Raw genomic sequence first — 57,671 nt, 5'->3', positions numbered from 1 at the left:
ATGTGACCCACACCTAATTCTCTTAATTCTTGTACAGATAAATTTGTTGCATCTATGTCCATAAATAAATATTTTCCTTTTTCTATTTTTCTTAGCCCAGTTAAAGCTTCTGCAAGTTCAGTTTGACCATTTCCTGCTACACCTGCGACTCCGAGAATTTCTCCTTCTTTTACAGTAAAAGATAATCCTTTTACTGCGTCAAGCTTTCTATTATCTTTAACCCATATATTTTCTACTTCTACTAAAACTTTCCCGCTTTCTTTTTCAGGACGCTCTACACTTAATACTACTTCTCTTCCTACCATCATTTTCGCTAATTCTTTTTCGTTAGTTTCAGAGGTTTTGACATTACCAGTAACTTTTCCGAGCCTCATAACGGTTATATAATCACTAATTTCGAGCACTTCTTTTAGCTTATGACTTATAAAAATTATAGTTTTACCATCATTTTTCAAGGCTTTTAAAATTTCAAACAATTCTTGTGTTTCCTGAGGAGTTAAAACTGCAGTAGGTTCATCCAGAATTAATATATCTGCTCCTCTGTAAAGAGTCTTTATAATTTCTACCCTTTGTTGCATTCCTACCGGGATATCTTCAATTTTTGAATCTACATCTACCTTTAATCCATATTTTTCGGATAATTCCTTTACTTCTTTTTTTGCCTTTTTTATATCAAAAAGGATAAATTTCTTTGGTTCTGTTCCTAAAACAACATTTTCTGCGACCGTCATATTTTCTACTAACATGAAATGTTGATGGACCATACCTATACCAACTTTTATAGCGTCTGAAGGCCCTTTGATTTCTGCTTTTTTACCAAATATATAAATTTCTCCGCTTGTTGGCTGATACAAACCATATAATTGATTCATCAGCGTAGTTTTTCCCGCGCCGTTTTCGCCTATCAAAGCATGTATTTCTCCTTTTTTAACTTTAAAGTTAACCTTATCATTAGCGATAACTTTTGGGAATATTTTGGTAATTTCTTTCATATATACAGCGTATTCTGTTAAATTTTCAGAAATAATTTTACTTTCATCTGGCACTATGCTTTCCTCCTTTCTTTGAATTAATACTCACTTTAGAAATTTTAAAACTTAGGTTTTATTAATATTTTAGTTTTAAATTTACTTAAAAATACATCCATAACTTTAATCCTTACTAAATCTGAATTTCTTTACTCTTTTCGGTACTTTTAGTCAGGAAGTGGGGAAAGCTTCGCCTCGGATCCATTTTAAATTCCAACGCTTATTTTTAGAAAATCTTCATTTCTAAAGTACCTATTGAATAAATATTGTGAACAGATATTCGGTCTTATCGCCTTTATAATTGTTTATTGAATAAATCACATAAACACAATAAACTAAATAATAAAATATAAATAGACAATTTTTATACTTAGAAAATAGAATAGAAATAAATTCATAAAGAGGCGGGTTTATCCCGCCTCTTTTAGTTAAATGGGATTTTTAGAACGGGAATTTTATGTTGCTTGCATCAAAGACTCCAAGCTCCGTCTCGCTCGATGGAATATTTATAGAGCCTTCTTTTGCTAATTTTTCCAAATAAGCTAACTCCGCAATTACGTTGTTAGGAACTAAACCTTTAGTATATTTCATAGGAGATATTCCCACACCATCATCTGCTATACCCAAATTGTTGTGTCCCGCTTGGAAGAATCTTGCTGACATAGCTGAATTTATTCCTTCAAAAGTTGCAACATCAATTTTCTTTGTGATACTCAGTAAAACGTAACCAGGGGCCATATAATCTTGGTCAACATCTACACCAATTGCGAAATATCCTCTTCCTTTTGTAAAATATGCATCTATCACTTTTTCAAGAGGTGCATTCGCAGGTAATCCATAAAATGACATGCCTCTTTCTTTTGCAGCATCAATTACTCCATTTCCAGTTGCTCCGGCACAAGCGAATACAATATCTGCTCCATTATCGTATTGAGACAGTGTTAATTGTTTACCTTTTGCGGGATCTTCAAACCCACCTGCATAGCCAATTATTACTTGAACATTGGTACCATGAAGTTGATTATAAGCCCTAACACCAGCTCTATAACCGATTTCGTATCTTTTAACGGGCGGGATTTCTAATCCACCAACAAATCCGATTTTTCCAGTTTTTGTCATAGCTGCTGCAACATAACCACCTAAAAATCCAGCTTCATGTTCTTTAAATGTATATAATGCTAAGTTGTTGGGAACAACTTGACCAGGTGATGGTTCGATATCTATACCAATAAAGAAAACGTTCGGAAATTGAGCAGCTACGTTGAACAAAGCGTCTGCCATCATAAATCCGACACCTATTACAACATCACTTGATTTTGCGGCATTTGTTAGGTTTGGAACGTAATCTGTTTGCTCTTTTGAAATTATTAGTTCTCCTTGAACATTGGCGAGTTTTTCTACTGCCATTGTTACACCAGCCCAAGCACCGTCATTAAAGGATTTATCTCCAAGACCACCGACATCTGTTACCATGGTTACTTTTAAAGCAAAACTACTTACAACCATTAAACTTATTAAAGCTAATAACAAAAGTTTCTTCATACTTTCCTACCTCCTTTTGTGGAATTTTTATTCACTTTAGAGATTCCAAAATCCTTATTATATATGTGTTTTAGAGTTGATTTTTTTACAAAATACCTTTCCAATTGGGGATAACCAATTTGGTTATCTACGCGTGAATTTTTTTTAACTCAAGGCAGTAAATTGAATTATTTATTAGAATTAGAAAATAATTTTAATTTTAATAATAGAAGGGTAGTTATTACCAACATACATAAACCATAAAAAAGATTTATAGAATAGTTATAAGTAAATACTGTTGGGAATCCACTCTGGCTGATTACTTCAATAAAGGGAAGCTTAATAAAACTCAACAAACTTGTGACATACATTGCTAACAGAGAAATGTATTTTATAACTTTTTCTTTAAATACAACAAAAAAAGCAAAAGATAAAAAGAATAAAACCATTATTTTGGTTCCAAAAGATGTGTTATAAGGATTTAAATTTATTTTGTTTACTTTATCAACATTGTAAAATGTGTTTATTTGAGGTAATAAAGGGTCAATAAGATCAGTTTTTTTCAAAATTGATTCTGAATTAGTTTTTACCAGATATTCGAATTCATGGTCAGAAAATTTAATAACATTTGAAATATCGTTTTTTATATTATCAAGTTCATTTTGGATTCTTTTTAATCTTTGTTCTGAAGATTTTACGAAATTGGATATTTCTTTAGCGAAATTATTCGGAATAAAAGTATAAATTCCTTGCTTATTGATTTTTAAACCATTTCTATTAGTTTGTATGTTAGTGCCTTGAACATTCACTTGCGCTTGCAACAAAATCTCGTTTCTTAAAGAATTATTAAGGAAATTGCCGAGAGAAATTTTGTAAAAGGTTTCAGCAGAAGAATATTCGCTACCTAATAAAGAGGTTAAATTTTCCAGAGATCTATTCAAAGGTGAGTGCGGATAAAGGAGAATATCATTTAAAAGTTGGTTTTGAAACGATGATAAATGAAATTCCGGATTTTCTTTCATCAAAAGATCAAAAGAGTAATATGAAGGGATAAATAGCATTAAAAAGGTTAAAACAACTAAACTTAAATTAACGACTTTTTCTAAAAAGCTCACCTTTTTGCTAAAGCTTTTAAAGAAAATCACTGCTAAAAATATAAATATAAATACAATAACGAAACTTCCGTATATAAAAGAAGAAATAGTATCTTTAATAGGGTTGTAAAAAGTTATAATGTAAAAATATTCAGCTAAAAATATGCCTAAACCAATAAGCCATGTAAACTTTCTAAAAAGTGAAAAAGCTAATAATAAAAGTACTCCGTATGCAATATATCGTAAAAAAGAAAGATTTGTATTATGTTTTCCTTCGTTTATAAATATTTGTATTAATTGTTGAGTTTGATTTTGTGTTTGTTGAAGAAGCGGTCGAACGAATCTATAAGAAAGATTATCAATAGCAAATTGTAATTGTCTTCCTGATATATTAGATTGAATGAGAGACATAATTCCTTCTTCTAAACTTTCTTTGTTTTCTTCGATGATTTTATTAAACTCTTCGTTAGGTTCACCGTTATATATATAAAATTTTGTGTCTGATATTTGTAAATTAGAGTCGAAACGTTGAATATCAGTATAAGGAGCATCATCAACAATTCCCAGTGAATATATAATAACGTTTCCAAAGTAGGTTAATGCTTCGTTTTCTAATGACCGAGTATAGTTTTGTATTGTCGTGAAATAGGCCGGAAGAGATCTTATCATTTCAGTTGTCATTGATTGCCCAGAAAGATCGGATTGAATGTAAGCTAAGAAACCTGCCAACGCTAATTTTTCTTCTATTGTTTCAAATTCATCTTGAATATTATTAAATATTTGAGAAAGATAGGTTTGAATATTGGTGGGTCTATCTATATATTCGGCACTACCAATCATTTGAGTTCTATAAAACCTGTATAATCCTAAATTATTAAGTTCTATGAAAAATGCTTCGAATTCTTGATTTTCGAAATTTCTTTCTTCATAAGAGTTGATGAAAGAAGTGTATACTTCTTTTACCTTCTCTAAATCTAAGCTGAATATAGATAATGAAAAAGTTACAACAACTATGAGAATAATTGTTTTCTTCATGTTTCTCCTCCATTCATTATTAAGAATAAAAATAAAAAGTAAATGTTTAAATCAAGAAACTACTTTATTCATCTCATCTTATTATTAGTTATTATATCATTTTTTCATTAGTACTGCAATTATTAATTAGAGGTGTTTAAAAACTTTTAAATTAAATTAAGTCAAAATAACTTCATTTATCTATAATTTTTGTATTTTTGCATCAAAATAATTACTTTTTAAGTATTTAAGTTGTCTAATTTAAACAAATTTAATTTATAAAAATTTTTGAATTTATTTTTAATTTGTTATAATAAGTTTATGCAGGCTTCTCTAAAGTGAAATTATCGACTTAAAGTATGCTTTTACTTTTAAGATATTAAAAAGATAGTTTTCAAAAGCCTATAAAAATTAGTTGAGGGAGAGATTAAAAATTCAAAAAAAAGTCTTTGTTACATTTTCTTTTATTGGATGCTTCTTAATGATGTTGGTAGCAGAAGATGTATTTGTTGAAATTGCTAATTTAGATATAGGTAAACGTGCTTTTCATATAGATACTGTTAGAAATTATGCAATAGTTGCAGATTACGAAGGAACAGTACATTTTATAGATATTTTTACATTGGAAAAGTCAGAGTTTTTTGAGGCTATTATACCTATGGGAGGAACATATGACGGAGAATTTTTTTATGTCATCGATAACTATAGAAAAGAAATATTAAAAATAAAAAATAATAAAATTGTCTCCAAGTTGATTTTGGATGCAAAACCAGTGAATATTAAATTAATAAATGATGAAATTTACGTTGTTGCAACAGATCCTGACAAATTTTTTCTTATTGATAAAAATATGTACATAAAAAGATCTATTGAATTACCTGTTAATAGTCCTATTATAAGAAATATTGGGACACAGGTTTTTATACCTATGTTCAGTAATTACAAAAACGGTATTTTTTTGACGGATCTTTTATTTTTACTTCCTCATAATAACACCTATATTGTTAATTATAATAAAATAAACAATCCAATTGATATAGTAGGTTTTCAGGGAGTAACATATATAGTTTCTTATTATGACGGAAATCTTTATAAAAATGAGTTTAGAAATCAGCCGAAAGTCGCTCAATTTGGAAAATATACTACAAATTTAGAATTGTATAAAGAAAATATAGTTGGTAATTCTTTAATGGGAGGTGTCTATTTTTATAACATCTCTTCAGGAAAAACAGAAATTATTTTAGAAGATGTTCCTATTAGTGATATAGCTGTTTCCCCTAACGGAGAGTATTTGTATGCTATATCTCATATAGAAAATAAACTTTATGTGATTAACGAAAAAAGTATTTATCAAACTTTAGAAACAGGTATCTATCCAATAGATGTGGAAACTCCAGACGATAATATAATTTTAGTTCTTTGTACAGACTCAGAGAAACTTCAAGTTATAAGACGTTTTGAATAAGATTTTTAATTTCGTGAACAGTTTGTAATATTTTTTCTCTATAAATATTAGAAAGGTTTTTAAAATCATAGTTAAGATATTCTATATCATAGTAAGAAGAAGGTATTTCGTAAGTGTTTTTGTAAAAGAATTGATAATCATCTTTTATATTCTTTATAACTCTTTTGTTTTTTATGTTATTATAAGTTATAGTTTTAGATTCGAAATAAATTCCTGTTAATGAACTGTGTAATCTATCTGATATAACGATTTTTGACTGAGAAATTTCTTCTACTATTTTTTCTGAACTTTTGAATGGAAAATCTGCTTTTATCTTTGTTTTTTTTCTAACTTTTTCTACAAGTTCATAGTTTCTTAAGGCATCTTGGTTAGCATTTATGACCAAAGTAGAAAGAGAATAATTGCTAAAAGTTGAGAGAAAATCAGTTAAGAGTTCTAAATCATGGTTTTCCTTCAAGCATACAGAAATTTTATTGACTTTTTTGATTTCAATTTTAGGGAAACAATAAGATCCAATATCCACACCTAATTTAATATTTTTATTGATTTTTTTTGCGTATTTATAAGAGGATTTATCTCTTAACACACCGTATAACTTAGAATAGCTAAGTAAGCTTTTCAATTTTTTTAGTTCGTAACTTTGTTTGAAAGATCCAAATCCTTGGGATAGTAACAAGATTTTTTTGTTTTGTTTTTTTGCAAAATTTGCTATATAATAATAATACATGAAACTTCTCAAAGAAGTTTCCGATTGAAAAAGGTTTCCTCCTCCAAAAACTATTAAATCAGAGTTTTTTATTGTTTTTCGTATTTCTGGTAGACTAAAACGTGAAACTTTCTGTATATTGAATGTATAGTTTGTAGGAAGGTCGGGAAGGTTTTCTACGGGTATAAATATAATACCGTCGAATTTTATTTCTTCAAATATTTTTAAAAAGCTTTTTAATAAAAGATCATCTCCATAATTTCCGTATCCATAGTAGCCTACTAAAAAGATTTTTTTCATTTATTTTTCCTCCATTTTTATATACTAAAGAAAGTTATTTTTTATAAATACATCCAAAATTCATTTAAATTCAAAGCGTATTTTTATATTAATTTTAGGAAAATCATTATTGTTAGAAGAAATATATAATAGAAAACAATTAAATTAGGGGGCTTTAATATGTTCGATGATATAAACTTTAATTTAATACCTAAAACCATGGATGCCTTATCTTTAAGACAAACAGTTATTTCACAAAATATATCAAATTATAATACACCAGGATACAAAAGAAAATATGTTGAATTTGAGGATGAGTTACAAAAGGCTTTAGACAAAGAAGCGACTTTATCTTTGAGAGTTAATAATCCAGCACATATTAATAATACCTTATTAGCAGAAAAAATTCAAGCTTCTGTTAAAGTTGATGATTCAAAGTTTTTAAGGGACGATGGAAATAACGTAGATATTGATAAAGAGTTTACTTATATGTTAGAAAATGGTTTAAAATATAATGCTATGACAAGACTTATGACTTATGCGATTCAAAGATATGATACTGCAATAAGAGGTGGAAGATAGTGGACGGTTTATTTAAAGTATTTGATATTGCAGCAAGTGGTATGACTGCAGAAAGATTTAGGCTGAACGTTATTTCTCAAAATTTAGCAAATTCAGATACCACAAGGACAGAGGATGGAGGTCCGTACAGAAGGAAAGTAGTAATGTTTCAAGAAGCATTAAATAAAAATTTGGGTGGTAAAAGTGACTTTGCAGGAGTAAAAATAATATCTATACAAGATGATTTGTCTCCTTTTAGGCAGGTTTATGATCCCACACATCCCGATTCAAACGAGGAAGGCTATGTAGAATATCCAAATGTCAATGTTTTACGTGAGATGGTTGACATGATATCAGCTCAAAGAGCTTATGAGATGAATTCTGCGGTTGTGAGTTCTGCAAAAAGTATGTATAATGCAGCACTTGGTATTGGAAGATAGATGGAGGTGAAAAGGCATGGCAGATGGAATTGACGGTTTAAATGGTATTAAAGGTATTAATCCCAATACAATAAAACCTGAAAAAACAAATACAGACAAAAATAATTTGGATTTTGCTAATATATTGAAAGAAGCAATTGAAGAGGTAAATGCGCTTCAAAAAAATGCTGATAGTGTTGCGGCTGATTATGCTGCAGGTAAAATAACAGATATTCACCAAGTAATAATAGCTGCTGAAAAAGCTTCTTTGTCTTTGAAATTAACAAGTGAAGTTACTAATAGAATTGTTGAAGCTTACAAGGAAATCATGAGAATGCAAATATAGTTTTAGAGTTTATAACCTTGCATGTTGTGAATTAAAAACGGATTTTTCATTATTAAAAATTTTTTATAATGGTTATAATAATATATAGTGGGTAGAATCATACCCACTATTTTATTTTACGCGAAATACTATTTGCTAATTTTTTAAAAAAATTTTACAGTGTTTTGTTATAATTAATTCGTTCGATAAATATATACTAATTATTAGAAGTTTTAAAAATAAATAGTTAATCTATTACTTTTCATATAAATTTCAGATCAGTATTATTATTTAGAGACTTTAGAAATAAGAATTTCTAAAAATAAGTTTTTGAATTTATAAAGGGTTCATGGCGGAGCCCTTCTTCTCTCCTTAGCTACACGTAGCGAAAAAGTTAAAGAAATTCATAATTCTATAAGGATCAGAGTTGAGGAGGTATTTTTGAAAAAACTAAGATTCAAAACATTTATAAAATCGGAATTTCATAATTTCTAAAGTGAATATATTATTATTTAGGTACTTTAGAAATGATAATTTTCAGAAAATAAGCATTTGAATTTAAAATGGGTCCAGGGCGGAGCCCTCTCCCCCTTCCTTGGGTACAAGTACCGAAAAAGGTAAAGAAATTAGGAATTAATAAGGATTAGAAGTGGAGAGGTATTTTGTAAAAAGTTAAACGCTGAAATATTTATAAAATGTGAAGTTTAGAATTTTTAAAGTGAGTAATATTATTATTTTGAGGGAGGTGTGAATATGGAAGAAGTAATTAAAGGAGCAGAAGAGTTTTTAAGAGAGCATCCAGATTCTAATTTTCAAGATTTAGAGAGTTATTTGAGGAATAATTATTCAAAACAAGACGTTGATGAATATTTACAGATGATGGGAGATATTTTATCAGGTATGCAGGAGATAATGAATAATCCAATGGATTTGTTATTTGATCAGAATGGTGAATATTCTGAAGAGCACCATTGTGATAAAAAAGAATAAGGTGAAATTATGACTAAGCAAGAAAGAAGTTGGATTTTGTATGATTGGGCAAATTCAGCTTATTCTGTAGCTATTACCACAGCATTGTTGCCAATTTTTTTTAAAGATTTTGCCGCTGCTAATATGCAGGATTATATGTCAACAGCTTATTGGGGGTATGCTTCAACGATAGCAACATTAATAGTAGCGATTCTTGCTCCCATCCTGGGCGCATTTGCAGATTATAAAAATTACAAAAAGAAATTTTTAACCTTTTTTATTTTTATGGGAGTAATTTTTACTGCAGCCCTTTCTTTTGTACAAGAAGATCAATGGTTTTTTTGCTTACTGCTTTATGTTTTATCGAGTATAGGTTTTTCGGGAGCGAACGTTTTTTATGATGCATTTTTAACAGATGTCACCACTAAAGATAGGATGAATTGGGTATCATCAAGTGGATTTGCGTGGGGATATATAGGAAGCACCATACCTTTTCTTATAGGTTTAATATTTATTTTAAATCCGTCGATTATAGGCCTTAGCTCAACTATTGCTGCAACAAAATTAGCATTTATAATTACCGCAGTATGGTGGTTGATTTTTTCAATTCCTATTTTAAAAAATGTTGAACAAGTCTACTATATAGAGAAAACTAAATTTCCAATAAAAGATTCTTTTAGTAGAATATTTAACACATTGAAAAACATAAGATCGAATAAAAATGTATTTTTATTTTTGCTGGCTTACTTTTTTTATATAGATGGGGTAGACACTATTATTAGAATGTCTTCTTCTTATGGATTAGATGTAGGATTAAACGCTAACAGTTTACTGGTTGTATTTCTAGTTATACAAATAGTCGCTTTCCCATTTGCTTTAATATATGGTAAATTAGCTCAAAAATTTTCAACAAAATCTCTTATATTTTTTGCTATTTTTGTATATATATTTATAACTATTTTTGCATTCTTTTTAGAAAATATAGTTCAATTTTGGATTTTAGCCATGCTGGTGGCATCTTCTCAAGGAGGAATACAAGCTTTAAGTAGATCTTTGTTTGGAAGGATGATACCTAAGGAGAAATCAGCCGAGTTCTTCGGTTTTTATAACATATTTGGGAAATTTTCTGCAATTTTGGGACCATTTTTAGTTGGTGTTTTTACACAAATTGGTAAAAGTTCTCGCTGGGGAGTTGCAAGTTTATTAATTCTGTTTATTGTTGGAGCTGTTTTGTTTGCTTTTGTGAGAGAACCAAAAGAAGTTGAAGGAGTATAAAAATCAGGCACTTTGAAAATTATGCTTGGAATTTATGTAGGGTTCAGATAAAAGCCTTTCCTTTTTTGTTACACGTAACGAAAAAGAGTAGTACTGAAGACATTTAGAGGTGCTCTAAACGAGTTTTTGAAAATGAAGAGGCTTTTTATAGAAAATTAAGGACTGTAGAAATGAGAATTTTCTAAAAACAGGTTTTTAGATTTAAAGTGGGGGTCCAGGTTGGAACCTTCTTCTTTTTCCTTATCTACACGTAACGAATGAGTTAAAGAAAATTTATATTGTGTGAGAATTAGAATTGAAAAAGTATTTTTGAAAAAATTAAACGTCAAAACATTTATAGAATCTATGCTTTGGAATTTCTAAAGAGAGAGTATATAGAAAATTCAAGGGAGGTTATAAGTATATGGGTAGTAAAAGTAAAAACTATTCTGATTTGCCACCATAAAAATGAAAGGAGGTTAAAATGTGAAGGTAGAAGTTGTTGTTGATATAAAAAAATTGATAGCCGAAAAGCAATTCAAAGTTTTAAAAGAAGTTTTGATTGAACAAGAGCCAGTAACTGTTGTTAAGATGATCGAAGAATTACCACCCGATGAAAAAATAATAGTTTTTAGATTTTTACCAAAGGATACTGCGGCAGAAGTTTTTTCTGAGTTGGAGAAAGATGATCAAATGGAACTTTTGTCATTGTTTAAAGAAGAAACCTTAAGAGATATAATTGAAAGTATGGATGCAGACGACAGGGCAAGTCTTTTAGAAGAACTTCCTGCTAATGTTGTTAAAAGATTATTGTCTTATCTTTCTGAAGAAGAAAGAAAAAATACTTTAATATTATTGAATTATCCTGAAGATTCTGCTGGAAGAATAATGAATCCTGATTTTTTGGATTTGAAAGAAAGCCTTCTTGTTAAAGAAGCTTTAGAGAAAATAAGGAGTCAAGGAAAAGAAAAGGAATCGATATATACATTATTTGTTATTGATGCTAAAAGAAAATTAAAAGGAGTTTTAGAACTAAAAGATCTTATATTTGCACAAGAAGATCAACTTGTCAAAGATATTATGAATGAAGATCCTATATATGTAACAGTCTATGACGACCAAGAAAAAGTAGCAAGAATTATGCAAGATTACAATTTGTTAGCAATTCCAGTAACAGATAGTGAAAAAAGGCTTGTTGGTATGATAACAATTGATGATATGGTCGATGTTCTTGAGGATTCTGCTACAGAAGATATACAAAGGATGGCTGCAATAGGTGTTACAGAAACATCTTATTTTCACACTTCATTGTGGGAATTAGTAAAGAACAGGGTTATTTGGTTAGCTGCTTTGCTACTTTTTGAAAGTGTTGCTGTTTTTGTAATAGAAGGTTTTTCAGAAGTTTTACAAAAGATTACGATTTTAGCTGCGTTTATGCCTACTATTAATGCTATTGGAGGAAACACAGGTAGTCAAATGTCTGCAATAATAATTAGATCAATGGCCGTTGGAGATATAGAAGAAAAAGATTTTAAAAAAGTAATTTTCAAAGAAATTACTTCTGGTTTGGTTTTGGGAATAATTTTGGGAGTAATTATGTTTTTAAGATCTTTATTAAATACTCAAGAATTTTTGATAATGTCAAGTTTAGCTTTATCGATATTGATAGTAGTAATCATTTCAAATATTTTGGGCGCGATTTTACCGTTTTTAGCTAAAAAAATGCGTTTAGATCCGGCATTAATTTCAGGTCCATTTATTTCAACTTTAATGGATATCATAAGCATGGTTGTGTATTTTTCTATTGCTTCTTTTCTTTTAAAAGATCTAATTTAAAAGAATTTTTTGTGAAAGGAATAAAATTAAAAATATGGAAGAAACAAATCTTGTTGAAATATCAAAAAAAATTAAAGAATTACCAACACCTGATTTTATAGTACAAAGAATTATATCCATCGCGTCTGATCCACAAGCAGATATTGTGGAATTACAAGAAGCTGTTTTACAATCACCTACTTTAACGGCTAAAATTTTGAAATTAGCCAATTCAGCTTATTATGCTTTACCTAACAAAGTCACTAAGTTGAGTCAAGCTGTGAACTTATTAGGTTTTAAAACTGTTAGAAACTTAGCTTTAAGTATTTTTACGGTAGAAAATTATTTTAATGAGAAAATTTCAAATTTTAATCCTTATAATTTTTGGATACATCTTGTGGCAACAGGTGTTGCTTCTGAATTATTAGCTAAGTATTTAAATTTCTTTGATAAAGAAGAAGTATTTATGTGTGGCATATTACATGATCTTGGTAAGATTGTTATGGCTCATATAATGCCAGAAATATTTGATATGATTATAAAAGTTGCCGAACATGAAAAAATTTCTTTTTGTGAAGCTGAGAATTTGTTATCGACTTATTCTCATCAACAAATGGGAAAGATGCTTTTTGAGAATTGGAATATGTCTGATCTTGTTATAGAAACAGTTACTTATCACGATAATCCTTTAGATTCTAAGAAAGAAAATTTTAAAAAACATTTATATATAGTAAATGCTGCTAATGTCACTGTTAATATGGTGTACTATGGATATTCTGGAAATTATAATATACCTATGATACAACCTGAGGTTTGGAACTTTTTGGGTTTAAATTATAATAAATATTTGAGCTATTTTGAAGAATTTAAAAATAATATAGAAAAATATCCCGAATTTATAAATATGAAAAAAGTATTGCAAGATTTGGAGGTGTAAAAATATATGGCTCAATATAGAAGAGAAATGCTTGAGTCAGAAATGAAAAAAATAATAACTCAAGGTTTTTCCGAACTAAAAGATCCACGATTAAAAGACAAAATGATAAATATTAATATTTTAAAGTTATCAAAAGATAAATCTTACTTAGATGTTTATGTGTCAACTTTGGATGATGATATCGATCAAGTAGTAGATTTACTAAATAAAGCCAAGGGTATGTTTAGAACATTGATTGCTAAAAATGTTAAGATGTTTAAAGCACCTGAAGTTAGGTTTCATAAAGATGAAGGAATTCAAGCAAGTATAAAGATAAACAAAATTATTGAAGAAATCGAAAAAAATAAAAGTAAAGGTAAAAATGAGGAAGAAAAATGAAAAATGGTTTTTTAATTATTAACAAGCCTAAAAGTATAACTTCGCATGATGTAGTTAATATTGTTAGAAAGAAATTTAATATAAAAAAGGTAGGACACGCTGGAACTTTAGATCCCTTTGCGACAGGAGTTTTAATAGTAGGAATAAACAAGGCAACAAGGTTACTTGAATTTTTAAAGAATGAAAGAAAAGTTTATTCAGTTAAAGCAAAACTTGGTATTATAACACAGACTTTTGATATAGAAGATGAGATAAAAGAAGAACATGAAGTTACACAGCAACATCTTAAAAAATTAAAAAAGTTAGTTTATTCCTTTGTTGGAGATTATTTACAAGTACCACCTGCTTATAGTGCCAAAAAATATCAAGGTAAAAGGTTATATGAATATGCTCGTGCAGGTAAAATAATTACGCTTCCTCCAAAAAAAGTAAATATATATCAAATTACTGATTTTTATCAGAACGATGATGAATTTGGTTTTATAGTAGAAGTTAGTGCAGGAACTTATATTAGATCTTTAATAATGGATATTGGATACAGTCTTGGATGTGGTGCTGTGACTACCGATTTATGTAGGATAAAAAGCGGAAAGTTTACTTTGAAAGAATCAGTAGAAATAGATGAAATCTCTGAAAATAGTGTAATAGAAATGGATGAAGCAATTGATTTCCCGTGGGTAAAAGTAAATAATGGCGAGAAAGTGCTCAAAGGTCAGCAAATATATAAAGAAAATATAACAGAATTTTCTGATTTTGAAAAAGATGATTTTGTTAAAATATATGACGAAAGAAGTTCATTTTTAGGAATAGGTGTAGCGGAAAAGAGATCTACTTTTTTAAAAACGCTTTTTGAAAATGAGAATAGAAACGATAGGATTGTAAAAATTCGCAAAATTTTATATGAGGTGACATAAAATTGTATGCTCTCACAATTGGGGTTTTTGACGGGGTACATAAAGGACATCAGTATATTTTAAGAAATTTGTTGGAAATAGCTGAGCAAGTGAAATTGGAACCTTTGGCAATTATTTTTAAATATCCTGCTGAAAAATATTTAGGAGGTTTTGAAGGGTTAATTTTACCGAGTTGGAAAAGAAAAGAAATTTGTGAAAAAATGGGTATTAAAGTAATCGTTAAAGACATGCAGGAAATTTGGGGTATATCACATGTAGACTATTTGAACAATTTGCTAAAAAAAGATGTAAAAGCTATTGTATGTGGTAGAGATTTTACATTTGGTAAAGATGCTTTAGGAGATGTGAAGTATTTAAAAGCTGCAAGTGAGAAAAAAGGTTTTATAGTGAAAGTTTTAGAGGATTTGAAAAATCAGGGTGATCGGATCAGTTCCTCAGTTATAAAAAGGGAATTAAAAATGGGAAATATTAGTTTTGTAAACAATATGTTAGGAAGGAATTGGACATTGGAAGGACCTGTTTATGAAGATAGGCACGTCGGTTTTAAATTAGGATTTCCAACTGCTAATATAGATGTTTTTTATAAAGAACAGATCTTACTACCAAAATTTGGAGTTTATTTAGTAAAAGGTTATATTAAAGGTAGAGAAGGGAGCCTCTGGGGATTGATGAATGTTGGTTTGAGACCAACATTTTTCGAAGATAAGAAATTACCGAAAGTAGAAGTTTATTTTTTGGATTTTTTTGGTGATTTGTATAACGAATATATAACGTTAGAAGTCTTAGATTTTCTGAGGGAAGAAAAGAAGTTTAATAATCAACAGGAATTGATTCAAGCTATGGAAAAAGATGAAGACAATGCCAGAAGAATTATTCAGAAGAATTACAATTAAAGGAATAAAGGTTTGACAAAAAAGTTTTGTTGTTATATAATTAGTTAGAAAGCGTTGAAAATATAGGAAAAAAGGGCGCTTAGCTCAGTGGGAGAGCGTCTGCTTCACGCGCAGAAGGTCGTAGGTTCAAACCCTACAGCGCCCACCAAAAAAGAGACGATTGAATCGTCTCTTTTAATTTATAAGCTACCTAAATTTTTTAGTATTTCTTTGATAACTTCTATATCTTTGGCATGTTCAGCATCGTCTCCAGGGGTTTCTAACAATAGAGGTAGCTTTAATATTTCTTCAAAAGAAAGAAAAGTTTCAAATCCTTTAATACCGATATTTCCTTGTCCAATAAATTCATGCCTATCTTTTCCTGCTCCTAACTCGTACTTTGAATCATTCAGATGTATCATTTTCAGTTTTTCAAGTCCAACATATTCTTCTATATCGTCTAAAAGTCTTTGAACTTCCGATTTTTCTCGAATATCGTAATTGGAATCGAATCCATGGCATGTATCATACGTTATTCCCAATCTATTTTCTAATCCTGAGTTATGAATAATTTCTCCTAGTTGTTGCATAGAATATCCGATGTTTCCACCTTTCTGAGCAACATTTTCTAACAGAACAATTACCTTCGTGTTTTCGATTTCTTTAAAAACTCTATTCAATGCTTCTATTATTCTTTTTATACCATACTCTTCACCTTTTCCTAAATGACTACCTGGATGAAAGTTGTAATGTGTGATTCCCAGTTTTTCAGTAAATTTTATTTCTTCAATCATAGTATTTATAGAATTTTCCCAAATATCTTCTTTTGGGGAAGCTAAATTAATAAGATAACTTGAATGAACTAAAGCGTCTTCAAAATTGATGTTATATTTTTTCATATTGTTTTTGAAATCATTAATATCTTTTTCATCAATTTTTATAATTTTCCAACTTCTTGGAGAGTGTGTAAATATTTGAAAAGTGTTCCCTCCTATATTTACTGAAGCTTCGGGAACTACTCTAAACCCTTTGGAAATTTTCATGTGGGCTCCTATTTTAACCATAAGTTCATCTCCTTAGAGGAATTCTATATCTTCTTTTAGTAAAAAAATCGCTAATTCTTTGTCCACTTTTGAAATAACTCCGATATTGGCAAATATATAATTCTTATCATAAGCAAGTTTTACATCTTTTTTTGGTAATAAAATATCTTCGGAATTTTTCACATTTTTTATACTTTCCATAATTTCTTTTCTATACTTTGACCTTGAAAGTATACCACCTGTTCCAAAAATTATCTTTACAGCAGTTAAATCTTTACCTTTAGCTACTTTTTGCCTTCCTGTTGGTGTAAAAATATAATCGATCCTTCCCGCATGTCTTTTAATAGAAGTTACGAAACAAAATTTTGACAAAAATGCAGCAAATCTTTCTTCTTCTTCAGTTTTGGGATAAGGTGAGATATTTGTTAAAATGTTTTCATAGTTTTCAAAGTATTTTTCAACTTCATATTTTGTTATCATTTCAACGACATTCAGAGCATTAACGTATATTCCCATATCGCCATCCACGGTTCTTTTTGAACGTGGTTCAGGAGAAACGAGGATCTTTTGGATTTCAACAGAACCATTGGTAACCGAATCAACATCCGTTGTAGCTCCTCCTATATCTACTGTCATAACATCTTCATACAATTCTCCTAAGAGTTCTGTTGTATACATTACAGCAGCGGGTGTTGGTATAACTTCTTCATCAACGATTTCATAAATTTTTTCCATTCCTGGAGCGTGAATAATGTGTTTTGCAAAGACTTCTTGTATAGCTTTTCTTGCAGGATCGACATTCAATAGATCGATTTTTGGATAAACATTTTGAGTAATTATTACCTTCTTTTCTTTTTCTTTAAATATTTCTTCTATTTCATCTCTAACAGCAATATTTCCTGCATAAATTACAGGAGCATCAATAGGTAAATTAGCTAATAATTTAGCATTGTGTATAACGGTTTCTTCATCGCCGTAATCTACTCCTCCAGATAATAATATCACTTTTGGATTAATCTTTAAAATCTGTTTCAACTGCGTTTCTCTTAATTTTCCGGCAGTTATATATTTGATTATAGCTCCCGCACCTAAAGAAGCTTCTTTTGCTGCTCTAACTGTCATATCATAAACTAAACCATGAACAGTCATGCTTAAGCCACCTGCGGCAGAAGATGTTGCTAAAAATTTTTGCCAACTTATCTTTTCTTTTAACTTGTATTCTAACTTTTTTAAAGCATTTTCAATGCCGATAGTGACGTCTCCTTCATTGACTGTGGTGCTATTTTCTCCTTGGCCTAAAATTTTAACACCATTATGATCTACTTGATAAGCAGTTACCACCGTTGTAGTACTACCAATTTCGGCGACTAAAAAAGTTACGTTCATCTTTTTTTCTCCAGATCCAAAATAAATCTTTTTAAAATATCCACTGCTTTATTAAGCTCTTGTAAAGAAGCAGCAAAAGATAATCTAATATATCCTTCTAAATAAAAAGCGGATCCTGGAACGACAGCCAAACCATAATCAAGTAATTTCTCACAAAACTCGATATCCGTTAATCCAAAGTCTGCAATATTTATAAAATAATAAAAAGCGCCACTTGGTTTGACAAATCTAAGTCCTATTTTTTTAAATTCTTCGTATAAATAATCTCTTCTTTTCATAAATTCTATTTTCATATTTGAATTATCTATTTCTAAGGCTTTCAAAGCAGCATATTGTGAAGGCGTATTTACATTTGAGGTTGAATGAGACTGTATCTTAGCCATTTGATTAATGTATTCTATTGGTGCGATAGCATAACCAATTCTCCATCCAGTCATCGACCAAGCTTTAGAAAAGCTGTTAATTATGACTAACCTATCTTTTATGTTTTTAAAAGTAGCCATTGAGGTAAAAGGTTTATCATATACTAAAGAATCATAAACTTCGTCACTTATAACAACTAAATTATTTTCTTTTGCAATCTCTGATATTAAGTTTAAAATATTTTTTGGATAAACAACACCTGTAGGGTTATTTGGTGAATTAATAACGATCGCTTTAGTGTTATTTGATATAACGTTAAGAATGTTTTCCTTTTTTGGTAAAAATCCATCTTCTTCATAAGTTTTAACATGAATTGGATTTCCTCCAAGCATTCTTATTTGTGCGTCATAACTTACCCACGATGGGTCAAAAATGATTACTTTGTCATGAGGGTTTATAATAGCATATAGCGAATTAAATAGAGCTTGCTTTCCACCGTTAGATACTATAATGTTATTTGAAGTATAATCGGTTGAATATTTTTCATTTATAAACTTTGATATTTTCTCTCTCAATTCTTTTATTCCTTTGTTATCTGTGTACTTAGTCCTTCCTGATTTCATAGCTTCGTATGCTGCATCTATAATTGGAAAAGGAGTATCAAAATCGGGTTCTCCTGCAGTTAACTTTACTATGTCTTTTCCTTTACTTTGTAACTCTATTGCTTTTGAATTTAACTCCATAGTTGCAGAAGGCTTTAATAAATTAATTCGATCAGAAAAAATCACTTAATCCACCTCTTCTTAATTATTTTTTTCCAAAATAGCTACATTCTCTATATGAAAAGAATGAGGAAACATATCAAACGGTTGAATAACTTTTAATTTTAATCCATTAGATAAAAAGGCGTTTATATCACGTAAAAGAGTAGAAGGATCGCAGGAAACATATACAACTGCCTTTTTAACAATAGAAGATATTTTATTTATTTCATTTTGACTTATACCTTTTCTAGGCGGGTCTAATATAATATAATCAAATTTCTTGTCAACGCTATTATTAACAAAATTTTCAACAGTGTCGTGATAAAACCTAATGTTTTTAATAGCATTTATATGAGAGTTCGCAATAGCAGCTTTGTACGAAACTTTCGAGTTTTCAATACTTTCAATTTCTTTAAAGAGTGACGAAAAATAAATTGAGAAAAGCCCAACCCCGCTAAACAAGTCTAATAAAGTATCAGAGTAACTAACCCTATCTTTAAAATAATCCAATAAGTAACCTAATAACTTTTTGGTGACATTATAATTACTTTGAAAAAAGGAAGTAGGTGGAATTTGAAATTTGAAATTATCAAATTGTTCTTGAATCAATCCTTCACCATATAAGGTTTTATATGGCCCTCTTAAAACAATATTTTTAGAACTATTCATAAGATGAATTAGTGAGTAAATTTTAAAATTCTCTCTAAAAAAATCAGTAATTTCTTTTTGAAAAGGTAAATATTCAGTGTGTGTAACTATAATAACCATAATTTGGTTAAAAGAAAAAGACTTTCTTAAAACTAAATACTTTAAAACTCCACGATTTTTCCTATCACTATAAATTTCTAAATTTAACTTTTGAAAAAAGTCCTTAGTTTGGTTTCTAATTTTATTAAAAATGTGTGGAGAAATTAGACATTTTTGTAGGTCTACAACATTTTTGCTATCATTTTGCATTAACCCCAATTTAAATTCTTGATTTTTTTGATCAAATTGAAACGTATATTCCATTCTATTTCGATATTCACAGATAATTTCGCTACCAATAATATCTTTAACATAAAAATTTGATATTTTCCCAATTCTTTCGGTTTGTTCTTTAACGATATTAGTTTTTGCTATTAATTGTTGCTCATATTTTAAATCAAGCCAATTACACCCTCCACATGTTGGGAAGTGGTTACAATTAGGTTGAATTCTATAAGTTGATGGTTTTATTATCTCTTTAACCTCAGCAAACATTAGATTTTTTCCAGTTTTTTTTGGAATAACCTTTACATGCTCTTGTGGATATGCATTTTCTACCATTATTATTTTATCCTGACTTCTGGCTAATCCGTATCCGCCATATACTAACTTTTCTACAATAAGGTCCATTTCTTTTTGCGAGTTTGCTTTTTGCATATTGACACCTCTAAATATGTAGATGGCTTATCTTGCTTTTATTTTACATGTTTTCTGGTGCACTAACGCCTAAAATCGAAAGACCTCTTTTAAGAACTATTTTTGTAGTTTCACATAGATTAAGCCTTGCTTGTATTAAATCATAACTTTCCGCATTTAAAACTGAAAGTTTGTTATAGAAATAATGGAATCTTGAAGCAACTCTTTCAAGATATTGTGTTAATAAATTTGGTTTAAACTGTGAAGTGGCGTTTGCTAAAAGGTTTGGAAATAGTGCAAGCTCTCTCAACAACAATTTTTCTTCAGTCTCTTTAAGATGTTCTATGCCTAAAAATTTTTCATATTTTATTCCTCTTTTTTCCGCTTCTTTAAAGATGCTGCAAATTCTCGCATGTGCGTATTGAACGTAATAAACAGGATTTTCATTAGATTTTTTAATAGCTAATTCTACATCAAAGTTTAAAGTAGTATCAGGATCTACCATTGCAAAAAAGTATCTAACAGCATCTTTACCTACGTTGTCTATTAGATCATCTAAGGTTAGAAATTCACCTTTTCTTGTAGACATTTTTAATATTTCGTTGTTTCGCTTTATATTTACAAACTGATGTAGAACTATCTTCAAAAAATCATCAGGTAATCCAAGAGCTTTCATAGAAGCCATCATTCTTGGAATATGTCCATGATGGTCAGAACCCATAATATCGATAACAAGATCGAAACCTCTCAAATATTTATAATAATGATATGCTATATCATCACAAAAGTATGTTGGCATATTATCATTTGATCTAATTAAAACTTTATCGTTTTCATCTATTAAAGCAGAAGTTTTAAACCAAATGGCGCCATCTTTTTCGTAAACATAACCTTTTGTTTTTAATTGATCTAAAGTTTTATCAACCATATGATTTTTAAACAGTAAATGTTCACTAAATATTACATCAAATTGGACATCAATTTTATTTAGTGTCTCTATCATTGTATGTACCATATCTTCTAAAACTTCTTCTGTAAAAGTACTTTCAACTTCATCGTCCCACTTGTCCCTAAATTTTTCTCCATATTTGTTTAAAACTTTTTTTGCAGTGTCTATCAGATAATCTCCTTTGTATCCATCTTGAGGTATTTCATAAGAAATACCAAAAAGTTCGTTATATCTCACCCACAAAGATTGGGCTAAGAGTTTTATTTGTCTTCCGGCATCGTTGAGGTACATTTCTCTTTGAACTATGTATCCTGTTTGTTCATATATATTTGCCATAACATCACCCATGATTGCTTGTCTCCCATGAGCTACAGTCATAGGTCCTGTAGGATTAACGCTTGCGAATTCAAATTGCAACTTTTTGCCTTTACCAATATCACTTTTTCCATAGCTTTTTGGATTACTTATAATATGAGAACAAATTCTTTGATAAAGTTCTGATGAGATAAAAAAATTCAAAAATCCGTTTGCATTTTCTATTTTCGAAAAAGAGTTATCGTTTTTCATTTCATCTATCAACATTTGAGCTATTTCTTTTGGATTTCTTTTTAATTTTTTTGCTAAAAGAAACGAAATATTTGAAGAAAAGTCTCCAAGTAGATCGGATGGTGGTGTTTCTACAGTGAAATTTTCATCGAATTCTTCTATTCCCAAATTTTTAAGTGCACCGATAATTTTATTTTTTATTAAAGTAATAATCTCCATAATTACTTCCTCCTGTTTAATTTTTCTTGCTTATTTTAAGAATTTTAAAGCTTAAGTTTTGTCATTTTTTTAGTTTTAAATTTATTTAAAAATACCTCCTAAATTCTAATCCTCACTAATTCTTAATTTTTCTAACTTTTTCAGTACTTGTAGCCAGGCGGGGGAGGGCTCCGCCCTGGACCAATTATAAATTCAAATACTTATTTTTAGAAACACTTCATTTCTAAAGTTTTCTTCCTGCGAAGGTATGAATTTGTAAAAAATGAAGACAAGATAGTCCTTTATTTTCGTAAAGAATTAGAGTACCCTTAATGTCTTGCATATGACAAAGTTCCAGGAGTTCTAAATCTTTTTTCAATGTACCTAAAAAGTTTGCTGAACATCAAAACCAAAACCAAATATATAATCGCAGCAAATAAATATACTTTAAAAAATTCAAAATTTCTACTTGCTACATATTTTGCCTGCGCCATTATTTCTGGAGCACCAACAATATAAGAAAGAGAAGAGTATTTTAACAAATAAATGAATTCGTTGGTCCAGGAAGGAATGAACCGTCTCAAAGCTTGAGGTAAAATTATTAATCTTATTGACTGCCATTTTGTCATCCCTATGGATAAAGCTGCTCGCATCTGCCCGGCACTTACGGAGTTTATAGAACCTCTTAAATATTCGGCCTGATAAGCTGCGGAATTTAAGAAAAAAGCTGTTATTGATGCAAGTAAAGGTGAAAGTCTTATGCCAATAACAGGCAAACTATAATATAAAATGAAGAGTTGTACAAGTAAAGGTGTGCCCCTAATTATTTCTATATAGGTAGAACAAATAACAGAAATGACCTTATTGCCATAAGTTTTACCTAAGGCTAAAAGGATACCTAAGAAAAGCCCTATAGTTATCGATATTAATGTCAAAAATAATGTTACCCAAATTCCTTCGAGCATATAGTTCCATGAAGTTTGAATAATTTCTAAGAAACTCATGAACTTTCTTCCTTTCCATAGAGTTTTGACAATTTATTTAAAAACTCTTTTGTTCTCTCTTTCTGAGGGTTTGTAAACATAATAGAGGGTGGACCTTTTTCTACTATAACACCATTTTCCATAAATATAATCTCATCTGCAACAGCTCTAGCAAAACCCATTTCATGAGTTACACAAAGCATTGTCATCCCACTTTTTGCTAATTCAATCATTACATTCAACACTTCGCCAATTAATTCGGGATCTAAAGCAGATGTAGGCTCATCGAAAAGCATAACTTTCGGGTTCATTGCCAGTGCTCTTGCAATTGCCACCCTTTGTTTTTGGCCTCCTGAAAGTTGGGCGGGATATAGATTAGATCTATTTTTTAATCCCACTCTTTCAAGTTCTCTTATAGCTATGTTAGTTGCTTCTTCTTTGTTAAGTTTTTTAACTTTTAATAGTCCGATTCTCACATTATCCAGAACAGTTAAATGTTCGAACAAATTAAAGTGTTGAAAAACAAAACCAATTTCTTGTCTTATTTTATGAATATTTTTTGAATTAGTAATTTCTTTATCTTCAAGATATATTTTTCCAGAATCTACTGGTATCAAACCATTTACACACATTAATAGAGTACTTTTTCCGGTTCCACTAGGGCCGATGATAACTTTTGTTTCACTTCTTTTAATATCAAAAGATATACCTTTTAAAACCTCTGTTTCTTTAAAACGTTTGTGTACGTTTTCTATTTTCAATATTATATCATCCATATTTTCATACACTCCTCGTTTCATAACCTGGAATAGAAATCTTTTTTTCAACTAAGTGGAGCGTTCTACTCAAGCTGAAAGTTAAAATAAAATAAATTACTCCGCAGAAAGAATAAACTAATAATGGTTTATTGGTTACAGCTATTACATAAGTCCCTTGCCTTAGAAGTTCTATGACCCCTAAAGCATATGCTAAAGAAGTATCTTTTAATACAACAGAGGCTTCGTTGGTCCATCCTGGTAAAGAAAGTCTCATTGCTTGAGGCAATATTATATTAGCAAAAGTTTGTATTTTCGACATCCCTAAAGAATAAGCTGCGTCTATTTGACCTTTATCTATAGATAAAATCGCACCTCTAAAAATTTGAGATTGATATGCCGAACTAATCAATCCTAACCCTAATATAGAAGCAATTAAAGGATCTAACCTAATCCCTATTAAAGGTAAACCATAGAAAATTAAAAAAAGTACCACAAGTAAGGGTATGCTTCTAAATACCCTTTCATATACTAAAAATATAAATTGAATAACCTTATTACCATAAAGTTGTCCAAAAGATACTAAAATAGCGATTATTAAACCCAATATCAAACTAAAAAAAGTTAATTCTAAAGTTACCAATGTACCTTTTAATAAATAAGGTAAAGAGTCGATGATAATTTCTAAGTTGGTCAATACTAATTCTCTCCTTTTTAATCGGGATAATCAATAAAATTTATCAATTTTATTTTAACATATATATATAGATCTTTGTATCTTTTTTAAATTTTTTATATCAAAAACTGTTTAAATATTTATGAAATAAATTAGTTACAAATAATTTACTTGCTTTTGTTGTTTTTTTGTATTATAATAGCTCTTAGAAACACATTCCGAAATGCCACAATGGGTGGCTCGGTAGAATTTTGGAGGTAACTAAGTGAAAGGTAGAGTAAAGTGGTTTGATTCAAAGAAGGGTTATGGTTTCATTACAGGTGAAGATGGAACAGATGTATTCGTACATTTTTCCGCTGTTGACATGGATGGCTACAAAAAGTTAGACGAGGATCAAGAAGTTGAATTCGAAGTAGTTCAAGGTCAAAAAGGTCCTCAAGCTTCTAAAGTAAGACCTTTATAACTTAAAGCCATAATCAATCTGAAAAAACCTAAATAAAAACTAAACCAAGGAAGCGTTAAAAACGCTTCCTTTTATTTTTAGAGTTCTGATCAATTTGAAACAATTTTTACGCCAGAACTTGTTCCTATACGATTTGCTCCAGCAGCGATCATTTCTAAAGCAGTTTGGTAATCTTTTATTCCTCCTGAAGCTTTAACCTTTAATTTATCTTCTCCAACAAATTTCATCAAAGAAACATCTTCAGCTGTTGCTCCATGAGTTCCAAAACCAGTTGAAGTTTTTACATAATCAGCTTTTGCTAATTTAGAAATAGTTACAGCCGCTATTTTTTCTTCTTGAGTTAAGTAACAAGTTTCTATTATAACTTTTAATAATTTGCCTTTATTTTTGGATACATCAGCTATTCTTTCTATTTCTTTATAAACGTAATAATATTCTTTTGCTTTTAGTCTTCCTATATTAATTACCATGTCCAATTCATCTGCGCCATTTTTAATTGCATCTTGTGCTTCAAAAACTTTAGTTTCAACAGTATTGGCGCCTAGAGGAAATCCTATAACAGTTGCTATTTTTATGTTTGAGTTTTGCAGAAGTTCTTTTGCTAAGGAAACATATGTAGGATTAACACATATTGCAAAAAAATTGTTATCTATAGCTTCTTTGCATAAGATTTCTATATCTGTAGTTAAAGCAAAAGCTTTAAGCAACGTATGATCAATATACTTAGCAATTTCTTTTGGACTCATACTTAGGTGTTTCTTTTCAAATGTGAACTCATTTTCTACCCTTCTTATTTCCTCTTGAACAATTTTCTCTAATTCTTTTTGATCCATTAGATCATCTCCATTTCAAAAAATTTTTAAAATAAAATAAAAATATTATAGGTAATATAAAATATTATAGCATAAAAATTTTGATAAATTTTTTTATTTTGATATAATTATGTATACATTGTAGTCTGTGGAGGGATTATCATGGAATTAGAAGAGAAGGTAAAAATATTATCTGCTTCTGCCAAATATGATGTTTCATGTGCATCTAGTGGTAGTTCAAGAAAAAACACAAAAAATGGTATAGGAAATGCGAGTCTGGGTGGAATTTGTCATAGTTGGACTTCTGACGGAAGATGTATTTCTTTGCTAAAAGTTCTATTTTCTAATTCTTGCATATATGATTGTGCTTATTGCATCAATAAAAAAAGTAATGATATTCCAAGAGCTACATTTAAGATAGATGAACTTATATCTCTTACGCTAAATTTTTATAAAAGGAATTACATAGAGGGACTTTTTTTAAGTTCTGCTATTTTTGGGTCTCCAAATATTACTATGAAGATGCTTTATCTTACCGCTAAAAAATTACGTGAAGAATACAATTTTAATGGTTACATTCATTTAAAAGCTATCCCAGGAGCGGATTTAGAATTAATAAGAAAAGCAGGTTTTTATGCAGATAGAATGAGTGTCAACATAGAATTACCTTCTGAAAGAAGTTTAAAATTACTTGCTCCAGATAAAAGCAAAAAGGATATTATTACTCCAATGAACTATATAGGAAACAATATTCTTGCATTAAAAGAAGATAAAAAGAAATACAGGCATACGCCTAATTTCATTCCTGCCGGCCAAAGTACTCAGTTAATAGTTGGAGCAACTCCTGAAAGTGATCTTAAAATTTTAACGTTGAGTGAAGCTTTATACAAAAAGTTCCATCTAAAAAGGGTTTATTACTCTGCTTTTCAATTGGTCAATGATGATGATCGATTGCCAAAAATAAAGAATCCACCTTTGCTTAGAGAACATAGATTGTATCAAGCAGATTGGCTAATTAGATATTATGGATTTTCTTCTCATGAAATTTTAAATAAAGAATCTCCTTTTTTGGATGACACGTTAGATCCAAAAACAGTATGGGCATTAAGGAACTTTCATTTATTTCCTATAGAAATTAATAAAGCACCTTATGAACTATTATTGAGAATTCCCGGGGTTGGTGTAAAATCAGCTAAAAGGATTATGTTTAGTAGAAAATTGGCTCCTTTAACCTTTGAAGATTTGAAAAAAATAGGAGTAGTTTTAAAAAGAGCAAAATATTTTATTACTTGTAATGGAAAATATTACAGTAGAGTTTATTCTGATCCTCAAGCTTTGAGATTAATTCTCATCTCAGAAAAGGATAAAAACTTTTTTCAATTGCCACTTTTTAATCAGACAGAAAATCTTCCAGTTTTGTCCTACTTCTAAAAGTATAATTTTTTATTTATAAATTCAAGGCGGGATTAAAATGAATGAAAATTATTCTTATGATGGAACTTTAGAAGGCATGTTTACCGTTTTTTATTTATTATTAAAAAACAAAAATATCCCAAAAGATATAAAACCCTTAAATGGTTCCAATATTTTTGTTGACAACTATATTTTTATACAGACAAAAGATAGCAGAAGTAGTTATTTATATAATTATCTAAGGAATCACTTGGATTCGAAAATTTTTAAAAAAGTGATTATTTCTTTTCTATCAGAAAAAAATAACAAAGAACTCTTTATTTATAAATATATTCTCTTAAATTTAAAGACTCAAAATCAAGCTGATAGATATATTAAAAAAGAGTATGTTGATTTTATAAATAGCTCGTATCGCTCAATTACTTCAGAGGCTCATAAATTGACTGGACTGATAAGGTTTAAGCTTCTTAAAGATGGATTTTATTATGCTTCAATTCATCCAAAAAACGATGTAATTTTACTGCTTTATCCACACTTTTCCAAAAGGTTTAATACTTTTAGATGGATGATACACGATATGAATAGATCGAAGATACTTATTTTTAATGGTGAAAGTTCTCAGATTCATTTTGTCAAAGAATTTGATAGGCGAACTCTTGAATCATATTATGATTCAGAAGAATTATACTTTCAGCAGCTTTGGAAAGAGTACCATAAAAACATGGAAATTAAAGAAAGAAAAAACAAAAAGGTTCAGCAACATTTTATGCCCTTAAGATATTGGCAGGATTTAATCGAAGATATTAATAGCTGAGTATTTTAAATCTGTAAATCCCCATGAAATTTTTATTTTCAATAGTTGCCATCCACGTTGGATCAGCCTTATGGAGATTTTCTATTTTTACTACTCGTAATTCACCGTTGTTATGTTCATTTATTGGACCTGTGTGATATATTGCAAATGCTTCATTTGTATTTGGATCTTTATAATAAACCATCAAATGATAGGGAAATTCAGGGTCTTCAGGGTGAAAGAAGGCTAAAATATCTCCGTTTTCAGCTATTTTTAGATCTTTGGAAAGATATTTCATGTTGAATTCAATTAAATACCTGGCAGTTGCATAATCTGAAAAGTTATCAGGTTCTATACCATTTTCGCTTATTTTGAAAATTTTAGTTTCATAAAAGGGAATGTTTGGGTAATTATACTTTGAAACATCTTCTATGATTTTTCCGCGAAATCCTGTTTTTTGTACCCAATTTTGATCATGTGATTTTAAAGCTTCTTTATATGCATATCTTATTAAGCCGGCACAGTCTTGATAACTATCAGGTAAATACATATAGTTATTTGCTATATTTAATATTATATTATTAAACCAATATTGAAATATTCTGCTATCTTTTGAAGAAAGTTGCAGAATATCCGGAAAATTGTTGCCATCACTATCAATTATAGGTAAATTTAAATAATTTAACTCTTGTTCAGAAGACTTGATATTGATAGAAAATAAAAAAAATAATATTACACACATTATTACCGTTAATAAAATAAGATTCTTTTTTTTAAACATTTTTTCACCCGTAAATTTTTTTGAAATAATTATAGCATTTTTAAATAAAATATGTTATAATTATTTTGTAAATTGAATATTTGTTAGGCCGGGGGAGCTCTAAGGCTGAGAGGATGTCTTTTGAAGGCATCGACCCCAGGAACCTGATCCGGGTAATGCCGGCGAAGGGAGGCTGCAAGGTGTCATTAATTAATCCTGTTCTCTTCCATTTCCCGGAAAAGGGCAGGATTTTTTTGTTATAAGCTAAGTGTGTAATAAAAAATTTATAACAGGCGCTTTAAAATGAAGATTTTTTGGAAATAATGTTTTGAATTTAAAACGGTACCAGGGCGGTATTTTTGTAATAGACGCTTTAGAAATGATAGCCTTCAGAAAATAAGATTTTGAATTTAAAATGGGTCCAGGGCGGAGCCCTCCCCCCTCTTTTGCTACACGTAGCGAAAAAGTTAAAAAAATTAGGAATTAATAAGAATTAGAACTGAAGAGGTATTTTGTAAAAAAATTAATTCTAAAACATATATATAATAAGGATTTTGGAATTTCTAAAGTGGGTATTTTTATAAATTATGGAGGTGGTTTTATGAAAAAATTTTTTTTTATAGGGTTTTTGTTGATGGCGTTTATACTTGTATTTTCAGACGAGTTAGTAGTTTACACATATGAAAGTTTAAGTTGGATAGAAGAAGGTTTAGTTCAAAAGTTTGAAGAAAGGTGTAATTGCAATGTGAAGGTAGTTAAGTTAGGAGATGCTGGCAATGTTCTTACACGTCTTATGCTTGAAAAAAAGAATCCTAAGGCCGATGTAGTTTTAGGGCTCGATCAATCTTTATCTGCAAAAGCTATCCAAGAGAATTTGTTGATTCCTTATAAACCAGATAATATAAAAAATATAAAAGATCCTACGTTGATCTTTGATGAAGAATTTTACGTTATTCCTTTTGACTATGGAGCAATAGCTATTATTTATGATCCTGATAAAATCACTGATGAATTGCGTTCTTTTGAAGATTTAACCAAATATGAGAAATCTTTAATAGTACAAGATCCAAGAGCTTCAAGTACAGGGCAAGCTTTTTTATTATGGACAATAGCTGTTTATGGGGAAGACTGGCAAGATTTTTGGAAAAGATTAATGCCTGCTATTTTAACTATTAGTCCGAGTTGGGATGATTCTTTTGCACTGTTTGAAATGGGGCAGGCTCCAATGATGGTGAGTTACGCAACTGATAGTGCTTATTCTCAATATTATTATGGAACAAGTAAGTACAAAGTTTTTATTCCCGAAGAAGGAGCATATGTGCAAATAGAAGGAGCGGGCATAGTTAATGGGGCTAAGAATTTTGAGTTGGCTAAAAGATTTATAGACTTTTTGCTAACGCAAGATTTTCAAAAAGAAGTTCCATTGAATCAATGGATGTTTCCTGTTACAAATGTAGAATTGCCTGAGGTTTATGAATACGCAGTTATTCCGGATAAAATTCTTACAATTGATGATAATAAAATTTCAAAAAATCTTGAAAAATGGTTGAACGAATGGGAGGATTTGGTGTTTTAAGTGACATGAAAAAATCAATAAAAAAACATATTCCTGCGTTTATTTTTCTATGTTTATGGGTAATTCCATTTACTTTTTTGTTTATAGACTTTTTTAACTTTGAAGATGTATCAAATATCTTGGATCCGAGAACTTTTCGGATCCTAAGTTTCACTATCTATCAAGCTGTTTTGTCAACACTGTTTTCTTTAATTATTACTTTTTTGCCTGCTTACTACGCATCTAAAAGTCGAGGAATCATTTCAAAGTTACTTGATAATTCTGTTTTTATACCGTTCTTTTTTCCACCTGTTTCTGCTGTAGTTGCTTTTTCATTGTTATATTCTTCAACAGGGATTTTGAGTAAATTAGGTTTAAAAATAAATGTAATGTATACATTAACAGGAATTATACTTGCCCATATTTTTTATAACTCCCCTATTTTTGTTAGGTATATTTCAGAAGGTTTAAAAAAAATACCAAAAAATTTTAAAGAATCGGCTTATATAGAAGGTGCCGGGAAATTTAGAACTTTTCTCAATATAGAACTACCTTTAATTATGCCATCTATATCAAGAGCTTTTTTTTTAGTTTTTACCTACAATTTTATGAGTTTTGCAATTGTTTTAAATATAGGAGGCATTAAATATTCTACTTTAGAAGTAGCGATTGCTAATGCCTTAAGAGGTACTTTCAATTTTTCTAAAGCATTGTCTTATGCGCTCATTCAATTGTTAATTTTAGCAACTATAAATGTTTTTATGTCAAAATTCGAACCAATAACTTTTGACTATGAATCAGAGAGTGAAAATAAAGTTGGAATATTCAGTCAAATTATTTCGATAATTTATTTAATTTTTGAATATTCTATAGTAATTGTCGGAATAGTTTCTGCTTTTTTTAATTTTGTTACAATGAAATTCGACATCTCAGGACTCATCAACATTTTTAGCAAAGAATTGAATCAAAGATTTCCTGTCATTCAATCTATCTTTAATTCAATTTTTGTTTCTATAATTTCAGCAAGTCTTTCTGTAATAGTAGCTTATTACTTATTGAAAAACTATAGTAAATTCACTAATGTTGCGGTTATGTCTACTCTTAGTATTTCATCTGCTTTTTTAGGTATGAGTTTGTTGTATTTGAATATTTTATTTAATATTTCTTATTTTGTACTAATTATCTTAGGTTACTTTTTAATAACAGTTCCACTCTCTTATTCCTTTTTATTTCAGCCAGTTTTGAGTTTTGATGCTTCAATAATAGAATCAGCCAAAATAGATGGTGCCAGCATAATCAAGATATTTTCGAAAATAGAGCTCCCTCTATTATTCCCGGCATTTTTAAGTGCTTTTCTTCAAGTTTTTGCCATAATTTATGGAGAATTCACTATTGGATATACCATGCAAATAAGAGACTTTTTCCCTCTTGTAAGCATTGTAAATTATACTCTTTCTTCTTCACGACTATACTTAGAATCAAATGCTTTAAGTGCTTTTAATATAGTTATCGTCTTTTTTGTCTTTTATCTAAGCAACAAATTAATCAAAAAAGGAAAGAATTAGCGAATTAAGTTTCGTCTTCTATAACAGCGATAGCAAATTCATTAATAAGATATGCTTTCATCATCATATATTTATCGTTTTCTTCAGGACTTAAAATATTTTCAAATAACTCATGAGTAGATATATTTAGTTTATTTTTTAGTTTTGCAATCATATTAAACTCTCTAATCTCGTCAATTTCAAAGTATTTTGCTAAATCATTGAAAACTAAATAAGCATTAACAGTATTTTTTATATAATCATATAATTTTTGTTTTAAAGGCAAGAATTTAAAAAAGTTATTTCTCAATAAACTTGCCACTTTCATAGCACCAACTTTTTTGATAGATAAAAGCTCGTAAACATTTTCATATTTAAAGTTTATATACATTCCAAAAAATTTACCCGTTAACCTTCCTTTTATTTCTTTTTCTTTGAAAATATCACTGCTTATTGTTAATGCAAAAGGGAAAATAGAGATAGTTTCTAAGAAGTTGTCCAGATTTATATCTAAATCATCGATATTGTAATTAAGCTGTTCTTGAACTTTATGCTGAATAACAACTTCTGCTTCTTTGAACTTAGAAGCAGCTTTTTTTAAATCTTCTATTATATTTTTAATATCTTCAGGATCGGCATTTTTTAAAAAATCCAAATTGAACTTTTGAAGTTCAGGATGATTTTTGAATAAATTATCTACAAATTTATCGAAATCTTCATCATTGTAATCATATTCATCCATAAAAATTCCTCCAGATTAAGTATTACTTGTTTTTTTTATGAAACATCAATTTATTAATACTAATATTATAGCATAACTGTAGATAAGTTGATTAGCGTTAGCTTATAAGCCATAAAGTTATTCTGGCAAGACAAATTTTTTTGCGTTGAAAATAAATAAAATATTTTCTTCTTGTAATAAATTAAAATTATCTTCTACAATATACCTCACTAAACCTTTTGACGATAATGATACAAAAAGATTATTATTCTTTAAATCAAGACCAAGTATTGGAAACTCTAAATTAATAGTTTTGTATAAATTGAAATTCTTTTTATCTATAAGGTTTAATTGTGAACCTAAAGAAAAGTAGAGATATTTTTCACCGATTAAAACTATATCTGGTTTATACTTGAAACTAAAATAATCTAACAAATTGAAATTAGAGTCCAATTTGTATATGCCTTTATCAGTGAAAATAAAAAAATTACCATCAGAAAAAACGAACTCATTAATTTTATCTTTAATATAAAATTTATAATTGATACTATTATTTGTTGAATTTACTTCCATAATAATATTATCTTGAATAATATTATCTTGAATAATATATAAAACATCATTTACAAACTCTACATCAGCAACTGATTTTTCTAATAGTTTTGATCCATCTTGCAAGTTGTACAAATTTTCTTTGCCTATAGCAAATTTTACTCCATTTGATTCTTTGATATCAGATATTTCTTCAGGAAAAGTCATAGTAAAGGAATTTTTGGAATCATAAAAAGTGACAGAATTGTCGTTTAAGACATAAAAACCTTTATCAGATTTTTTTAATGTTCCGCTGTAAAAAACTTCCCAAACCTTCTCTTTTTGGTTATTAATATAAACTATTTTTTGTCCATCTTCTATAAGCAAACCATCTTCAAAGATTACAAATTCATTTATATATGTTAATAAGTTGTGGTATGCCAACAATTCTCCATCATTCAAACTATATACATAAAGTCCATCTTCATTGTTAGATATGTAAAGAATATCGTTATTAATTGTAATAGATGCTCGAGATAACTCTTTTTTTATTATATGTTTAATATCTTTTGTCTTTATATTAAGTACATAGATTCCAATATTTGTAGATATATATAAATCGTTATTATAAAATTGCATAGAGGAACTACTATAATTAGGTATTAGAATAGGATCTAATTTTGTATTTTCTGTTTTAATTAAATCTTGAAGTTCAAAAATTATAATTCCTAAAAGGTCATCGCTCACAGCAAGATATTCTTGATTTAAAGCCATCGTTCGTGGAGAAACAAAATCAGTATAAAAATTAATTTCTTCTAAATAATTATCATCAGTTATTTTAAATATTTTCAGTCCTAATCCCGGTCCTAATGCAAAAAGATAATTTTCATATATTTCGAGTTGAGTAACTATTCCTGGTAGTGTTAAATGTTGCTTTAAACTTGCGTGTATATTATTTTTCAGTGAAAAAATTGCGATTCCATTTGCTCCATCTCCAACATATGCAAATCCATTTTTAACTTTTATAGCTAAAGATTCACCAAAGGTGCTGTAAGAATTGACTAAACGAGGATTTACAGGATCAGAAAAGTCATATATTTTTAGCCCTTTTCTATCTACGAGGTAAAGATAACCATTTTGTATTTGAGCATCGTTAACATACTGTTCGGTAGTTATATGAGAAATCACTTTTTTATTTGTCGTGTCGTATACATAAAATCCTTCATAACCTGCAATTATTATTCCATATGTAGGTGATTTTAAATTTTGATCGGCATCAGTCTTATCTTCTTCACTATTAGAAGAAAACTGGACTTCTGATTTTTGTAAAAAAGTTTTATTAACTCTTATATAAAGTAATGATAGAGTTAAAATAATCAAAAAAAGCACAGTTAAAAATTCATACACATAAAAAGATTTATTTTTGTTATCCAAAATCCGTCACTCCAACATTTAGTCATCTACTAAAATTATATCATAGTCTCTTAAAACAAATAAAATTCACTAATTTGGCTATTTCATATTCAATATTAAAATAAAAATAGGGGACTAAGTCCCCTATTAATAAAAAACTATTTAACTTAATTTGAAAAATTTCAACATACTTTCCAATTCAGTAGATATTTTGAGTAATTCATCGCTATTTGTTGTGAGAATTTCTGATGTCTTTGTCTGATTATTTAAAGCTTCGCTAATTTCAATTATTTGTTCATTAATTTCATTAACAGATTTTGCGGAATTATCCATCGCTGAACTCATTTCTTGAGTAGAAGCTGATTGTTCCTCGGAAATAGCGGTCAAATCCTCAATTCTTTGTGTTATTTGATTAACTTGTTTTGAAATAGTGATGAATTGAGAATTGATTTTTTGTATTTGAGAATTTGTATTAGAAATTTCATTGTAGGTTGTTTTAACAGAACCTGAAACATTTAGAACCCCATTTTTAATATCATTTAAAATATTTTCTATTTGTGACGTGGCAGCTCTTGATTCTTCGGCAAGATTTCTTATTTCTTCAGCAACTACAGCAAATCCTCTACCTGCTTCTCCTGCTCTTGCTGCTTCAATAGCAGCATTTAGCGCTAAAAGATTTGTTTGTTCTGTTATGTTATCAATTGTGTTTACTATTTCTCCAATATTTCTAACCTTTCCAGATAATTCTTCAGATATTTTTTCTGTCTTTTCGGCACTATCAGAAATATTTTTAAATGAATTTACGATTTCTCGAATTGTTTTTGATCCTTCTTCAGATGCATTGATTGTATTGTTGGCTGATTCTAAAAGTTCTTGAGAGGCTTGAGAAACATTCTGAGCACCTGCGGCAATTTCTTGAACACTTGAGGTCACTTCTTCTAAAGAAGAAGCAACATTTTCTGATCTTTGCTTAAGATTTGATGCATTAGCGAAAAGTTCTTCACTCGTTGCGTTCCATTCTTGCGAAACAGACGATAAATCCATAGAAGCACTTTTAATATTTGATGCATATGTTACTGTTTTTTCAACTAAGGTTTTTAAATTTTTTTGCATTTCCTTTAGCGAATTAGACATAATCGCAAATTCATCTTTGCCTTCTAAAGCAAAATCAACATTTATATTACCTTTACCAAATGCTTCTATCGAATTAGAGAGCTTCTTAACAGAATTTGTAGTATTTCTCATGATAAGTTCTGAAATGAGTAAAACAACAGCAATAACGACTATCATGAATATGTATAATAAAATTAAAAAGTTGTTTTTAGTTTCTTGTTCTAATTCAATCATAGTTTGAGCAAAGAGTTCAGATAATTCACCCATTTGATTGACTGATTCTCTTGAGGTATCAAAGAAAGTATTGGTTTGTAAGGACCTTTCAAATAAAGCACTTGAATCAATGTTAGCCCTTTTTGCTTGGGAAATCTCATTTCTTGACTGATTTATCCATTTTGTAAATTCACTACTAAAAAGTTTATAATTTTGGTCAAAAGTCATACTCGAATCAGGATGTTTTAGATCAACTATTAAATCTGCTATTTTTTTATCAGAATAAAACAAATTGCTTGCCTGGTTGATTCTGTCAAAAGTTTGTTGGATATTTTCTTCAAAATCTTTTTCATATTGTTCGATTAATTTTTGATTGCCAATATTCATTAAAATTTGATTCTTTGCCAACATTGCTTGGTACATATCTCTATCAGCATTAAGAATTAAGTTCTGAGTGTGAAAAGAGGTATCGTATAGATATAATTTCATTTCATCAAAAAGACTATTCAATTGATTAGCTCCTAAAATTACAATTAAAACAATAGCTGCTAAGGAAATGCTTAAATTAAACAAAAGTTTTGCTCTCAATTTCCAATTTTTAAACATAATTCACCCCTGATTAAAATATATTTACTCACTTTAGAAATTTTAAAACTTAAAATTTTATAAAAATAATTTCATAATTCTAACTGTGAATTTTTTAACTTTTTTGCTAAGTGCAATAAAGAATATACCGCAACTTGCCTTCGTCTTTGGCGAATCCCCCTCCTTTTACCTTAGAAATGTGGTCCACTTTGGATTCAGTAGTACCTAAGAATGTATTGATAGTTATTATGAAAAAATTTACAAATAATAATCGAAATACTTTTGTATATTAACTTTGTTGAAATACATCATCTTTTATTATACCATATTCGTCAAAACTACTTTTAATAGTAAAAATAATGGTAAGTGTGACAGAGAGTGAAACTGACAAAAGTATGGCCAACATAATAGCTATCTGATATTTTATAGCAGTTTGAGGGTTAGCTCCGCCAAGAATTTGTCCTGTCATCATTCCAGGTAGATAAACAATCCCGATGGTAGCCATGCTTGCTATAGTTGGTTTTAATGCAGAGATTACAGAGTTTCTAAAATATGGCATAGCTGCCTCATAAATTGTGGCTCCATTACCTAAGTTAAAAAGATATCGTTCTTTGTTCCTCTTTATATCTTTGTAAAAGTTACCAATCCCTATTATATTTCCTGTTAAAGAATTTCCGAGTAACATTCCACCTATTACTATAAAATATCTTGCTTCAAATACATTTGAAAGACGTAAAATAACGTAATTAAAGTATAACAAAACAATAAAAGAAGTTATTAACAAAGCTGAGAAAACTGGAATTACAAATTTTTTCATTTTTAATTTGCTTGTTTGAATCACTCTAATTGTTGCAAATAGTATCATAAAAATAATCCATCCGATATTTATCCAAATGTTGTTTATTTCAAATAAAAAGGCTAAGATTAAAGACATTATAAAAAGTTGAACCGTCATTCTTAAAACAGATATTAAGCTATCTTTAATTATTTTAAGGTTAAATACATAACTCAAAATAACTGGGTATAATAACATTAAAAAAGCCATTGCTAAAGAAAATATTGAAATATCATTAGTATCCAATTTTTTTATCCTCCATCTTTACAATATTCATTCTATCAGTATTTATCCATTCTTGATCATGAGAAATAGAAACGACAGTCCATTCTTTTTTATTTACAAAATATTGTATTACTTTTATCTTCATTTCTCTATCTAAAGAAGAAGTAACTTCATCAAGCAAATATATCTTTTTATTTAAAAAAGTGAAAATTGAAATTAAAACTCTTTGTTTCTCTCCTCCCGAAAGTGTTCCAAAATCTTTTTTTAAAATATTTTCGTCGAGTTCGAAAAAATTTAAGAGTTCTATTATCTTTTCTTTTTCAAAAATAATATTTTGATTTACCTTAAGACCTAGTATATATTTTATTATTTCTTCAACGGTTCCGTCGGCAATATCAATATTTTGTCCTATATATGCGGTATTTTTTCTAAGTTGCCAAACATTTTTGCTATTTAATTTTTGATTGTTATAATATATTTGGCCTTCATCTGGTGTTATGAATCCTAAAATAAGCTTTATAATTGTTGTTTTTCCTATTCCTGATTTTCCATATATAAGTGTTTTACTACCTCCTTCTATTTTAAGTGTGAAGTTTTTAATTATGTACGATCCGTCAAATTTTTTAGAAACATTTTCGAATACAATCATAAAACACCTCTTTATAAATTTCAAGTTTCAAAAGTACATTTTAACTAAAATATTTACAATGAATTCTTTATATTTTGATTTTTTAATAGAAATAGATATTTAAAAATTAGTAAATTCCTAAATTCTCAACATGAACTTTCTCCAAAAGTTTTAATACATCTTTTTTATGGCATAATTCTGTTCCTGGAGTCATGACTGAAGCATTTCCTGAAGCATTAGCCCATTTAAAAGCTTCTTCAATTGATGCTCCTTGTTCTCTTTTAAGAACATATGCAGCAAGAAATGAGTCTCCTGATCCAACAGCACTCTTAACAGGGACTTGAACAGAAGAAGCATATAATACGATTTCTTTTGAAATAAGCAAAGCTCCTTGAGATCCTAACGTTAACAAAATTTCTTTGAGACCATATTTTTCAATAATTTTTATACCATATTCGGAAAGTTTTTTCTTATTATTTGCATCTATATTTTTCTCTAAGATCCTTTGAAACTCATACAAATTTGGTTTAATGCAATCAGGAGATGAGGCAATTCCTGTTTTCAAATTATCTCCATCTGAATCGAAATAAATTAATGTATTTTTTGTTTTTAAAAATGAAATAAGATCCGCGTAAAAAGTCGTGGGTACCCCTTGAGGCAAACTTCCTGATATAACAACTGTATCATTATCACGAATTAAAAGTTTTAATGTTTCATATAATTGATTTAAATCGGATTTAGAAATTTTTGGTCCGGGTAGACTTAACCTATACTGAACCTTTTTCTCTTGCAGGATAGTATTCATTCTTGTTTCTTTTGTGGTTCTAACAGCTGTATATATTACTCCTTCTTTATCTAACATTTCTTCTATTTTTCTTCCATTATCTCCCCCTAAAAAAGAGATAGCCACAGAATTTCCATCAAGTTCTTTAATTACCCTTGAAACATCGATACCTTTACCTGCAGGATAATCTTTTGTGACTTTTACACGTGTCGTATCTTCTAATAATAGTTTATCAATGTAAAGATATCTATCTAAACATGGATTGACAGTAATAGTGAATATCATGCAATTCATCCTTTCTTAAATTAATTTTTTGTTTTTTAATATGATTTATGGAACATCGTGTCCCAAGGCAGCTTCATATATTTTGAACCATAGTTCTCTTGGCATTTTTATATTTAAAGCATTAACAGCGTTTTTAAGCCTTTCTATTTTCCCACTTCCAGATATTGGAATAGCTCCCATAGGATGATTCAATAACCACGCATATATCACCGTATCAATTTCAACTACATTCATCTCAGAAGACACCTCTTTCAAGGCAGATAATATCTTCACGCTTTTTTCGTTTGAAGCATCAAATATTTTTCCTCCCGCTAAGGGAGACCAGATCATTGGATTAATATTTTTTTCCAATAAAAAGTAGGTATTATCATTTTGAATATGATCTAAATTGTAAGGAGAGAGTTCTATCTGGTTTGTTACAAGTGAAAGGCTAAATTTTGATTGTAATGTGTTGAACTGTTGCATAGTAAAATTTGATACACCGAAGTATAGTACTTTTCCTTGTTTGTATAATTCTAAAAAGGCTTCAACAATTTCGGTGGGGTCCATTAAAGGATCGGGACGATGTATCAAAAGTAAATCTATATGATCGGTATGCAAATTATTCAAAGATCTATCTACAGATTCTAATATATGAGATTTTGTTGTATCATAATAATGAATTCTTTTTTTCTCTTTATCAGGAAGGATAATGCCAGTTTTTGTAACAATTTGTATTTTGTTTCTTAAAGAAGGATTTATTTTTAAAACTTCGCCGAATAGAGATTCACAAGTATAATTTCCGTATATATCTGCGTGATCAAAAGTTGTTACTCCCAAATCTATCGCTTTGAGAAGGAAGTTTTCTGCTTCTTTAGTTGAAAAATCCCATTGTTTTAATCTCATCATTCCTTGAACTATTCTTGAAAATTCTAACCCACTGTTAGAGACGTTTATTCTCATGATTTAGCCTCGCTTTTTAAATTTAGGAACCTTTAAAATTTTAAAATATATTTTTGTGAGCGGAACCTTTTAAGCTGTTTATTACTTATATTCAATAAAAGTATCGATCTAAAATATTTACTAAAAATAAGAGACGCACACTTATGCGTCTCCCATGTATTGACACCTGACAATCCTGCAAAAATAGAAAGGAGGTTTACAATACGATTATTGTATCTGATAACTTTTACTTACTTAATAAAATTTTATCATAAAAAATTACAAATGTCAAGCTTTTTTAAAAAGTTAAATATAATGAAACAACATTGATAAATCTTTTTTAAGAAAATGATTAATCTATATCTTTTTTTAGACGATATTTTAATAGTAAGCAATTTAGAGATGAGATTTTTTTAAAAATTAGCTTTTGAATTTATAACGGGTCCAGGGCGGAGCCCCGCTGCTCTTCTCTGCTACAAGTAGAGCAAGTAGCGAACACATTAGAAAAATTCATAGTTAGTAAGAATTATAACTATAGAGGTATTCTAAAAAAATTAAAATTCAAAACATTTATATACTTTGAGTTTTAAAATTTCTAAAGTGAGTTTTTTAATAGAAAAGAGAGGCGATAATTTTGAAAATAGAAAACTATGATATACAAATGAATGCAAATCGTTTGTTTTTCTCGAAACAAACAAAAGAGGAAAAGCTGCTGTATTGGAGAGGGGAAAGACCACAACAACAAGAAAATGAGAATAAAGTGGATCTGCAAAAAATTAGGCAGAAACTTAAAAACGATATAAAAGTTCTTATAGAAGATATGAAAAGTATGTATAAGCAAGTAGATGGTAAACATGTTGAAGAAATAGATCTTGATGAAATAGATATAGATGCTAAAGAAAAGTTAAAGCTCAAATTGTTACAACAAATGCTTGAAAAATTGACCGGTAAAAAGATAAATTTCTCGTTTATAAAAGATATGGAAAAACTTAAGAAGAGTATTGAAAGTATAGAGGCTAAGGCATCTGAAATTAAAAAACAGTTTTTCAAAAAAGATCAGCCTCAAGCTCAGGGGTATAGTTGGGGACTTGAATATGATTCTTTGATTGAAAGGTTGGAATACGAAAAAGTAGAATATTCTGCGATAGGAATAGTAAAAACTTCTGATGGAAAAGAAATAAATATTGCTATTTCTCTTTTAATGGAAAGAAGTATGTTAGAAAAAGAATTGTTTAGTCTTAGAATGGGGGATGCGGTGGATCCTTTAGTTATTAATTTTGAGGGTACTGCAGCAGAATTAACAGAAAGAAAATTTGATTTTGATCTTAATGCAGATGGTATTAACGAGTTAATCAATTTTGTTGGGAAGGGCAGTGGGTTTTTGGTATTAGATAAGAATAGTGATGGAAAGATCAATGATGGAAAGGAATTATTTGGACCTCAAACTGGTAATGGATTTGAAGAATTAGCTAAATACGATGAGGACAAAAATGGATGGATAGATGAAAATGACAGTATTTTCAATGATTTGAAGTTGTGGGTGAAAACCATCGAAGGAGAAGATGTATTATTGTCTCTGAAAGATAAAGAGATTGGAGCAATTTATTTAGGTAGTGTTAGTTCTGAATTTTCAATAAAAAGATCTATAGATGATGTTCTTGGCGTTATTAGAAATACGGGCATATTTTTGAAAGAATATGGTGGAGTCGGAATAATACAACATCTTGACTTATATGTTTAAAAACTTCTAAAAAATAATTAAATATTGTAAATAGCACCCATTTTGGGTGTTATTTTCTATTTTGCATAAAAATTCTGTTTATTTTAGTGTTATTTTTCTTAAAAGTATGGATGGTTTCAAGTTTGAAATATTTTGTTTAATAATGGATGTTATAATTTTAAAATTAGCATATGTTTTTGGTAAGTGCATTATAAAGTAAAGATTTTGAAAAATAAGCTTTGAAGTTTTGAATTTATGTTGAATCTATGGAGGGTAAAACAAAATGAAAGTAAGTATAATTGGAATTGGTAAAGTGGGTTCAAGTGTAGCGTTTTCACTATTAAATAAAGCAATAACAGATGAATTAGTTTTGATAGATAGGAACAAAATTCTTGCTGAAGGAGAAGCTTTAGATCTTTTACACGCAAGTGCTTTTCATAAAAGAATGGTTATTAGAAGTGGGGAATATGAAGATATTCAGGGAAGTGACATTATAATTGTTACTGCTGGTGCGGCACAAAAAATAGGTGAAACAAGACTTGATTTAGCTTTGAAAAATGCACAGATAATAAAAGAAATATCGGAAAATATTAAAAAATATGCACCAAATAGTATCGTAATAAACATAACAAATCCTGTAGATGTTATGAGTTATGTTGTGTGGAAGGTAACTGGATTTGATTCTAATAGGGTTTTCGGTACAGGAACAATTTTGGATACAGCAAGATTAAGAGCGTTAATTGGAAGTAGTTGTGGAGTTTCTCCAATGAGCATACATGCCTATATCATTGGAGAGCATGGCGATTCTGAGTTAGCAGTATGGAGTTCAGCTATGATCGGGGGAGTTCCAATAAATAAATTCTGTGAAAAATGCCCATTGGATCAGAATTGTATAAGAGACTTAGATGAAATATTTGAAGAGGTTAAAAATTCTGCTTATACAATAATTGAAAAAAAAGGTGCTACAAATTATGGTATTGCAGCAGCCACAGCAGCATTAGTTGATACTATAGCAAAGAATGAAGGCAGAGTTTACACTACAACTGTATTATTAGATGATTTATACATTGGATATCCTACGATAATAAACAAAGACGGTGTAGAAAGAGTTGTTAATATTTCATTAAGTGAAGAAGAAAATGAGAAGTTTGAAATTTCAAAAAATATAATTCGAGAGTATATAAAAAAGATAGAATCTCAAATTTTTGGAGGATAAATATGAAAATAATAGATTTAAATTTTAAGAGAGTTAGGATAAAACTATTAAAACCTTTTGTTATATCAAGGGGAATTAGTCAGTACTGTGATTCCGTAATTCTCAAAATAAAAACTGATGTAGGATATTACGGATACGGAGAAGCAACTCCATCAAAGTCGGTTACCGGTGAAACTATCGAATCAGTTTTGATAACTCTTGAGTTTTTTAAAGAATTAGTAATGGGAGAAGATCCTTTAGCGATCGAAAGGGTTCATGATATTATGGATAAAGCAATTATTGGAAATACTGCGGCTAAGGCAGCAATAGATATTGCACTTTATGATATTAAGGGAAAGGTTATGAGCGTTCCATTGTATAAAGTGTTGGGGGGATTTGACAACAAAGTTCAAACAGATATTACTATTGGAATAGGAACTCCAAAAGAAATGGCGCAAGAAGCTAAAGAAAGAGTTGAACAGGGATTTAAAATTTTAAAAATAAAGACAGGGAGAGATTCTAAAGAAGACATAGAAGCTGTTAAGTTAATAAGGGAAACTGTTGGTAATGATATAAAACTTAAAATAGATGCAAATCAAGGATGGAGTGTTAGTGATACAATAAAGGTTGCAAAAGCTGTAGAAAAATATGATATTGAGGTGATAGAACAACCTTTAGCCTATTGGGATTTGGAAGGATTAGCATTTTTAAGGAATAAAATAAATATTAAGATAATGCCAGACGAGACGGTGCATAATTCGCATGATGCTTTGAAAATTATAAAAGAAAAAGCTGCAGATATGATTAATATTAAATTAATGAAAAGCGGCGGTCTTTATGAAGCGGAAAAAATAAATGCTGTTGCTGAATCAGGTGGTATAAATTGCATGCTTGGGTGTATGGTTGAAACAAAAATAGCTTTAACAGCAGCAGCAAGTTTAGTTGCAGCTAAGAAAAATATTGTTGCAGCTGATTTAGACTCCTTTTTATATTACGAAGAACCAGATTTTATAAAAGGTGGATTTGAAAAAGAAGCAGATATTATCAAGTTATTAGATAAACCTGGCTTAGGTATCGAAGTTGATTTATAATTCATAATCTTAGATATATTCTTTTTTAAGAATTTCTGCCTTACAGTTTTTAAAGTTTAATTTCCTTTTAAAGCGGTAGATATGGCTTTTCAAATAAATAATAAAAATATATAACTAAAAATACCATTTCACAGAAAAATTATCACCGCTGATTCTTTTGAATAGGTCTTCATATTTGTAAAGGCCAGATGGCTTTATAACCTCGTTTATTAAAAATTCCCCAAATTCCTTAGGTTTTTCGGAAACACTTTTTATGCTTTGCTTTTGGCAAAAAACTTTTTTCAACATTTCGGCAGTAACGTCTCCCATAAAATAGTTGTGCATGTATATTGGGTGGGTAGTGTAATGAATTCTATACCCGAACGGTGGTTCTTCGACAGTAGGTGTATCTCCAAATAATTCTGAGTGCACTTTAAAGTAGAGAGTATAAATGTCCTCTAATGATTTAATGTTGTTTCTATAAAGTTCATGATCAAAAAAGATATTCCCTACAAATCTTATATAATTCAATTTTTCGTATTCTTCAATATTTTTGAATTCTTCTTCAACATTATTTTCAAAAAAGTTTTCGTAGAAAAGCTTATCATATATAAAACCACCAAATAGGTTTGCTATGCCTTCGGTTATTATTCCGCTTATCCCAAAATTCAATATTGTTTCGTTAGGGTCCTGTAAAAATGAATGAACTGCATGGCCACTTTCATGTAATAATGTTCTGTATTCGTTGTATTGATTTTTTACGTTGGCAAGAATTCTGGAGTCTTTTCCTTTTTCTATTGTGAAGTTGTATCCCCACTCAGATTTCGATTTTCTTGGGAAAATGTCGTAGACTATGTTAAAATTGTCTAAATTAAATCCGAACTTAGAGAAGAAGTTTCTTAAAGTAATGTAATATTCTGACATATCTACTTTTGTTCTTAATGATGGTGAAATTTTAGTTTTCACGTAACTTTCATCCCAAGGTTCTAATTTTTCTGATTTTAAATATTTCTGAGCATATTCTATTCGCTTGTTATTTAAGGATTGGATATGATCTCTTAACTCACCTTTCCAATTATCAAATATATTTGGGTTTAGTTCTTCTCTTTTAAGCATGTAATCAATAAAATCTTTTGATCCATCAACTTTTGCCAATTCTTTTCTTAAATCGATTAGTTCTATGAAGCCATTTTCTATTAAAGCAAGATTTATTTGATTACGTATAAAATAAACTTTCCTTCTTATATTTCTATTTTCTTCGTTGTTAAGTATTTGATCTATTTCTACAGAAGTTATCTCTTTGCCGTTATATTTAAATCTAAAAGTATTTAAAATTTTTGAAAGTTCTGTCGTTTTTTTGTGTATCTTCAGATTCAATTCATTTATCTCTTTTCTCTTATGATAAGGTTCAAAAGTGTTATAGGCTATTTCTAACTTTCTTTTGTTAATTGGATCCAATTCCTTTTCTCTGTAATCACAAATTATATTAAAATTGTTTTCATCTTCTAAGAAACTTGTAATTTTTCTGTAAGCTTCATCAATACCAAAATCAAAACCAGTGGTATATTGTGTCCATCCTAATTTACTTGCTTGTATCTGGAGTTTTTGTAGGTCTTGAAACAATTTGTTAACAGGTTGAATATTCATAATTTTAATCTCCTCTTTCTAACTTTAAAGCCGTCTCACATAACTTCAGCTTATTTTCTGGAATTGATTTTTTCTAAAAAAACAAAAATTTTATATGGTGTTACAACATTTCTAAAGTTGAAAATTCAACTGGAAACTTAATAGCTTTACCCTCACGCGACGACTTATATATTCCTAATACTGCTTCAACGGCTTTTTTCCCTTCTTCACCATTTATATATGGTTCTTGATCTTTTACAATAGTTTCATAAAAGTTTCTGTATAGCGGAACATGACCACTACCATATACAGTATCTGGATCAGGTAAGTTCTGAAATGGATGACCATCTTCACCTTCAAATCGCCAATACTTTATTTTATTTACAGCTAATCCTCCTATAACGACTGTACCTCTTTCTCCAAATATCGAAAGAGTTTCTTCTAAATTTTTTGGATATATGTTAGATGTACCTTCAATTATACCTACTGAACCATTTTTGAATTTTATGATAGCTCCACCAAAGTCCTCAGCTTCAATATAGGGATGAGTGAAATTTTTTATTACTCCATAAACTTCTTCTATTTCAGATCCCATGTTCCAAATTAACAAGTCAATATTATGAGTACATTGATTCATCAAGGTTCCGCCATCATATTTCCATGTGCCTCTCCAAGGTGCTTGTTGGTAATATTCTTTATTTCTATTCCATCTTATGGAAGCTACACCATGCAAGATTTTGCCAAAAGCGTTGTTTTCTATCTTTCTCCTTAATTCTTGAATAGGTGGATTGAATCTATTTTGAAAACATACTCCGAGTTTTAAATTTTTATTTTTAGCAAGTTTTATCATTTCATCCGCATGAAATGTAGATAACGCCATTGGTTTTTCAACAAGGACATGCTTATTATTTTGTAAAGCCTCTATCGTAATTTCATAATGATTTCCACTTTCTGTAGCAATCGCAACAGCGTCTATATCGTCTCTTTTTAATAGAGTTTTGTAATCTGTGTATATTTCAGGTTTTTTTAAATTTATTTCTGTAATCTTCTGAGCAAATATTTCTGCTCTCTCACTAACTATATCACAAACTGCTACATTTTCTATAATATCTGAATTTTTGATAATAGCTTCTGTATGCTTTTTTTGAGCAATTCTTCCGCAACCTATTACTCCCAGTCTAAGCATAATTACACCACCTATAAATGTAATAAATACTATAATAATATAACTTTATTTGGATAATTGTTTCTTAATCCTTTAGTGATATTTTTTGTATCGAAAACAAGTTTGGCATTTTTTAAAACAAAATCATAGTCTACTTTCTTATGTCCCGTGGTTATTACAACGATATCTGCTTCTTTCAAGTCTTCTTCTGTCAGTGGAACTGTATTATAGATCTTATCTTTTAAAGTAAATGTATGGACATATGGATCATGAATTTTAACATCTGCCTTTTTATTTTCCAAATGTTCTAAAACTTTTAAGGCGGGAGATTCTCTCATATCGTCAATATCACCTTTGTAGGCAATACCTAACATTAATATCTTTGCACCATTCATACATTTCTTGTCTTCATTTAGTACATCCATCATTCTCTCAACAACATATTCTGGCATATAATCATTTATTTCACCGGCAAGTTCTATAAGTCTTGTATGATAATCGTATTCTCTTGCTTTATAAGTTAAATAAAAAGGATCGATAGGTATACAATGACCGCCTACTCCTGGTCCTGGATAAAAAGGCATAAATCCGAAGGGTTTTGTAGCAGCTGCATCTATAACTTGCCAAATATTAATTCCCATCTTTTTTGCTACTATAGCCATTTCATTTATGAAAGCAATATTAACTATTCTAAAAGAATTTTCTAATATCTTTGACATTTCTGCCTCTTTTGGAGAAGAAACGACAAAAACCTCTGCATTTAATACCCTTTGATATAGTTCTTTCGCATGTAAAGAACATTTTTCTGTTACCCCTCCAACTACCTTGGGAGTATTTTTTGTTTTGTATATTAAGTTTCCCGGATCTACTCTTTCTGGACTGAAGGCTAAGTAGAAATCTTGTCCTACTTTAAAACCTCTTTCTTCTAAAATAGGAAGAACAACTTCTTCGGTTGTTCCAGGGTAAGTGGTACTTTCTAATACAACAAGGGTATCTTTTTTCATCCTTTTAGTTACTTCTTTTGTTGAGTTTATAACAAAACTCAAATCAGGTTGTTTGAATTTATCCAAAGGTGTCGGCACACATAGCGCAATAGTGTCGCATTCACTTATTCTATTGTAATCACTCGTAGCACTTAATTTTTTATTTTTTACTAAGTCTTCTAACTCAGTAGTAACAACGTCACCTATATAATTGATTCCTTTGTTGACTTTATCTACCTTTTCTTGTTGAATGTCAAATCCTAAAACCTCATAACCTGCTTTTGCTTTTTCAACCGCAAGAGGTAAACCAACATAACCTAAACCTATTACACCTATTTTTGCTGTTTTATCTTGTATTTTGTCTAATAATGCCATTTTAATTCCTCCTCTTTTTGTCTTAATACCATTTTTAAAAATTTTAAAACGCCTTAAACCCACTTTAAATTCAAAACTTATTTTTAAGAAATCTTTGTTCTGAAGTTATTGAACTTTGGGACAAATTGGTCAACTTTATATATGTTAAACTTAAATTATCAATGATTTTTATAAAATTTTTTTATTATTTCGGCAAGATATTGTTGTTCTTTTTTCATTAATTCTGGAAACATAGGTAAAGCTAACGTGTTTTTACTAGCTTGCTCCGTTACAGGAAAATCTCCTTGCTTATAACCTAAATTTTTAAAGCATTTTTGCATATGTAATCCTAATGGATAATAAATACTTGTTCCTATACCATGTTCTTTTAAAAAATTTGCTAATTTATCTCTTTCTGTCGAGTTTTTCAAAGTAATGACATATTGATGATATACATGAGTTCTATCATCAAAATATTCTGGAAAATCTAAGTATTTATATAACTTTTTTTCTTCAAATAGATCTTTGTAATTTTTTGCTTTTTTTATTCTTTTTTCTATGTAATTATCTAATTCTTTAAGTTTTATTCGAAGTATAGCAGCCTGGACTTCATCTAATCGTGAATTAACTCCAATTTCATCATGAAAATATTTTTTTGTGGCTCCATGAACCCTTAATTTTCTTACTCTATCTGCCAATCTATCATTGTTTGTTACTATTAAACCTCCGTCTCCATATGCTCCAAGATTTTTTGTAGGAAAGAATGAATAAATTCCTAAATCTCCCACCGTTCCGCTGAACTTTTTTTCTGAAGTGTTATAATACCAAACAGAACCTAAGGATTGCGCAGCATCTTCTATAATGTAAACTTTATACTTTTTACTTATGTTTTCTAATCTTTCTAAATCTACTGTCTTACCAAAAAGATGAACAGGAATAACAGCTTTTATCTTTTCTTTTTTAGGGTGAGTTTGAAGAACATTTTCCACTTCGTTCAAGTTTATGTTGTAATATTTTTCTTCGACATCAACGAAAATAGGAGTAGCCCCGTTTAAAACTATAGAACTTGCTGTTGCAAAGAATGTATATGGTGTAGTTATTACATAATCACCTTCATGTATGTCCAAAGCATGAACGGAAATTCTCAAGGCGTCAGAACCATTTGCTACCCCTACAGCATGTTTAACGTTCAAATATTTAGCTATTTCCATTTCAAAAGCTTTAACGTTGCTACCCATAATCACATTTCCAGAAGTGAATACTGCATCCATTTTTTTAAGTACATCTTTTCTCAACTTTTCATACTGTCTCGTAAGATCGAAGAGAGGAACTTCCATTTTATTTTTATCTTTCATATAGGAGACTCTCCTTTCGTAAAGAAATATTACCTTCTTCATCTATTTTGAAAACATAGAGTTTTTCTAATTTTTTTTCTTGAGCTTTTGATAAAAGTATCTCTGATTGTCTAAATGAAGCAATGATCAAAGCATCATATTTAAGTTCGTTAGCTTTTTCTGGACTGTATATATCTATTCCTTGAAGTTTTTCTCCTTGTTTAAATGCTGAATCGTCTAAAAAACCAATTACATTAATATTTTCACTTTTTAAAACTTTCAGTACTATTCCACCTACTACACCGGCTCCATAAAGTAATATATTTCTAAGTTTATCTTTTTTCAAAGTTTGTAGGACCTTTTTGAAAGAATCTTTAGTTTCGGAATATAATTCAGAGACTTCATCAACAAAACTTACCAATAGAAATTGTAATCTTTTTTTACCAGCTTGGGTTATTTCATATGTCATATTTCTTCTATTTTCTCCAGTTTTTAAAATGTATCCATTTTCTTCAAAGACTTTCAAATATTTGTTTATCATGGAAGGAACTATTCCAACATTTTTAGCCATAACGTCTTGTGAAATATTTCCTTCTTGAGATATTAGCTTTAATATCATCATTTCTCTAAAATTAGGAGAAGGATTAAAAAATGTGTATTTTTGAAAATTTAGGATGGTAAATCACCTCAATTCAATACTTTTATTCATTCATTAAGTGAATAATAAAATTATAACATTTATTTATTTCAAAGTCAAATTTAAGTAATACAAAATAAAAAGACGCTCTATTGAGCGTCTACAAAGTTTTTTATAATTATTTAATCACCCAAAAATTTTTTTGGCTAATTCTGCGACTCTTTTACCTTGATGTCTTGCAAGTTCAAGTTCTAATTGGGTTGGTCTGCTTTCATCTCCGAATATGGCAACTGACGAAGCTCCATATGGAGTTCCACCATGAATATTAGAAGTATCTGATAAACCTGGTTCTGTAAAAGGGAGCCCAACTATTATCATTCCATGATGGAGTAATGTTGTATGAAAACTTAAAATGGTAGATTCTTGTCCACCGTGTTGGGTACTCGTTGCGGTAAAAACACTTCCTATTTTTCCTACTAATGCACCCGTGTTCCATAGACTCCCTGTGGTATCAAGAAACTCTCGCATTTGACCTGCCATCATTCCAAATCTTGTAGGAGTACCAAAAATTATCGCATCGGCCTGCGCGAGTGAATCTAAAGTTGCAATTGGTATATGACTGAAGACTTCTTGAGCCTTTTTAGCTCCGGATTTTATCAAAATATCTTCAGGTATTGTTTCTGGCACTTTATATATTTTAACTTCCGTTGTCTCTACTTCTCTTGCACCTTGAGCTTCAGCTTCCGCCATTTTGTAAATATGGCCATACATACTATAAAAAATGATGTTTACTTTAGCCATAAGTATCCTCCTTTAATATGACAAATTTTATCGTATTTATTATAACAGTAATATATTAAAAATATTTGAATGATATAATTTTTATATATTAATTTTTTTTTGAATAGATGGAATAAAACTAAAGATTATATAGGGACTTTAGGAATGAAGATTTTCAGAAAATAAGCTTTTGAATTTAAAATGGGTCCAGGGCGGAGCCCTCCTTTCTGTCTTGGTACAAATACCAAAAATTTGCAATTGTTAATTCGTTTTTGAATTTATAACGGGTCCAGGGTGGAGCCCTCCCCCTCTCTTTCACTACGCGTAGCGAAGAAGTTAAAGAAATTCATAGTTAGTAAGTATTAGAGTTATGGAGGTATTTTCGAAAAAATTTAAAACTAAAAGATTGGTAAAATTTAAGTTTTAGAATTTTTAAAGTAAGTGAAGGATTATATAGGAACTTTAGAAATGATAATTTTTCAGAAAATAAGCTTTTGAATTTAAAGTGGGTCCAGGGCGGAGCCCTCTCCCCCTTCCTTCGGTACAAGTACCGAAAAAGTTAAAAAAATTAAGAATTAGTAAAGATTAGAAGTGGGAAGGTATTTTGTAAAAGAATCAACGCTAAAGTATACATATAATAAGGATTTTGGAATTTCTAAAGTAAGTGAAGGATTATAATTCAGGAGGTACAAGAGATGAAAGCATTTTACTTTAAAAGTAAAGATTGTTCTGTATGTAAAGCTTTTTTACCAAGATTTTTAGAAATATGTGAAGAATACAATATTCCTTACGAAATTGTTGAAATCACTGAAAATCAAGAAAAAACAGCTCAACTTTTAGTATTCACAGTTCCAACCATTATTTTTTTGAATGAAGAAAACTATGAACTAATAAGATTTTCAGGGTATTTTGGAAGCTATGAGATCAAAAACTTTTTAGATAGATATTATTCAACTTACTAAACATTGTCCAAAAAAAGTTGAAAATAGGATTAAATTAGTTGCAGCAGATAAAGCAGAAATTGAACCTAAACTTAATGTAAGTGAAGGTGAACTTAATAATGTTGGATTTGATAGATAAGCAGTGAGGTATATCGTAGATCTTATAGTTTTATTTAAAGGTGACATCAGTATAGGGAAGAATTGTTCGGAATTTAACCTAAATGAGTTAGGAATAAGCAGAGAAAATGAATTATTTTGAGGTGATGAAATTGAAATGTACTGAGAATAAATTTATCTTAAATACAGTCACTGAAAATTTATTAAAAGATGTTTTAAATATTTATGATACCAATAGAGAATATTTTAAAATTTCAATGAATGAAAAACCTTCAATAGAAACTGTTATTGAAGATAAAAATGATATACCCCCAGACTCAAACTTACAAAATAAAAATTATAAGCTAATATCAATGAATGGGCAATATATTGGAATTATTGACTATATAATGAATTATCCAGATGAAGATGCAGTATATATAGGATTATTTATGATTCATGGAGATTTTCATAGACAGGGATATGGAAGAGCGTTCATTGAGGAGTTCATATCAAATATGAAAAGTAAAGGATACTTAAGGTTAAGGTTAGGTGTGTTAAAACAAAATAAAAATGGCTTTGAGTTTTGGACGAGAATGGGATTTAAAGTAGTAAAAGAAATATTTAGTACAATCCATCCCGAGAGGAAGTGGGAAATCAAGGTTATGGAAAAAACAATTTAAACAGGGAGAGAATATTAGGATAAGAAGGTTTTTATAAAAAATGAAGTAATAAAACATAAATATATATTTATCTATAGAATAATCTTTAAAAGAAAAATGGACATATCCTTTAATACAACCAAAGTTAATAGAAAAAACACAAACTGTTATTTTCAAGGATGCACCTTATCATATATAAGGCAATAAAGCTAAGATGTATGGTCTAATATTTTGAGGGGTGAGATTATATTGAAATACGAAGTTAGAAAAGCTCTAATGGAAGATGAAATGGCTAAGTTTTTAGATAAGGAAAGAAGAAAAAGGCAGTTTGAAAGATTTATTGAAAATGGAGAAATTATTTTAATTGGAATTTATAATAATGGTTAGAAAAAGATAATGCAATTCGTATACTTAGATACTCTAATAGACATCGGGACATTCCAATAGATGATTCGGCTCTAGTAGAAGAAGCTATTTACTTCTATAAAAAAGGACAAGCAGATATAATTGATTATTGTATAAAAAAGCATCCTCATCTTAAGTCCAGTATAACCATCTGTCTCACTGTCATATTGGTTTTATATTAAATTTAATAATAGCACCTTTTAGTTTATTGTTCTCAGCTTTAATATGTCCTCCATGCTTTTCTACGATGGTTTTAGCTATGTACATTGCCTAGACCAGAATGTTCTGTGGTAAATGAACGGGATTTGTCCCCCTTATAAAATTTATTGAAGATATTTTGTAGGTCCTCATTACTAAATCCCTTTCCCGTATCTATAATGGAAAATTTTATTTCTTCATCATTACATAGGATATTTAGTTTTATATATCCTCTTTTTTTGTGTATCTAATGCTGTTGGATATACAATTATCCAATATTTGCTCTGAGGACTTCATATCAAATCTAGCTATAAAGGTTTTTTCCATAGAATCTATAATATCTATTTTAAAATCTATTCCCTTTTCTTTAATTTTAAAAATTCTGCAATATTAATTTCTATAGGTTCTAAAATAAAAGTAGGATTTTCAATATTGGATATTTTATTCATGTCGTCTAATAGGATTAAGGCTCTCTCGTTATTCCTTTTAATGACTTTTATATAATCTTTTAATTTTTCCTCCTTAACCGTTCCGTCTATTATTGCTTCGGAATAAGTGCTTATGATGGTAAGAGGTGTCTTTAAATCATTGGCAATATTTGATATATTTTCTTGTCTCTTTTCTTCCAAATCCCATTGTTTTATAAGAGAATCTTTAAGGTTTATCCTCATGTCTTCAAAGGCATTGCAGAGTTTTGTAAACTCGTTATTTTCATCATATTTGATGGTAAAGTTTAGGTCTTGGTTTTTGATTTTATCTGATGCATCTAGTAGAATATTTACTGGCTTGTTTATGTTCTTACTCAATTTTTTAGCATATATAAGAGTAAATATTATTATAAATATAAAGGGCAAAAACATCATGGAATTATATAATAGGGATAGGATATTAGTATGAGTTTTTTGTGTGCTTATTAATCTATATCCCAATATGACAGCTCCTTTAACATTGCTATTTTCATCTAAAATAGGAATTATTCTAGTGAAAGACTTGCTACCAAAGGATTTAGTGGAGTTTATATTGTTAATTAAGTCTCTTTTATCTTCTATTATCTTTTTATCCAGCATTCCATATAATATATTTCCCTCTATGTCTAATACTTGAAATGTTTTATCCTATTCTTACAAAGGTTGGGAACCAAAAAACTTTAAAAGATTTATAGTTCAGGCTAATTCATGTCTTAATCATAATGCTTATGATGAATTAGATAAAATTAAATGTAATACTTTAGTAATAGGTAGGGATAGCGATAAAGTTGTGGAAAAAAAGCAAGTAAGGAAATGGCTGAAAGAATAAATAAAAGTAAATTGATTTTATATGAAGACCGTGGACATGGGGCATATGAAGAAGCTAGAGATTTTAACCAGCAAGCATTAAGATTTCTTATATCATAAGGGTTGTTAAATAAAATTAATCTTTAGATGTCAATGAAAATGAATGAATAGTATAATATGTATAAGAAAAGTTAAGAAAGTTGAAAACATTAGGGTTCTATCAACTAAAGTTTGAGGTTTAAGGAGATAAATGAAAGGTATGAACAGCATTTAAGGTATGTAAAGGAGTATTTTTCTATACATGTAGATGTACCACCTAACCCTCTTATAGCATTTAGATTTAAATATCAACATACTATGTGTGTGCTTGGATGGGCTAAAAAGTTATCAGAAAGAATAAAAGATGTTAATACAAATGCTTTATATATAGCAGTGGTTTTTCATGGAGGATATTCTGAAGGTAAAGAATTTCATGCTGAACGTGGAGCAAAAATTTTTTAGAAAGATATTTTAAGATTTTAAAGAAATAATAAATGAGAGAAGCTGCCATATTGGCAGCTTCTATTTTGGTTGAGTCAAAAAATTACCAGCATACTTCAAACCTTCTCTCATAGTTGGAATCCATACTCCCCAGTCATGACCACCGTCAACAATTCTTAGTTCAGCTGGTAAACCCGCATTTCTCATACTTTCATATAATTGAGTAGCATGAAGTTCGATAAAAAGTTCGTCGTCATCACCAGAGGCTATAAACATAGCAACTGGTTGACCTTTCATCAAATAGCTCATAAAAAGTGATGGATAGTTTAAAGATTTCCAAATATTTGGATCAAATGGATCTCCAAAAACGCCTGAAGTTATCGCAGCAGAATTTTTAGGTGGAACGGGATCGTAAACTGCCGGGCTCAGTAAAATTGCTACTGAAAATAACTCTGGATGAATCATAGAATATCTTAAGGCACCGTAACCTCCCATTGATTGCCCACCTATTACTCTTGCATCACGACTTTTAATAACTCTATATGTATCTTCTATGTACGGAATAAACTCTTGAAAAAACATACTTTCTATCTTTTCACGTCTGTCTACATACCAGTTATTTCCAGTTGCCGGCATAACTATTATGCTGGGAGGTAGTTCGCCATTTTCTATCAACTCATCTGCAATTTGATCGATCTTACCTTCATTAATCCATTGATACTGATTCCCACCTGAACCATGTAAAATGTAGATAATTGGATAATATAGATTAGATGAATCATAATTATCTGGCAAGTAAACTGAATATCCAACGTCTCTTCCTAATAAATTTGATCTAAAGAACTCGTATTTTATCGTACCTGAAAAAACAGTAACTGTTATCAAAGAAGAAATTAAAAATATAAACAAAAGTTTCTTTTCTTTCATCATTAGATACCTCCTCTTATAATAGTAATAATGTCTTTAGAAATTCCAAAATCCTTATTATATGTATGTTTTAGAATTGTTTTTTTACAAAATACCTCCTCAGTTCTAATCTTTACTAATTCTTAATTCTTTTAACTTTTTCGGTACTTGTACGGAGAGAGGGGAGAGGACTCCGCCCTGGACCCATTTTAAATTCAAAAGCTTATTTTTAAAAAATTTTCATTTCTAAAGTCCCTATAGATCTTTAATACTCACTTTAGAAATTCCAGAATCCTTATTATATATATTTTTTAGAATTGTTTTTTTACAAAATACTTCCTCAGTTCTAATTCTCACTAATTCTGAATTCTTTTAACTTTTTCGGTACTTGTACCGAAAGAGAGGGGAAGGGCTCCGCCCTGGACCTGATATAAATTCAAAACCTTATTTTCTGAAGATTATCATTTCTAAAGTACCTATGATAGTAAATTGAGAAACACATTATATATTCGCTTTAGAAATCATAAAAACTATCGTCACTAAAGTATCTATCTTATATTTTTACTATCTTTAAACTAAGTTTTTTATAGAGTATTAAAATGGTCTTAAATTATTATCCCTTTAATCCTGTAAAAGTTATCCCTTTTATAAAATATCTTTGAGTAAATAAAAATACTATTATTAGAGGTAAAATAACGATAACTGATCCTGCCATTTGCATGGCAATGTTTTCAGTATATTGTCCACCTAAAATCGAAATCGCTACGGGCAAAGTATACATACTTTCATCTGTGGCGATGATTAGTGGCCATAAAAAATTGTTCCAAGATCCTGTAAAGGTAAAGATTGTTATTGCAGCCATTGCAGGTTTGGCTAACGGCAAAATAACTCTAAAAAATATCCAGCCTTCATGAGCTCCATCCATCTTTGCTGCTTCGATTAATTCGTCAGGTATTCCACTTATGAATTGCCTCATAAAAAATATATTAAAAGCATTAGCAATTGCAGGTAATATCAATCCCCAGTATGTATTTAATAAATTGAGCTGAGTTAATAGCAAAAATATAGGTATCATTGTTATTTGGCCAGGTACCATTATCGTTCCTAATATGACTAAAAATAAAATATTTTTGTTTTTAAAATGGAATTTGGCAAACCCATAACCTGCCATTGTTGCAATTAAAACAGACAAAAATGTTGTAGATAGAGAAACTATTACTGAGTTTAAGAATGGTCTCCCAAAATTGACTTTCTGAAATAAATCTATATAATTTTGAAAAGTAGGACTTTTTGGGATCCATCTCGGAGGAAAAATAAATATCTCTCCAGGGCCTTTAAAGGATGTTGAAACCATCCAAATAAAAGGAATGACTGAAATTAATAACCAAATGATCAAAACTGCATGTACTATTATTTGTTCTATTGGTGAGATTTTTCTTTTTCTCATAAATATCAGCTCCTCAGTTTTTCACTTTAAACTTCAGACCTTCTTGCCCTCATTTGGATAAACGTTAAAGCAAATATCATCAAGAACAATACAAATGCTATAGAAGAAGCGTATCCTAATTTAAAGAATCTGAACCCTTGTCTATACAAATACAAAACTATAGATAAAGTTGAGTTTAATGGACCTCCTGCAGTTAACATATATGGT

General features: G+C 29.5%; 55 protein-coding genes, 1 tRNA gene and 1 riboswitch (2 of these 57 cut by a window edge). Of the genes, 24 read left to right on the top strand and 32 right to left on the bottom strand.

Annotated elements, in window-relative coordinates; genetic code table 11:
* The 3 genes from X924_RS00520 to X924_RS00510 form a co-directional block, all read right to left on the bottom strand.
* Positions 1-992 carry the 5' portion of an ABC transporter ATP-binding protein gene (locus X924_RS00520; protein WP_121957164.1) on the bottom strand. 544 nt of this gene lie to the left of the window's left edge, so 992 of the gene's 1,536 nt are visible here — the first part of the coding sequence; the start codon lies at positions 990-992; the stop codon falls past the left edge of the window.
* A gap of 477 nt (positions 993-1,469) precedes the next feature.
* Positions 1,470-2,570: a BMP family protein gene (locus tag X924_RS00515; protein ID WP_121956988.1), complete on the bottom strand. Its 1,101-nt coding sequence runs from the start codon at positions 2,568-2,570 to the stop codon at positions 1,470-1,472.
* 167 nt (positions 2,571-2,737) lie between these two features.
* Positions 2,738-4,678 (bottom strand): hypothetical protein, encoded by a 1,941-nt coding sequence (locus X924_RS00510; RefSeq protein ID WP_121956987.1) that lies wholly within the window; start codon positions 4,676-4,678, stop codon positions 2,738-2,740.
* A gap of 460 nt (positions 4,679-5,138) precedes the next feature.
* Between X924_RS00510 and X924_RS00505 the strand changes: the two genes are divergently transcribed.
* The gene (locus tag X924_RS00505) at positions 5,139-6,122 is read left to right on the top strand and encodes a YncE family protein (protein ID WP_121956986.1); all 984 of its coding nucleotides are present in this window, start codon (positions 5,139-5,141) and stop codon (positions 6,120-6,122) included.
* Here X924_RS00505 and X924_RS00500 read toward each other — a convergent pair.
* On the bottom strand, positions 6,103-7,128 hold the full coding sequence (locus X924_RS00500) for a polysaccharide pyruvyl transferase family protein (protein ID WP_121956985.1): 1,026 nt from the start codon (positions 7,126-7,128) through the stop codon (positions 6,103-6,105). The genes X924_RS00505 and X924_RS00500 overlap by 20 nt on opposite strands.
* Positions 7,129-7,287: 159 nt before the next feature.
* On the opposite strand from X924_RS00500, the gene flgB reads away from it, so the two are divergent.
* From flgB to X924_RS00445, 11 genes are all read left to right on the top strand, one after another.
* Positions 7,288-7,689, top strand: a complete 402-nt coding sequence (gene flgB / locus X924_RS00495) for a flagellar basal body rod protein FlgB (protein ID WP_121956984.1) — start codon at positions 7,288-7,290, stop codon at positions 7,687-7,689.
* On the top strand, positions 7,689-8,108 hold the full coding sequence (gene flgC / locus X924_RS00490) for a flagellar basal body rod protein FlgC (RefSeq protein WP_255397987.1): 420 nt from the start codon (positions 7,689-7,691) through the stop codon (positions 8,106-8,108). The genes flgB and flgC overlap by 1 nt, the downstream gene beginning before the upstream one ends.
* 16 nt (positions 8,109-8,124) lie before the next feature.
* Positions 8,125-8,433, top strand: coding sequence for a flagellar hook-basal body complex protein FliE (fliE, locus tag X924_RS00485; RefSeq protein WP_121956982.1), 309 nt, complete (start codon positions 8,125-8,127; stop codon positions 8,431-8,433).
* 732 nt (positions 8,434-9,165) lie between these two features.
* Positions 9,166-9,402, top strand: a complete 237-nt coding sequence (locus X924_RS00480) for a hypothetical protein (protein ID WP_121956981.1) — start codon at positions 9,166-9,168, stop codon at positions 9,400-9,402.
* A 9-nt stretch (positions 9,403-9,411) separates the two neighbouring features.
* Complete coding sequence (locus tag X924_RS00475) at positions 9,412-10,656, top strand: MFS transporter (protein WP_121956980.1); 1,245 nt, start codon at positions 9,412-9,414, stop codon at positions 10,654-10,656.
* Positions 10,657-11,121: 465 nt separating this feature from the next.
* Positions 11,122-12,471, top strand: coding sequence for a magnesium transporter (gene mgtE, locus X924_RS00470; protein WP_121956979.1), 1,350 nt, complete (start codon positions 11,122-11,124; stop codon positions 12,469-12,471).
* 34 nt (positions 12,472-12,505) lie between these two features.
* Positions 12,506-13,387 (top strand): HDOD domain-containing protein, encoded by an 882-nt coding sequence (locus X924_RS00465; protein WP_121956978.1) that lies wholly within the window; start codon positions 12,506-12,508, stop codon positions 13,385-13,387.
* A gap of 6 nt (positions 13,388-13,393) precedes the next feature.
* The gene (gene rbfA, locus X924_RS00460; RefSeq protein WP_121956977.1) at positions 13,394-13,765 is read left to right on the top strand and encodes a 30S ribosome-binding factor RbfA; all 372 of its coding nucleotides are present in this window, start codon (positions 13,394-13,396) and stop codon (positions 13,763-13,765) included.
* A complete protein-coding gene (gene truB, locus X924_RS00455; RefSeq protein WP_121956976.1) occupies positions 13,762-14,679 on the top strand; it encodes a tRNA pseudouridine(55) synthase TruB in 918 nt (305 codons plus the stop codon). The genes rbfA and truB overlap by 4 nt, the downstream gene beginning before the upstream one ends.
* A gap of 2 nt (positions 14,680-14,681) precedes the next feature.
* Complete coding sequence (gene ribF / locus X924_RS00450) at positions 14,682-15,572, top strand: riboflavin biosynthesis protein RibF (RefSeq protein ID WP_121956975.1); 891 nt, start codon at positions 14,682-14,684, stop codon at positions 15,570-15,572.
* Positions 15,573-15,645: 73 nt separating this feature from the next.
* Positions 15,646-15,720 (top strand) — tRNA-Val (locus X924_RS00445).
* Between the two features lie 31 nt (positions 15,721-15,751).
* Here the strand turns inward: X924_RS00445 and X924_RS00440 are convergent.
* The 8 genes from X924_RS00440 to X924_RS00405 form a co-directional block, all read right to left on the bottom strand.
* Positions 15,752-16,615, bottom strand: a complete 864-nt coding sequence (locus X924_RS00440; protein WP_121956974.1) for a deoxyribonuclease IV — start codon at positions 16,613-16,615, stop codon at positions 15,752-15,754.
* A gap of 12 nt (positions 16,616-16,627) precedes the next feature.
* Positions 16,628-17,980, bottom strand: coding sequence for a GlmL-related ornithine degradation protein (locus X924_RS00435; protein ID WP_121956973.1), 1,353 nt, complete (start codon positions 17,978-17,980; stop codon positions 16,628-16,630).
* Positions 17,977-19,131, bottom strand: coding sequence for an aspartate aminotransferase (aspC, locus tag X924_RS00430; RefSeq protein WP_121956972.1), 1,155 nt, complete (start codon positions 19,129-19,131; stop codon positions 17,977-17,979). Before aspC ends, X924_RS00435 begins: the two co-directional genes overlap by 4 nt.
* 15 nt (positions 19,132-19,146) lie before the next feature.
* Positions 19,147-20,511 (bottom strand): 23S rRNA (uracil(1939)-C(5))-methyltransferase RlmD, encoded by a 1,365-nt coding sequence (gene rlmD, locus X924_RS00425; RefSeq protein WP_121956971.1) that lies wholly within the window; start codon positions 20,509-20,511, stop codon positions 19,147-19,149.
* A 43-nt stretch (positions 20,512-20,554) separates the two neighbouring features.
* A complete protein-coding gene (gene argS, locus X924_RS00420; RefSeq protein ID WP_121956970.1) occupies positions 20,555-22,204 on the bottom strand; it encodes an arginine--tRNA ligase in 1,650 nt (549 codons plus the stop codon).
* A gap of 308 nt (positions 22,205-22,512) precedes the next feature.
* A complete protein-coding gene (locus X924_RS00415; protein WP_233186539.1) occupies positions 22,513-23,187 on the bottom strand; it encodes an amino acid ABC transporter permease in 675 nt (224 codons plus the stop codon).
* Positions 23,184-23,942, bottom strand: coding sequence for an amino acid ABC transporter ATP-binding protein (locus tag X924_RS00410; protein ID WP_121956969.1), 759 nt, complete (start codon positions 23,940-23,942; stop codon positions 23,184-23,186). The genes X924_RS00415 and X924_RS00410 overlap by 4 nt, the downstream gene beginning before the upstream one ends.
* Positions 23,943-23,946: 4 nt before the next feature.
* Positions 23,947-24,618 (bottom strand): amino acid ABC transporter permease, encoded by a 672-nt coding sequence (locus X924_RS00405; protein WP_121956968.1) that lies wholly within the window; start codon positions 24,616-24,618, stop codon positions 23,947-23,949.
* A gap of 244 nt (positions 24,619-24,862) precedes the next feature.
* On the opposite strand from X924_RS00405, the gene X924_RS00400 reads away from it, so the two are divergent.
* On the top strand, positions 24,863-25,060 hold the full coding sequence (locus X924_RS00400; RefSeq protein WP_121956967.1) for a cold-shock protein: 198 nt from the start codon (positions 24,863-24,865) through the stop codon (positions 25,058-25,060).
* Positions 25,061-25,149: 89 nt separating this feature from the next.
* Here X924_RS00400 and deoC read toward each other — a convergent pair whose 3' ends face one another.
* Positions 25,150-25,893 (bottom strand): deoxyribose-phosphate aldolase, encoded by a 744-nt coding sequence (gene deoC / locus X924_RS00395; protein WP_121956966.1) that lies wholly within the window; start codon positions 25,891-25,893, stop codon positions 25,150-25,152.
* Between the two features lie 141 nt (positions 25,894-26,034).
* Between deoC and X924_RS00390 the strand changes: the two genes are divergently transcribed.
* Complete coding sequence (locus X924_RS00390) at positions 26,035-27,303, top strand: putative DNA modification/repair radical SAM protein (RefSeq protein WP_121956965.1); 1,269 nt, start codon at positions 26,035-26,037, stop codon at positions 27,301-27,303.
* Between the two features lie 40 nt (positions 27,304-27,343).
* Positions 27,344-28,099 carry a TIGR03915 family putative DNA repair protein gene (locus tag X924_RS00385; RefSeq protein ID WP_121956964.1) on the top strand — a complete coding sequence of 252 codons (756 nt, stop codon included), beginning with the start codon at positions 27,344-27,346 and terminating at the stop codon, positions 28,097-28,099.
* On the opposite strand, the gene X924_RS00380 is transcribed toward X924_RS00385, so the two are convergent.
* Positions 28,089-28,859: a DUF1175 family protein gene (locus X924_RS00380; RefSeq protein WP_121956963.1), complete on the bottom strand. Its 771-nt coding sequence runs from the start codon at positions 28,857-28,859 to the stop codon at positions 28,089-28,091. The genes X924_RS00385 and X924_RS00380 overlap by 11 nt on opposite strands.
* Positions 28,860-28,939: 80 nt before the next feature.
* Positions 28,940-29,046, top strand: a riboswitch (TPP riboswitch).
* Positions 29,047-29,439: 393 nt separating this feature from the next.
* On the opposite strand from X924_RS00380, the gene X924_RS00375 reads away from it, so the two are divergent.
* Together X924_RS00375 and X924_RS00370 are read left to right on the top strand one after the other, a co-directional pair.
* Positions 29,440-30,414: a thiamine ABC transporter substrate binding subunit gene (locus tag X924_RS00375; protein WP_121956962.1), complete on the top strand. Its 975-nt coding sequence runs from the start codon at positions 29,440-29,442 to the stop codon at positions 30,412-30,414.
* A gap of 5 nt (positions 30,415-30,419) precedes the next feature.
* Complete coding sequence (locus X924_RS00370) at positions 30,420-31,958, top strand: iron ABC transporter permease (protein WP_121957162.1); 1,539 nt, start codon at positions 30,420-30,422, stop codon at positions 31,956-31,958.
* A 4-nt stretch (positions 31,959-31,962) separates the two neighbouring features.
* Here the strand turns inward: X924_RS00370 and X924_RS00365 are convergent, their stop codons facing one another.
* The 7 genes from X924_RS00365 to X924_RS00335 all read right to left on the bottom strand — a co-directional run bounded on the left by X924_RS00365 (position 31,963) and on the right by X924_RS00335 (position 40,212).
* Positions 31,963-32,679 carry a hypothetical protein gene (locus X924_RS00365; protein ID WP_121956961.1) on the bottom strand — a complete coding sequence of 239 codons (717 nt, stop codon included), beginning with the start codon at positions 32,677-32,679 and terminating at the stop codon, positions 31,963-31,965.
* A gap of 117 nt (positions 32,680-32,796) precedes the next feature.
* Positions 32,797-34,623: a hypothetical protein gene (locus X924_RS00360; RefSeq protein WP_121956960.1), complete on the bottom strand. Its 1,827-nt coding sequence runs from the start codon at positions 34,621-34,623 to the stop codon at positions 32,797-32,799.
* A 141-nt stretch (positions 34,624-34,764) separates the two neighbouring features.
* Positions 34,765-36,534, bottom strand: coding sequence for a methyl-accepting chemotaxis protein (locus tag X924_RS00355; RefSeq protein ID WP_121956959.1), 1,770 nt, complete (start codon positions 36,532-36,534; stop codon positions 34,765-34,767).
* A 268-nt stretch (positions 36,535-36,802) separates the two neighbouring features.
* The gene (locus tag X924_RS00350) at positions 36,803-37,594 is read right to left on the bottom strand and encodes an ABC transporter permease (protein ID WP_121956958.1); all 792 of its coding nucleotides are present in this window, start codon (positions 37,592-37,594) and stop codon (positions 36,803-36,805) included.
* Complete coding sequence (locus tag X924_RS00345) at positions 37,584-38,222, bottom strand: ATP-binding cassette domain-containing protein (protein WP_121956957.1); 639 nt, start codon at positions 38,220-38,222, stop codon at positions 37,584-37,586. Before X924_RS00345 ends, X924_RS00350 begins: the two co-directional genes overlap by 11 nt.
* Before the next feature lie 106 nt (positions 38,223-38,328).
* Positions 38,329-39,270, bottom strand: a complete 942-nt coding sequence (locus tag X924_RS00340; RefSeq protein WP_121956956.1) for a 1-phosphofructokinase family hexose kinase — start codon at positions 39,268-39,270, stop codon at positions 38,329-38,331.
* Between the two features lie 45 nt (positions 39,271-39,315).
* A complete protein-coding gene (locus tag X924_RS00335) occupies positions 39,316-40,212 on the bottom strand; it encodes an aldo/keto reductase family oxidoreductase (RefSeq protein WP_199172596.1) in 897 nt (298 codons plus the stop codon).
* Positions 40,213-40,825: 613 nt separating this feature from the next.
* On the opposite strand from X924_RS00335, the gene X924_RS00330 reads away from it, so the two are divergent.
* The 3 genes from X924_RS00330 (at position 40,826) to X924_RS00320 (ending at position 44,197) form a co-directional block, all read left to right on the top strand.
* Entirely contained in the window at positions 40,826-41,932 is a 1,107-nt protein-coding gene (locus tag X924_RS00330) for a hypothetical protein (RefSeq protein ID WP_121956954.1), read from the top strand.
* A 262-nt stretch (positions 41,933-42,194) separates the two neighbouring features.
* Positions 42,195-43,127, top strand: a complete 933-nt coding sequence (locus X924_RS00325; protein WP_121956953.1) for an L-lactate dehydrogenase — start codon at positions 42,195-42,197, stop codon at positions 43,125-43,127.
* Positions 43,128-43,129: 2 nt separating this feature from the next.
* Positions 43,130-44,197, top strand: coding sequence for a mandelate racemase/muconate lactonizing enzyme family protein (locus tag X924_RS00320; RefSeq protein WP_121956952.1), 1,068 nt, complete (start codon positions 43,130-43,132; stop codon positions 44,195-44,197).
* A 114-nt stretch (positions 44,198-44,311) separates the two neighbouring features.
* Here the strand turns inward: X924_RS00320 and X924_RS00315 are convergent, their stop codons facing one another.
* The 6 genes from X924_RS00315 to wrbA all read right to left on the bottom strand — a co-directional run bounded on the left by X924_RS00315 (position 44,312) and on the right by wrbA (position 51,076).
* Positions 44,312-45,823, bottom strand: a complete 1,512-nt coding sequence (locus X924_RS00315) for a M3 family metallopeptidase (RefSeq protein WP_121956951.1) — start codon at positions 45,821-45,823, stop codon at positions 44,312-44,314.
* A 100-nt stretch (positions 45,824-45,923) separates the two neighbouring features.
* Positions 45,924-46,988: a Gfo/Idh/MocA family protein gene (locus X924_RS00310; RefSeq protein WP_121956950.1), complete on the bottom strand. Its 1,065-nt coding sequence runs from the start codon at positions 46,986-46,988 to the stop codon at positions 45,924-45,926.
* Between the two features lie 29 nt (positions 46,989-47,017).
* Positions 47,018-48,325, bottom strand: coding sequence for a nucleotide sugar dehydrogenase (locus X924_RS00305; protein WP_121956949.1), 1,308 nt, complete (start codon positions 48,323-48,325; stop codon positions 47,018-47,020).
* A gap of 158 nt (positions 48,326-48,483) precedes the next feature.
* Positions 48,484-49,659: a DegT/DnrJ/EryC1/StrS aminotransferase family protein gene (locus tag X924_RS00300; protein WP_121956948.1), complete on the bottom strand. Its 1,176-nt coding sequence runs from the start codon at positions 49,657-49,659 to the stop codon at positions 48,484-48,486.
* Positions 49,649-50,260, bottom strand: coding sequence for a winged helix-turn-helix transcriptional regulator (locus X924_RS00295; protein WP_233186538.1), 612 nt, complete (start codon positions 50,258-50,260; stop codon positions 49,649-49,651). The genes X924_RS00300 and X924_RS00295 overlap by 11 nt, the downstream gene beginning before the upstream one ends.
* Positions 50,261-50,461: 201 nt before the next feature.
* The gene (gene wrbA, locus X924_RS00290; RefSeq protein WP_121956946.1) at positions 50,462-51,076 is read right to left on the bottom strand and encodes an NAD(P)H:quinone oxidoreductase; all 615 of its coding nucleotides are present in this window, start codon (positions 51,074-51,076) and stop codon (positions 50,462-50,464) included.
* A 674-nt stretch (positions 51,077-51,750) separates the two neighbouring features.
* Between wrbA and X924_RS00285 the strand changes: the two genes are divergently transcribed.
* The 3 genes from X924_RS00285 (at position 51,751) to X924_RS10095 (ending at position 53,141) form a co-directional block, all read left to right on the top strand.
* Positions 51,751-52,017 carry a thioredoxin family protein gene (locus X924_RS00285; protein WP_121956945.1) on the top strand — a complete coding sequence of 89 codons (267 nt, stop codon included), beginning with the start codon at positions 51,751-51,753 and terminating at the stop codon, positions 52,015-52,017.
* A 224-nt stretch (positions 52,018-52,241) separates the two neighbouring features.
* Positions 52,242-52,775 carry a GNAT family N-acetyltransferase gene (locus tag X924_RS00280; RefSeq protein WP_121956944.1) on the top strand — a complete coding sequence of 178 codons (534 nt, stop codon included), beginning with the start codon at positions 52,242-52,244 and terminating at the stop codon, positions 52,773-52,775.
* Positions 52,776-53,003: 228 nt separating this feature from the next.
* Positions 53,004-53,141: a hypothetical protein gene (locus X924_RS10095; protein WP_158245261.1), complete on the top strand. Its 138-nt coding sequence runs from the start codon at positions 53,004-53,006 to the stop codon at positions 53,139-53,141.
* 271 nt (positions 53,142-53,412) lie between these two features.
* Here the strand turns inward: X924_RS10095 and X924_RS10440 are convergent, their stop codons facing one another.
* Both X924_RS10440 and X924_RS00270 read right to left on the bottom strand, forming a co-directional pair.
* Entirely contained in the window at positions 53,413-53,583 is a 171-nt protein-coding gene (locus X924_RS10440; RefSeq protein WP_369825999.1) for an ATP-binding protein, read from the bottom strand.
* Positions 53,584-53,710: 127 nt separating this feature from the next.
* Entirely contained in the window at positions 53,711-54,424 is a 714-nt protein-coding gene (locus X924_RS00270; RefSeq protein ID WP_121956943.1) for a histidine kinase dimerization/phospho-acceptor domain-containing protein, read from the bottom strand.
* Between the two features lie 438 nt (positions 54,425-54,862).
* Here X924_RS00270 and X924_RS00260 point away from each other — a divergent pair, with 438 nt between their 5' ends.
* Entirely contained in the window at positions 54,863-55,132 is a 270-nt protein-coding gene (locus tag X924_RS00260; protein WP_121956942.1) for a hypothetical protein, read from the top strand.
* Positions 55,133-55,192: 60 nt separating this feature from the next.
* Here X924_RS00260 and X924_RS00255 read toward each other — a convergent pair whose 3' ends face one another.
* The 3 genes from X924_RS00255 to X924_RS00245 all read right to left on the bottom strand — a co-directional run.
* Complete coding sequence (locus tag X924_RS00255; protein ID WP_199172595.1) at positions 55,193-56,041, bottom strand: esterase family protein; 849 nt, start codon at positions 56,039-56,041, stop codon at positions 55,193-55,195.
* Between the two features lie 589 nt (positions 56,042-56,630).
* On the bottom strand, positions 56,631-57,464 hold the full coding sequence (locus X924_RS00250) for a carbohydrate ABC transporter permease (RefSeq protein ID WP_121956940.1): 834 nt from the start codon (positions 57,462-57,464) through the stop codon (positions 56,631-56,633).
* A 26-nt stretch (positions 57,465-57,490) separates the two neighbouring features.
* Positions 57,491-57,671, bottom strand: the 3' end of a protein-coding gene (locus X924_RS00245; protein ID WP_121956939.1) for a carbohydrate ABC transporter permease. It continues 695 nt past the right edge of the window; the window shows 181 of its 876 coding nt (coding positions 696-876); its start codon lies off the right edge, out of view; its stop codon occupies positions 57,491-57,493.

It is taken from the genome of Petrotoga sp. 9PWA.NaAc.5.4, from assembly GCF_002895485.1.
Classification (GTDB): domain Bacteria; phylum Thermotogota; class Thermotogae; order Petrotogales; family Petrotogaceae; genus AZRK01.
The sequence above is the reverse complement of the archived record's forward strand: the minus strand, read 5'-3'. Positions and strand labels throughout refer to the sequence as shown.

Excerpts from the sequence above, each read along its gene's own strand:
- X924_RS00280 (WP_121956944.1), top strand. The coding sequence starts at position 52,242 with ATGAATTATTTTGAGGTGATGAAATTGAAATGTACTGAGAATAAATTT.
- X924_RS00380 (WP_121956963.1), bottom strand. The coding sequence starts at position 28,859 with ATGTTTAAAAAAAAGAATCTTATTTTATTAACGGTAATAATGTGTGTA.
- fliE (WP_121956982.1), top strand. The coding sequence starts at position 8,125 with ATGGCAGATGGAATTGACGGTTTAAATGGTATTAAAGGTATTAATCCC.
- X924_RS00355 (WP_121956959.1), bottom strand. The coding sequence starts at position 36,534 with ATGTTTAAAAATTGGAAATTGAGAGCAAAACTTTTGTTTAATTTAAGC.
- X924_RS00295 (WP_233186538.1), bottom strand. The coding sequence starts at position 50,260 with ATGATGATATTAAAGCTAATATCTCAAGAAGGAAATATTTCACAAGAC.
- X924_RS00385 (WP_121956964.1), top strand. The coding sequence starts at position 27,344 with ATGAATGAAAATTATTCTTATGATGGAACTTTAGAAGGCATGTTTACC.
- X924_RS00315 (WP_121956951.1), bottom strand. The coding sequence starts at position 45,823 with ATGAATATTCAACCTGTTAACAAATTGTTTCAAGACCTACAAAAACTC.
- rbfA (WP_121956977.1), top strand. The coding sequence starts at position 13,394 with ATGGCTCAATATAGAAGAGAAATGCTTGAGTCAGAAATGAAAAAAATA.
- X924_RS00345 (WP_121956957.1), bottom strand. The coding sequence starts at position 38,222 with ATGATTGTATTCGAAAATGTTTCTAAAAAATTTGACGGATCGTACATA.
- X924_RS00300 (WP_121956948.1), bottom strand. The coding sequence starts at position 49,659 with ATGAAAGATAAAAATAAAATGGAAGTTCCTCTCTTCGATCTTACGAGA.
- X924_RS00415 (WP_233186539.1), bottom strand. The coding sequence starts at position 23,187 with ATGAGTTTCTTAGAAATTATTCAAACTTCATGGAACTATATGCTCGAA.
- X924_RS00475 (WP_121956980.1), top strand. The coding sequence starts at position 9,412 with ATGACTAAGCAAGAAAGAAGTTGGATTTTGTATGATTGGGCAAATTCA.
- X924_RS00465 (WP_121956978.1), top strand. The coding sequence starts at position 12,506 with ATGGAAGAAACAAATCTTGTTGAAATATCAAAAAAAATTAAAGAATTA.
- X924_RS00440 (WP_121956974.1), bottom strand. The coding sequence starts at position 16,615 with ATGGTTAAAATAGGAGCCCACATGAAAATTTCCAAAGGGTTTAGAGTA.
- X924_RS00410 (WP_121956969.1), bottom strand. The coding sequence starts at position 23,942 with ATGGATGATATAATATTGAAAATAGAAAACGTACACAAACGTTTTAAA.
- X924_RS00335 (WP_199172596.1), bottom strand. The coding sequence starts at position 40,212 with ATGAGAATAAACGTCTCTAACAGTGGGTTAGAATTTTCAAGAATAGTT.
- X924_RS00480 (WP_121956981.1), top strand. The coding sequence starts at position 9,166 with ATGGAAGAAGTAATTAAAGGAGCAGAAGAGTTTTTAAGAGAGCATCCA.
- rlmD (WP_121956971.1), bottom strand. The coding sequence starts at position 20,511 with ATGCAAAAAGCAAACTCGCAAAAAGAAATGGACCTTATTGTAGAAAAG.
- deoC (WP_121956966.1), bottom strand. The coding sequence starts at position 25,893 with ATGGATCAAAAAGAATTAGAGAAAATTGTTCAAGAGGAAATAAGAAGG.
- truB (WP_121956976.1), top strand. The coding sequence starts at position 13,762 with ATGAAAAATGGTTTTTTAATTATTAACAAGCCTAAAAGTATAACTTCG.
- flgB (WP_121956984.1), top strand. The coding sequence starts at position 7,288 with ATGTTCGATGATATAAACTTTAATTTAATACCTAAAACCATGGATGCC.
- X924_RS00365 (WP_121956961.1), bottom strand. The coding sequence starts at position 32,679 with ATGGATGAATATGATTACAATGATGAAGATTTCGATAAATTTGTAGAT.
- X924_RS00310 (WP_121956950.1), bottom strand. The coding sequence starts at position 46,988 with ATGCTTAGACTGGGAGTAATAGGTTGCGGAAGAATTGCTCAAAAAAAG.
- argS (WP_121956970.1), bottom strand. The coding sequence starts at position 22,204 with ATGGAGATTATTACTTTAATAAAAAATAAAATTATCGGTGCACTTAAA.
- X924_RS00285 (WP_121956945.1), top strand. The coding sequence starts at position 51,751 with ATGAAAGCATTTTACTTTAAAAGTAAAGATTGTTCTGTATGTAAAGCT.
- wrbA (WP_121956946.1), bottom strand. The coding sequence starts at position 51,076 with ATGGCTAAAGTAAACATCATTTTTTATAGTATGTATGGCCATATTTAC.
- X924_RS00505 (WP_121956986.1), top strand. The coding sequence starts at position 5,139 with ATGATGTTGGTAGCAGAAGATGTATTTGTTGAAATTGCTAATTTAGAT.
- X924_RS00370 (WP_121957162.1), top strand. The coding sequence starts at position 30,420 with ATGAAAAAATCAATAAAAAAACATATTCCTGCGTTTATTTTTCTATGT.
- X924_RS00390 (WP_121956965.1), top strand. The coding sequence starts at position 26,035 with ATGGAATTAGAAGAGAAGGTAAAAATATTATCTGCTTCTGCCAAATAT.
- X924_RS00375 (WP_121956962.1), top strand. The coding sequence starts at position 29,440 with ATGAAAAAATTTTTTTTTATAGGGTTTTTGTTGATGGCGTTTATACTT.
- X924_RS00320 (WP_121956952.1), top strand. The coding sequence starts at position 43,130 with ATGAAAATAATAGATTTAAATTTTAAGAGAGTTAGGATAAAACTATTA.
- X924_RS00305 (WP_121956949.1), bottom strand. The coding sequence starts at position 48,325 with ATGGCATTATTAGACAAAATACAAGATAAAACAGCAAAAATAGGTGTA.
- X924_RS00510 (WP_121956987.1), bottom strand. The coding sequence starts at position 4,678 with ATGAAGAAAACAATTATTCTCATAGTTGTTGTAACTTTTTCATTATCT.
- X924_RS00255 (WP_199172595.1), bottom strand. The coding sequence starts at position 56,041 with ATGATGAAAGAAAAGAAACTTTTGTTTATATTTTTAATTTCTTCTTTG.
- X924_RS00500 (WP_121956985.1), bottom strand. The coding sequence starts at position 7,128 with ATGAAAAAAATCTTTTTAGTAGGCTACTATGGATACGGAAATTATGGA.
- X924_RS00270 (WP_121956943.1), bottom strand. The coding sequence starts at position 54,424 with ATGCTGGATAAAAAGATAATAGAAGATAAAAGAGACTTAATTAACAAT.
- X924_RS00515 (WP_121956988.1), bottom strand. The coding sequence starts at position 2,570 with ATGAAGAAACTTTTGTTATTAGCTTTAATAAGTTTAATGGTTGTAAGT.
- X924_RS00250 (WP_121956940.1), bottom strand. The coding sequence starts at position 57,464 with ATGAGAAAAAGAAAAATCTCACCAATAGAACAAATAATAGTACATGCA.
- X924_RS00325 (WP_121956953.1), top strand. The coding sequence starts at position 42,195 with ATGAAAGTAAGTATAATTGGAATTGGTAAAGTGGGTTCAAGTGTAGCG.
- X924_RS00340 (WP_121956956.1), bottom strand. The coding sequence starts at position 39,270 with ATGATATTCACTATTACTGTCAATCCATGTTTAGATAGATATCTTTAC.
- X924_RS00435 (WP_121956973.1), bottom strand. The coding sequence starts at position 17,980 with ATGAACGTAACTTTTTTAGTCGCCGAAATTGGTAGTACTACAACGGTG.